Source organism: Saccharopolyspora sp. MMCC62, assembly GCF_057736575.1.
In genome coordinates this window covers 1-52805 of sequence record NZ_JBYKCM010000019.1, presented here as the reverse complement: position 1 = coordinate 52805, position 52805 = coordinate 1, and the positions used below count along the sequence as shown (strand labels likewise).

The 52805-nt window shown below is 72.8% G+C and carries 48 protein-coding genes, 1 pseudogene and 1 CRISPR repeat array; of the genes and pseudogenes, 25 read left to right on the top strand and 24 right to left on the bottom strand.

The window, feature by feature from the left end; translation table 11 throughout:
• The first annotated feature begins 112 nt into the window (after positions 1-112).
• From AC29IT_RS28600 to AC29IT_RS28565, 8 genes are all read left to right on the top strand, one after another.
• Positions 113-1381: an inositol-3-phosphate synthase gene (locus tag AC29IT_RS28600; RefSeq protein ID WP_488220765.1), complete on the top strand. Its 1269-nt coding sequence runs from the start codon at positions 113-115 to the stop codon at positions 1379-1381.
• Positions 1382-1440: 59 nt separating this feature from the next.
• On the top strand, positions 1441-2283 hold the full coding sequence (locus AC29IT_RS28595; protein WP_488220768.1) for an SCO3242 family prenyltransferase: 843 nt from the start codon (positions 1441-1443) through the stop codon (positions 2281-2283).
• Positions 2280-3671 (top strand): EboA domain-containing protein, encoded by a 1392-nt coding sequence (locus AC29IT_RS28590; protein ID WP_488220764.1) that lies wholly within the window; start codon positions 2280-2282, stop codon positions 3669-3671. Before AC29IT_RS28595 ends, AC29IT_RS28590 begins: the two co-directional genes overlap by 4 nt.
• The gene (locus tag AC29IT_RS28585) at positions 3671-4534 is read left to right on the top strand and encodes a TatD family hydrolase (RefSeq protein WP_488220763.1); all 864 of its coding nucleotides are present in this window, start codon (positions 3671-3673) and stop codon (positions 4532-4534) included. The genes AC29IT_RS28590 and AC29IT_RS28585 overlap by 1 nt, the downstream gene beginning before the upstream one ends.
• Positions 4535-4538: 4 nt before the next feature.
• Positions 4539-5624: a metabolite traffic protein EboE gene (eboE, locus tag AC29IT_RS28580; RefSeq protein ID WP_488220762.1), complete on the top strand. Its 1086-nt coding sequence runs from the start codon at positions 4539-4541 to the stop codon at positions 5622-5624.
• A complete protein-coding gene (locus AC29IT_RS28575; RefSeq protein ID WP_488220761.1) occupies positions 5621-7006 on the top strand; it encodes an alkaline phosphatase family protein in 1386 nt (461 codons plus the stop codon). Before eboE ends, AC29IT_RS28575 begins: the two co-directional genes overlap by 4 nt.
• 24 nt (positions 7007-7030) lie before the next feature.
• On the top strand, positions 7031-7864 hold the full coding sequence (locus AC29IT_RS28570) for a sugar phosphate isomerase/epimerase family protein (RefSeq protein ID WP_488220760.1): 834 nt from the start codon (positions 7031-7033) through the stop codon (positions 7862-7864).
• A gap of 94 nt (positions 7865-7958) precedes the next feature.
• Positions 7959-8423: a flavodoxin family protein gene (locus AC29IT_RS28565; RefSeq protein ID WP_488220759.1), complete on the top strand. Its 465-nt coding sequence runs from the start codon at positions 7959-7961 to the stop codon at positions 8421-8423.
• Positions 8424-8457: 34 nt separating this feature from the next.
• On the opposite strand, the gene AC29IT_RS28560 is transcribed toward AC29IT_RS28565, so the two are convergent.
• From AC29IT_RS28560 to AC29IT_RS28550, 3 genes are all read right to left on the bottom strand, one after another.
• Entirely contained in the window at positions 8458-9423 is a 966-nt protein-coding gene (locus AC29IT_RS28560) for an LLM class flavin-dependent oxidoreductase (protein WP_488220758.1), read from the bottom strand.
• A gap of 48 nt (positions 9424-9471) precedes the next feature.
• Positions 9472-10002, bottom strand: coding sequence for a DUF4190 domain-containing protein (locus tag AC29IT_RS28555; protein WP_358446485.1), 531 nt, complete (start codon positions 10000-10002; stop codon positions 9472-9474).
• A gap of 235 nt (positions 10003-10237) precedes the next feature.
• On the bottom strand, positions 10238-10909 hold the full coding sequence (locus AC29IT_RS28550; RefSeq protein ID WP_358446487.1) for a VOC family protein: 672 nt from the start codon (positions 10907-10909) through the stop codon (positions 10238-10240).
• Positions 10910-11330: 421 nt separating this feature from the next.
• Here AC29IT_RS28550 and AC29IT_RS28545 point away from each other — a divergent pair, with 421 nt between their 5' ends.
• On the top strand, positions 11331-12350 hold the full coding sequence (locus tag AC29IT_RS28545) for a beta-ketoacyl-ACP synthase 3 (protein ID WP_488220757.1): 1020 nt from the start codon (positions 11331-11333) through the stop codon (positions 12348-12350).
• Between the two features lie 194 nt (positions 12351-12544).
• On the top strand, positions 12545-13504 hold the full coding sequence (locus AC29IT_RS28540) for a bile acid:sodium symporter family protein (RefSeq protein WP_488220756.1): 960 nt from the start codon (positions 12545-12547) through the stop codon (positions 13502-13504).
• An 807-nt stretch (positions 13505-14311) separates the two neighbouring features.
• On the opposite strand, the gene AC29IT_RS28535 is transcribed toward AC29IT_RS28540, so the two are convergent.
• Positions 14312-14917, bottom strand: a complete 606-nt coding sequence (locus AC29IT_RS28535; RefSeq protein WP_488220755.1) for a TetR/AcrR family transcriptional regulator — start codon at positions 14915-14917, stop codon at positions 14312-14314.
• A 10-nt stretch (positions 14918-14927) separates the two neighbouring features.
• Positions 14928-16043, bottom strand: a complete 1116-nt coding sequence (locus tag AC29IT_RS28530) for an FAD-dependent monooxygenase (protein WP_488220754.1) — start codon at positions 16041-16043, stop codon at positions 14928-14930.
• A 581-nt stretch (positions 16044-16624) separates the two neighbouring features.
• Between AC29IT_RS28530 and AC29IT_RS28525 the strand changes: the two genes are divergently transcribed.
• Complete coding sequence (locus AC29IT_RS28525) at positions 16625-17854, top strand: cytochrome P450 family protein (RefSeq protein WP_488220753.1); 1230 nt, start codon at positions 16625-16627, stop codon at positions 17852-17854.
• A gap of 156 nt (positions 17855-18010) precedes the next feature.
• On the top strand, positions 18011-19432 hold the full coding sequence (locus tag AC29IT_RS28520; protein ID WP_488220752.1) for a glycosyltransferase: 1422 nt from the start codon (positions 18011-18013) through the stop codon (positions 19430-19432).
• Between the two features lie 169 nt (positions 19433-19601).
• Here the strand turns inward: AC29IT_RS28520 and AC29IT_RS28515 are convergent.
• From AC29IT_RS28515 to AC29IT_RS28505, 3 genes and pseudogenes are all read right to left on the bottom strand, one after another.
• Positions 19602-20291, bottom strand: a pseudogene (locus tag AC29IT_RS28515) (TIGR03619 family F420-dependent LLM class oxidoreductase); the annotation flags it as partial.
• A gap of 12 nt (positions 20292-20303) precedes the next feature.
• The gene (locus tag AC29IT_RS28510) at positions 20304-20546 is read right to left on the bottom strand and encodes a hypothetical protein (RefSeq protein ID WP_488220751.1); all 243 of its coding nucleotides are present in this window, start codon (positions 20544-20546) and stop codon (positions 20304-20306) included.
• 466 nt (positions 20547-21012) lie between these two features.
• Positions 21013-22605 (bottom strand): FAD-dependent oxidoreductase, encoded by a 1593-nt coding sequence (locus AC29IT_RS28505; protein WP_488220750.1) that lies wholly within the window; start codon positions 22603-22605, stop codon positions 21013-21015.
• A 66-nt stretch (positions 22606-22671) separates the two neighbouring features.
• On the opposite strand from AC29IT_RS28505, the gene AC29IT_RS28500 reads away from it, so the two are divergent.
• From AC29IT_RS28500 to AC29IT_RS28485, 4 genes are all read left to right on the top strand, one after another.
• On the top strand, positions 22672-23112 hold the full coding sequence (locus AC29IT_RS28500) for a MarR family winged helix-turn-helix transcriptional regulator (RefSeq protein WP_358446672.1): 441 nt from the start codon (positions 22672-22674) through the stop codon (positions 23110-23112).
• Between the two features lie 245 nt (positions 23113-23357).
• Complete coding sequence (locus AC29IT_RS28495; RefSeq protein WP_488220749.1) at positions 23358-23669, top strand: hypothetical protein; 312 nt, start codon at positions 23358-23360, stop codon at positions 23667-23669.
• Between the two features lie 234 nt (positions 23670-23903).
• Positions 23904-25067, top strand: a complete 1164-nt coding sequence (locus tag AC29IT_RS28490; protein WP_488220748.1) for an epoxide hydrolase family protein — start codon at positions 23904-23906, stop codon at positions 25065-25067.
• Positions 25068-25326: 259 nt separating this feature from the next.
• Positions 25327-25647 (top strand): NAD-binding protein, encoded by a 321-nt coding sequence (locus tag AC29IT_RS28485; protein ID WP_488220747.1) that lies wholly within the window; start codon positions 25327-25329, stop codon positions 25645-25647.
• 354 nt (positions 25648-26001) lie between these two features.
• Here AC29IT_RS28485 and AC29IT_RS28480 read toward each other — a convergent pair whose 3' ends face one another.
• Positions 26002-26949 (bottom strand): nitroreductase family protein, encoded by a 948-nt coding sequence (locus AC29IT_RS28480; protein ID WP_488220746.1) that lies wholly within the window; start codon positions 26947-26949, stop codon positions 26002-26004.
• Between the two features lie 645 nt (positions 26950-27594).
• On the opposite strand from AC29IT_RS28480, the gene AC29IT_RS28475 reads away from it, so the two are divergent.
• The 4 genes from AC29IT_RS28475 (at position 27595) to AC29IT_RS28460 (ending at position 31538) form a co-directional block, all read left to right on the top strand.
• Positions 27595-28422, top strand: a complete 828-nt coding sequence (locus AC29IT_RS28475; RefSeq protein WP_488220745.1) for a universal stress protein — start codon at positions 27595-27597, stop codon at positions 28420-28422.
• A gap of 145 nt (positions 28423-28567) precedes the next feature.
• Positions 28568-29443, top strand: coding sequence for a universal stress protein (locus tag AC29IT_RS28470; RefSeq protein ID WP_488220744.1), 876 nt, complete (start codon positions 28568-28570; stop codon positions 29441-29443).
• 71 nt (positions 29444-29514) lie between these two features.
• Entirely contained in the window at positions 29515-29952 is a 438-nt protein-coding gene (locus tag AC29IT_RS28465) for a universal stress protein (protein WP_488220743.1), read from the top strand.
• Between the two features lie 113 nt (positions 29953-30065).
• Positions 30066-31538: a bifunctional aminoglycoside phosphotransferase/ATP-binding protein gene (locus AC29IT_RS28460; RefSeq protein WP_488220742.1), complete on the top strand. Its 1473-nt coding sequence runs from the start codon at positions 30066-30068 to the stop codon at positions 31536-31538.
• Positions 31539-31749: 211 nt separating this feature from the next.
• On the opposite strand, the gene AC29IT_RS28455 is transcribed toward AC29IT_RS28460, so the two are convergent.
• Positions 31750-32598, bottom strand: coding sequence for a universal stress protein (locus tag AC29IT_RS28455; protein WP_488220741.1), 849 nt, complete (start codon positions 32596-32598; stop codon positions 31750-31752).
• 498 nt (positions 32599-33096) lie between these two features.
• Positions 33097-33912: a universal stress protein gene (locus AC29IT_RS28450; RefSeq protein WP_488220740.1), complete on the bottom strand. Its 816-nt coding sequence runs from the start codon at positions 33910-33912 to the stop codon at positions 33097-33099.
• A gap of 229 nt (positions 33913-34141) precedes the next feature.
• On the opposite strand from AC29IT_RS28450, the gene AC29IT_RS28445 reads away from it, so the two are divergent.
• A complete protein-coding gene (locus AC29IT_RS28445) occupies positions 34142-35149 on the top strand; it encodes an Acg family FMN-binding oxidoreductase (protein ID WP_488220739.1) in 1008 nt (335 codons plus the stop codon).
• A 195-nt stretch (positions 35150-35344) separates the two neighbouring features.
• Here the strand turns inward: AC29IT_RS28445 and AC29IT_RS28440 are convergent, their stop codons facing one another.
• From AC29IT_RS28440 to AC29IT_RS28420, 5 genes are all read right to left on the bottom strand, one after another.
• Complete coding sequence (locus tag AC29IT_RS28440; RefSeq protein WP_488220738.1) at positions 35345-36328, bottom strand: Acg family FMN-binding oxidoreductase; 984 nt, start codon at positions 36326-36328, stop codon at positions 35345-35347.
• Between the two features lie 380 nt (positions 36329-36708).
• Positions 36709-37611, bottom strand: coding sequence for a universal stress protein (locus AC29IT_RS28435; RefSeq protein WP_488220737.1), 903 nt, complete (start codon positions 37609-37611; stop codon positions 36709-36711).
• 163 nt (positions 37612-37774) lie between these two features.
• Positions 37775-38635, bottom strand: coding sequence for a universal stress protein (locus tag AC29IT_RS28430; RefSeq protein WP_488220736.1), 861 nt, complete (start codon positions 38633-38635; stop codon positions 37775-37777).
• 78 nt (positions 38636-38713) lie between these two features.
• Positions 38714-41197 carry a glycoside hydrolase family 65 protein gene (locus AC29IT_RS28425; RefSeq protein WP_488220735.1) on the bottom strand — a complete coding sequence of 828 codons (2484 nt, stop codon included), beginning with the start codon at positions 41195-41197 and terminating at the stop codon, positions 38714-38716.
• Positions 41198-41211: 14 nt separating this feature from the next.
• On the bottom strand, positions 41212-42051 hold the full coding sequence (locus AC29IT_RS28420) for a universal stress protein (protein WP_488220734.1): 840 nt from the start codon (positions 42049-42051) through the stop codon (positions 41212-41214).
• A gap of 359 nt (positions 42052-42410) precedes the next feature.
• Here AC29IT_RS28420 and AC29IT_RS28415 point away from each other — a divergent pair, with 359 nt between their 5' ends.
• Positions 42411-43292 carry a universal stress protein gene (locus tag AC29IT_RS28415; RefSeq protein WP_488220733.1) on the top strand — a complete coding sequence of 294 codons (882 nt, stop codon included), beginning with the start codon at positions 42411-42413 and terminating at the stop codon, positions 43290-43292.
• A gap of 52 nt (positions 43293-43344) precedes the next feature.
• Here the strand turns inward: AC29IT_RS28415 and AC29IT_RS28410 are convergent, their stop codons facing one another.
• Complete coding sequence (locus AC29IT_RS28410) at positions 43345-44349, bottom strand: zinc-binding alcohol dehydrogenase family protein (RefSeq protein ID WP_488220767.1); 1005 nt, start codon at positions 44347-44349, stop codon at positions 43345-43347.
• Between the two features lie 166 nt (positions 44350-44515).
• Positions 44516-44929, bottom strand: coding sequence for a CBS domain-containing protein (locus AC29IT_RS28405; RefSeq protein ID WP_488220732.1), 414 nt, complete (start codon positions 44927-44929; stop codon positions 44516-44518).
• A 128-nt stretch (positions 44930-45057) separates the two neighbouring features.
• On the opposite strand from AC29IT_RS28405, the gene AC29IT_RS28400 reads away from it, so the two are divergent.
• Positions 45058-45813 carry an HAD family hydrolase gene (locus tag AC29IT_RS28400; protein ID WP_488220731.1) on the top strand — a complete coding sequence of 252 codons (756 nt, stop codon included), beginning with the start codon at positions 45058-45060 and terminating at the stop codon, positions 45811-45813.
• A 14-nt stretch (positions 45814-45827) separates the two neighbouring features.
• On the opposite strand, the gene AC29IT_RS28395 is transcribed toward AC29IT_RS28400, so the two are convergent.
• On the bottom strand, positions 45828-46616 hold the full coding sequence (locus AC29IT_RS28395) for a universal stress protein (RefSeq protein ID WP_488220730.1): 789 nt from the start codon (positions 46614-46616) through the stop codon (positions 45828-45830).
• Positions 46617-47140: 524 nt separating this feature from the next.
• Entirely contained in the window at positions 47141-47398 is a 258-nt protein-coding gene (locus tag AC29IT_RS28390; protein WP_488220729.1) for a hypothetical protein, read from the bottom strand.
• Between the two features lie 182 nt (positions 47399-47580).
• Between AC29IT_RS28390 and AC29IT_RS28385 the strand changes: the two genes are divergently transcribed.
• Entirely contained in the window at positions 47581-48072 is a 492-nt protein-coding gene (locus AC29IT_RS28385; protein WP_488220728.1) for a DUF5753 domain-containing protein, read from the top strand.
• 21 nt (positions 48073-48093) lie between these two features.
• Complete coding sequence (locus AC29IT_RS28380) at positions 48094-48297, top strand: DUF397 domain-containing protein (protein WP_488220727.1); 204 nt, start codon at positions 48094-48096, stop codon at positions 48295-48297.
• A 157-nt stretch (positions 48298-48454) separates the two neighbouring features.
• Positions 48455-48910: direct repeats of the CRISPR family, unit length 28 nt; unit sequence GAACCATCCCCGCGTGCGCGGGGCCGAC.
• 1150 nt (positions 48911-50060) lie between these two features.
• Here AC29IT_RS28380 and AC29IT_RS28375 read toward each other — a convergent pair.
• From AC29IT_RS28375 to AC29IT_RS28360, 4 genes are all read right to left on the bottom strand, one after another.
• Entirely contained in the window at positions 50061-50600 is a 540-nt protein-coding gene (locus AC29IT_RS28375; protein ID WP_488220726.1) for a hypothetical protein, read from the bottom strand.
• Positions 50597-51013, bottom strand: coding sequence for an RAMP superfamily CRISPR-associated protein (locus tag AC29IT_RS28370; protein ID WP_488220766.1), 417 nt, complete (start codon positions 51011-51013; stop codon positions 50597-50599). Before AC29IT_RS28370 ends, AC29IT_RS28375 begins: the two co-directional genes overlap by 4 nt.
• Before the next feature lie 29 nt (positions 51014-51042).
• Positions 51043-51567, bottom strand: coding sequence for a hypothetical protein (locus tag AC29IT_RS28365; RefSeq protein ID WP_488220725.1), 525 nt, complete (start codon positions 51565-51567; stop codon positions 51043-51045).
• 241 nt (positions 51568-51808) lie between these two features.
• Complete coding sequence (locus tag AC29IT_RS28360) at positions 51809-52690, bottom strand: type III-B CRISPR module-associated Cmr3 family protein (protein ID WP_488220724.1); 882 nt, start codon at positions 52688-52690, stop codon at positions 51809-51811.
• Between the last annotated feature and the right edge of the window lie 115 nt (positions 52691-52805).

Sequence of the window (52805 nt, the reverse complement as noted above, 5' to 3'; positions counted from 1 at the left end):
CCGCCGGGGCCCCGCGGCCCCCCGGGGGGGGGGGGGGGCGGGCCCGCGGTTCAGCGGGGGGGGGGGCCCCCCCCGCGCCCCCCCCCCCACCCCTGCTCCAGGAGGTGACCAGATGGGGGACCACGCACGGCCGGGTCGCACCGGCATGTGGTTGATCGGAGCACGAGGTTCGGTGGCCACCACGGCGATCGTCGGGCTGGCTGCGCTGCGGTCCGGGCTGGTGCCGCCGACGGGGTGCGTCACCGCGCTGCCCGCGTTCGGCGCGGTGCCGCTGCCGGGCTGGGACGAGATCGTGGTGGGCGGGCACGACATCTCCGCCGCCGAACTGCGCAAGACCGCCGACGGGCTGGTGGCGGCCGGCGTGCTGCCCGCCGGGGTGGTGGCCGCCGTCGCACCGCAGCTGTCCGCGGTGGAATCGGAGCTGCGGCCGGGTTTCGACCCGGCGGCGCGGTCCGAGTCCGGCGCGGCGGCGGTCGCGCGGCTGGCCGGGGACCTGTCGGCGTTCGCGCGGCGGCACGACCTGGAGCGGGTCGTGGTGGTCGACGTCGCCTCCACCGAACCGCCGTGGCCGGACGGCGCGCGGCTCGCGGACGCCGCCGCCCTGGACGCCGCGCTGGAGGCCGCACCGGGGCCCGGGTCGGGCTCCGCGTCCGGCTCCGGCTCGGCGTCCGGCTCCGGATCCGCGTCCGGGTCCGCGCCGGCCGGCCCGGTCCCGGCCAGCGTCGTCGCCGCCTGCGCGGCCGTGCGGGCCGGCTGCCCGTTCGTGGAGTTCACGCCGTCCACCGGGATCGCCGTTCCCGCGCTGCGCGCCCTGGCGCAGGAGCGCGGCCTGCCGTACGCGGGCGGTGACGGCAAGACCGGCGAGACGCTGCTGCGCACCGCGCTCGCGCCGGTGTTCGCCGAACGCGCCCTCGCGGTCCGCTCCTGGGCGGGCACCAACCTGCTCGGCGGCGGAGACGGCGCCACGCTCGCCGACCCGGGCACCGCGGCGAGCAAGCTGGCGTCGAAGTCGCGCGGGCTGCACGCCCTGCTCGGCGAGGACGTCGCCGCGCCGCTGCACATCGACAACGTGCCGGACCTCGGCCAGACCAAGGTGGCGTGGGACCACGTGCGCGCGGAGGGGTTCCTCGGCTCGGCGGTGACGCTGCAGCTGACCTGGTCGGCGTGCGATTCGGCGCTGGCCGCGCCGCTGGTGCTGGACCTGACCCGGCTGGTCGCGCTGGCGCACCACGCCGGGTGCAGCGGTCCGCTGACCGCGCTGGGCTGCTTCTTCAAGGACCCGTTCGGCGCCGGTGGCGACCCGGAGCGGCACCGCTTCGACCACCAGGTCCGCGAGCTGCACGACTGGGTGCGGGAGATCAGCGGCGGAGGTGCGCGATGACCGCGCTGGGCGGGACGAGCAGGGTGAGCGGGTCGAGCAGGGTGAGCGGGCGGAGCCGGCTGACCGGCCTGATCGCGCTGACCCGCGCTCCGGCGGCGCTGACGGCGCTCGGCGACACCGCGGTGGGCGCGGCGGCCGCCGGACGTCCGCTGCGGGGGCGGCGCGCGCTGCTGCCGGTGGCGTCGGTGGCGCTGTACTGGGCGGGGATGGCGCTCAACGACTGGGCCGATCGTGAGCTCGACGCCGTGGAGCGCCCGGAGCGGCCCATCCCGTCGGGCCAGGTCGGTGCCGGTACCGCGCTCGGGGTGGCAGCGCTGCTCACCGGTTCCGGTGTCGTCGCCGGTGCGCTCGCCGGGACCGCCGAAGCCGGTGCGGGGGCGGCGCTCGCGATGAGCGTCGTCGGCTACGACCTGGTGTTCAAGGGCGGCCCGGCCGGTCCGGTCGCGATGGCGGCCTGCCGCGGGCTCGACGTGCTGCTCGGCGCGGGCGGTGCCCGGGCGGCGTGGCCGGCGGCGGCGCTGCTCGCCGCGCACACCTGCGCGGTCACCGCGCTCTCCCGGGGCGAGGTCCGCGGCACCGACCCGGTCACGGCCGCGGCGGCCGCGGGCACCACCGCGCTGGTGGCGGTCGCCGCGGTGGGCGGGCGCTGCGCCTCCCCGCTGCACCGGATCGCCGCGCTCGCCGCGGCCGCGCGGTACGCGGCGCAGGTCGGCTCGGTGCAGCTGCACGCCTGCCGGAACGTGGACGCGCGCACCGCGCGGGCGGCGACCCGCGCGGGCATCCACGGCATGGTGCCGCTGCAGATCGCGCTGACCGCCCGGCACGACCTGGGCGCCGCGGTGCTGCTCGCGGCGCTCCCGCCGGTGGTCCGGGCCGGTGGGAAGGTGGTGTCGGCGACGTGACGGGCTTGCGCTTCGGCTACGGCACCAACGGGTTCGGCGACCACCGGCTGGACGATGCGCTGCGGGTGATCGCCGACCTCGGCTACGACGGGGTCGCGCTGACCCTCGACCACCACCGCCTCGACCCGTTCGCCGCGGACCTCGCCGAGCAGGTGCGCCGGGTGCGCGGCCTGCTCGACCGGCTCGGCCTGTCGGTGGTGGTCGAGACCGGCGCGCGGTACCTGCTCGACCCGCACGTCAAGCACCACCCGACGTTGGTCTCGGCGGACAGCGCGCGCCGCGTGGACTTCCTGCGGCGCGCGGTCCGGGTGGCCGCCGACCTCGGGGCCGACGTCGTCTCGTTCTGGTCCGGCACCCGGCCGTCCGATGTGGACGAAGAAGTGGCGTTGCGGCGGCTGCTCGACGGCACCGCGCTGGTCGTCGAGGAAGCCGGGCGGCACGGCGTGCGGCTGGGGCTGGAGCCCGAACCCGGGATGCTCGTCGACACGGTCGACGCGGCGCTGGCCGTCCGCGAGCGGCTCGGCGAACCCGAACCGCTCGGCATCACCCTCGACGTGGGGCACTGCGTCGCCGTGGAGCAGGACACCGCCGCCGGGTGCGCCTGGCGGGTGCGGGACCACCTGGTGCACGTGCAGCTCGACGACATGCGGCCCGGCGTGCACGAGCACCTCGAATTCGGCGCGGGTGAACTCGACCTCACCGGGACGCTGGAAGCCCTGGCCGGCATCGGGTTCACCGGTCTCGCCGCCGTCGAGCTGCCGCGGCACGGCCACGCCGCCCCGCAGGTCGCCCGCCGCGCCATCGGCGCGCTGCACCAGCCCTGGGTGTCCGAGGCGATCGCCGCGGTGCGCCGGGACCCGGCGAGCATCGCGACCCGGTTCCCCGCGGTGGGCAGGCACACCGGCCGCAGGCCCGTCGACCGGGACGATCCGCACGGGCTCGTGCACGGCACCGTCGACGACCGGGTGCGCGGCCGGTTGTTGCGCGCCTTCGCCGACACCGCCGAACCCGGCCGGGTCGCGGCGGAGGTGACGGCGCTGTACCGCCACGGTGACGACGCCGAACGCCGCGGCGTGCTCCGCGCGCTGGACCCGCTCGGCCCGGCGGTCGTCGAAGCAGGGCTGGAGCTGGTGCGGGATGCGTTGCGCGCCAACGACATCCGGCTCGTCGCCGCCGCGATGGGGCCGTTCGCCCGGCACCTCGACGACCACGCCTGGCGGCACGGCGTGCTCAAGTGCCTGTTCACCGGCGTGCCGCTCGCCGCCGTCGCCGGGCTGCCGCAGCGCGCCGACGCGGAACTCCGCCGCATGGTCGCCGATTTCGCCGCCGAGCGCCGCGCCGCCGGGCGCGACGTGCCCGCCGACGCCCGCGCACTCCTGGAGGCGTGATGCGCATCTTCGAACCGCACGTCCACATGACGTCCCGCACCACCGACGACTACGAGGCGATGCACGCCGCCGGCGTCCGCGCCCTCGTCGAACCCGCGTTCTGGCTCGGTCAGCCGCGCACCGGCGTCACCTCGTTCACCGATCACTTCGACGCGCTGATCGGCTGGGAGCGCTTCCGCGCCGCGCGGTTCGGCATCCGCCACCACGCCACCATCGCGCTGAACCCCAAGGAGGCCAACGATCCCCGCTGCTGCGAGGTGCTCGACGTGCTGCCGCGGTACCTGGCCAAGGACGGCGTCGTCGCGGTCGGCGAGGTCGGCTACGACTCGATGACCCCCGAGGAGGACGACGCGTTCGCCCACCAGCTCCAGCTCGCCGCCGCGGCCGATCTGCCGGTGCTGGTGCACACCCCGCACCGCGACAAACCCGCGGGCACCCGCCGCACCCTCGACGTGGTCCGCGAATCCGGGCTGCCACCGGAGCGGGTGCTCGTCGACCACCTCAACGAGGTCACCGTCGAGCTGGTCGCGGACACCGGCTGCTGGCTGGGCTTCTCCATCTACCCGGACACCAAGATGGACGAGGAGCGGATGGTGCGGCTGCTGCGGCGGCACGGCACCGAGCGGATGGTCGTCAACTCCGCGGCCGACTGGGGCCGCTCCGACCCGCTGAAGACCCGCGCCACCGGCGAGGCGATGCTGCGCGCCGGCTTCACCGACGACGACGTCGACCGGGTGCTGTGGCGGAACCCGGTCGCGTTCTACGGGCAGAGCGGGCGGCTGAACCTGGATCCGCTGCCCGGGTTCACCGCCGACGGGGCGACCTTCGCCGACAACTCCGTGCTCCGCGGATCGAGGGGGTGAACCGGTGCTGTCCTACTGCACGAACGTCCACCCCGCCGAGGACCTCGACGGGGTCCGCGCCCAGCTCGCCGAGCACGCCGAACCCGTCCGCGAGCGGCTCGGCGCCGAGGTGCTCGGCGTCGGCCTGTGGCTGGCCGCCGACCTCGCCGAGCACCTGGCCGCGGACGCCGCCGCGCGCGCCACGCTGAAGTCCGAATTGGACGGACGCGGGCTCGCCGTGCGCACCCTCAACGCCTTCCCGCACCGCGGATTCCACCGGCCGGTGGTGAAGCACCGGGTGTACGAACCGACCTGGGCCGAACCGGAACGGCTCCGGTACACGCTGCACTGCGCCGAAGTCCTCGCCGCGCTGCTGCCCGAAGGCGGCCGGGGCGGCATCTCGACGCTGCCGCTGGGGTGGCGAACCCCGTGGACGGCCCGCGAGGAGGACGCGGCCCGGCGGCACCTCGACCAGGCCGCGCACCGGCTGGGCCTGCTCGCCGACCGCACGGGCCGCCGCATCCGGCTGGCCGTCGAACCGGAACCCGGCTGCCGGTTGGACACCGTCGCGGACGCCCTCGGCTGGCTGCCCGGCTGCGACACCGAGCACATCGGGCTGTGCCTGGACACCTGCCACCTCGCGGTGTCCTTCGCCGACCCCGCCGAGACCGTGCGCGCCATCGCGGCGAGCGGCGTCGACGTCGTCAAGGTCCAGGCCTCCGCTGCGCTGCACGTCGACGACCCCGCCGCGGCCCGCGCGGAACTCGCCCGCTACGCGGAACCCCGCTACCTGCACCAGGTGCGGGAACGCGCCGCCGACGGCATCCGCCGCTGCGACGACCTGCCGCAGGCGTTCGGGGAACTCCCCGGGGACGGACCGTGGCGCGTGCACTTCCACGTGCCGGTGCACTGGGCCGCCGACGGGCCGGTGCGACCCACCACCGGGGTGCTGCGCGAGGTCCTCGCCGCCCTGCCCGGACCACTGCCGGACGTCGAGGTGGAGACCTACACCTGGACCGTGCTGCCCGACCCGCCCGCCGACCTGGCGGCGGGCATCGCCGCGGAACTCGCGTTCACCCGGCGGCTGATCGACGAGCGGGAGGCCGCGTGAAACCCGTGCTGCTGCTGGACGTCGTGGGCCTCACGCCCGCGCTGCTCGCCCACATGCCGAACCTGCGGTCCGTCGCCGCCGACGGGTGGCAGGCCGAACTGGGCACCGTGCTGCCCGCGGTGACCTGCAGCGCGCAATCCACGCTGCTGACCGGGACGATGCCCGCCGAGCACGGGATCGTCGGCAACGGCTGGTACTTCCGCGACCTCGGCGAGGTCCTGTTCTGGCGGCAGCACAACGGGCTCGTGCACGGCGACAAGGTGTGGGACACCGCCCGCCGCCACCACCCCGGCTACACCGCCGCCAACGTGTGCTGGTGGTACGCGATGGGCGCCGCCACCGACTGGACCGTCACGCCGCGCCCGATCTACCACGCCGACGGCCGCAAGTCCCCGGACTGCTACACCCGGCCGCCCGAGCTGCACGACGAGCTCACCGCCGAGCTCGGCACCTTCCCGCTGTTCCACTACTGGGGGCCGACCGCGGGCATCGCCTCCTCCCGGTGGATCGCCGCCGCGGCCCGCCGCGTGCTGCACGACCACCGGCCGGACCTGCTGCTGTGCTACGTCCCGCACCTGGACTACGACCTGCAGCGCCACGGGCCGGCGAGCCCGCAGGCCCGCGCGGCGGCCGCCGAGGTCGACGGTGCGCTCGCCGAGCTGCTGGCGGACGCGCGCGAGTCCGGGGCGACCACCGTGGTGCTCAGCGAGTACGGCATCACGCCCGTGCACCGGCAGGTCCACCTCAACCGGGCGCTGCGCCGGGAAGGCCTGCTCGACGTGCACACCCAAGCGGGCATGGAGTACCTCGACCCGTGGGCCTCGCGGGCGTTCGCCGTCGCCGACCACCAGGTCGCGCACCTGCACGTCCGCGATCGATCCGATGTGGACCGGGTCCGGGCGCTGGTCGCGGCGCTGCCCGGCGTCGACGACGTCCTGGACCGCGCCGCGCAGGCCCGCTTCGGCCTGGACCACCCGCGCGCCGGGGACCTCGTCGCCGTCGCCGAACCCGATTCCTGGTTCACCTACTACTACTGGCTCGACCGGGAGCGGGCACCGGACTTCGCCGGGGGAGTGGAGATCCACCGCAAACCCGGCTACGACCCCGCCGAGCTGTTCCTCGACCCCGATGACCGCTGGGTGCGGGCCAAGGCGGCGCTGAACCTGGCGAAGAAGAAGACCGGGCTGCGCTACGCCATGAACGTCGTCCCGCTCGACGGGCGGGCCGTCCGCGGTTCGCACGGCAGGCTGCCGGACTCCCCGGACGACGGGCCGGTGCTGCTGTGCTCCGACCCGCGCGTCCCGGCCGCCGTCGGACGCACCGGCCGCCTCGCCGCCACCGACGTGCACGACCTGCTGCTGGACCTGCACGGAATCCGCTGAGAACCACCCGCGAAAGGACGAGCAATGCCGCTCACCCGCAGAACCCTGCTGCACACCACCGCCCTGCTGGCCGCCGCCGGAGCGGCCGGTGCGACGAGCACCGCCGCCGCGGCCGCCGGACATCCGCGCGGCCGCATCCCGCACGAGGCCATCAGCATCCAGCTCTACACGCTGCGCACCCTGCTCGACGAGGACGTCCCCGGCACGCTCCGCCAGGTCGCCGACCTCGGTTACCGCAGCGTCGAGACGGCGGACCTGCACGGGCGCACCGCCGCCGAGTTCCGCACGATCCTCGACGACCTCGGGCTGCGCGCCACCTCCGGGCACGCCGACCTCGACGAGGGCGTGGACGCGCTCATCGAGGACGCCCACACGCTGGGCCACCGCCAGGTCGTCGTCCCGCACGCCGTGTTCGACACCGCCGACGGCTGGCGCGCCTTCGCCGACGAGCTCAACGAAGCGGGCCGGAAGTGCCGCGCCGCCGGACTGCGGTTCGGCTACCACAACCACGACCACGAATTCGCCCCGGTGGACGGAGTGCTGCCCTACGACGTCCTGCGGGAACGCACCGATCGCAGGTTCGTCCACTTCGAACTCGACCTGTACTGGGCGGTGCACGCGGGCCAGGACGTGCTCGCGCTGATCGACGCCGAGCGCGACCGCATCCGCCAGCTGCACGTCAAGGACCGCGCCCCGGACGGCGAGATGGCCGACCCGGGCACCGGGACCATGGACTTCCCGGCGATCTTCGACCACGCGCGGGCCGCCTGCGAGTACATCGTCGAGCACGACCAGCCCACCGATCCGCTGCGCACCGCCCGCGTCGGCTTCGACTACCTCCGCGCGGTCCGCTGGTGACCAGGGGCGTCGTCCCCGGCGCGGCCGGCTGACGTGCTGTCACACTTCGCGTGCCCGCGCCGTCCCCCTCCTGGAACGAGGAGGGATCGGGGAGATGCAGAAGACCGTCATCGTGTGCACGTCGGTGTCGCACGGCAACACGCGCCGGATCGCCGAGGCCATGGCCGGGGCGCTGGACGCCGAGGTCGTCCCGCCGCAGCGGGCCGATCCGGACGTGCTCGCCCGCGCCGACCTGGTGGGCTTCGGCTCGGGCGTCTTCCACGGGCGGATGCACCCGGAGCTGATCGGGTTCGCGCGGGCGCTGCCACGCGGGCGGGGGAGGGCTTTCGCGTTCGCCACCAGCGGTTTCCCCGAGCTCCCGGTGCTGCCGTTCACCCGGCCGCTGGTCCGGCTGCTCGGGGACCGCGGCTTCGACGTGCGCGGCACCTTCTCCTGCCGCGCGTTCGACACCTGGGCGCCGTTGCGGCTGGTCGGCGGCCTGCACCGGGAGCGGCCGGACGAGCGGGACCTGGCGGCGGCGCGCGAGTTCGCCGAGCGGATGCGGGGCGCGGCGGCGTGAGGCCGGGCCGCCGTGCGAGCGGTCTCGGCGCGCGTCAGCGCACGGCGTCGGCGAGGAGTTCGTAGGAGCGCCGCCGCAGCTCGTGGTCGTGGACCGGGGTGGTGATCATCAGCTCGCCGGTCCCGGTCCGGGCCGCGATGGCGGCGAGCTCGCGGCGCACGGTGTCCGGCGAACCCGTGACCAGACCGGGAGAGCAGGCCAGGACCTCGGCGCGGTCGAGCCCGGCCAGGTCCGCGGCGGCCCGGTCCGGGCTCGGCAGCAGGACGCGCCGTCCGCGGCGGCGGCCGAGGGCCTTCGCCCGGACCGAACCGGCGAGCCACTCGGCCTCGGCGTCCGTACCGGCGCAGATCACCGCCACGCTGACCAGCGTCGCGGGGCGTGCCGAAGGACGGAACGCCTCGCGGTGGACCCGAGCGGCTTCCGCGGCTCCGGCGGGATCGAGGTGGTAGGCGTGCGCGCACGGCAGCCCGTGCTCGGCCGCCAGCCGCGCCCCGGTCCCGGAAGAACCCAGCAGCCAGATCTCCGGCCGGTTCTCCCGCGCGGGCACCGCCCGGGATCCGGGGGCGAAGCAGGACAGCAGTTCGGCGACGGCGGTGGCGTGCGCCTCCGCCGTCGTCGCCTCCGGCGGTCGCCGCAACGCCGCGGCCATCGACGGCGCGCCACCGGGCGCCCGGCCGATCCCGAGGTCGATCCGGTCCGGGTGCAGGGCGGCGAGCATGCCCCACCGCTCGGCGACCAGCAGCGGCGGGTGGTTCGGCAACGACACCCCGCCCGCCCCGACCCGCAACCGCGACGTACCGGCCGCGATGGCGCCCGCCAGCACCGCGGGTTCGGCGCAGGCGACGCCGCGCATCCCGTGGTGCTCGGGAACCCAGTACCGGTGGTAGCCGAGCCGATCGGCCAGCCCCGCCAGGTCCAGCGTCCGGTGCAACGCCTCCGCGGCCGAAGACCCGGCCACGATCGGCGAGGTGTCCAGCACGGACAACGTCAGCTCAGCCACCCGCGGGATTCTGCCCGGCCGCCCGGTCGGCCCGCGAGCGGCCGCGGATCAGCTCGGCACCCGGGTCATCATGTCGCCGAACTGCTGCTGGGCCGGGATGAACAGGTCCGGGTTCATGGCGCCCACGATGAACGCGATCCCGGCCAGCACGCCCAGGACCAGCCCGATGATGCTCATGATCAGGCCCGCGGTGGCCACGCTCTTGCCGGTGCGGTGGCGCTGCATCCCGTCCTTGCGCCCCATGATGCCGAGCACGATGCCGACGATCCCGAACACGATCGCCAGCGGCGCCAGCACCCCGCTCAGCCCGCAGAGCAGGGCGAGCAGGCCGAGCACCAGGCCGGACACGGCCAGCGGGCTCGTCTTGGCACGCGGCATGTCGGTGGGGGTGCCCGTCGTCCACGAGGTGCCCTCGTCCGGTTGCCGCCCGGTTTCGGTCTGCCGCGGATCGAGCTGGCTGGAGCCGGTGTGCTGCGCCTCGTGCTCCGGGCCGCCGGTCCGGGTGGAGCCGGGCTGCCGCCGCGCCTGCCGCGGGTCGGTCTGCCGTTCCACGTCGTGCGAATCGTACGAGTGTGCCATGGCGGTTCTCTTTCCCCCGCGCGGATATCGGTGGAGCACCAGGCGCGCCGACATCGTTCGCGGGCCGCGGACGCCGCACGTCCCTCCTCGCGGTGACGGGCCGGAGCGTCCTCGTCCCGGCTCGGCGGTTCAGCTGTCGCCGAGGCCTGGTCTCCCCGTTCGGGTGCCCAGCCCGGCCGGGCGGGCAAACCCGCCGCGGCCGGCCTGCGCCGGAGCCGGTCGCCGTCCCGGGCGGCTACAGCTCGGCGGGCTCCCCGCGCAGCGTCACCTCGCGCCCGGATTCGGTGCGCACCGACACCGAGCGCACGCCCGGGCGGCCGGGCACGACCACCAGCGGCAGCCGGTCGAAGGTGTGGGCGCCGAGGTGCTCCCGCAGTTCCGCGGCATCGCCGCCGACCTCCAGCCGGGTGACGGCCACCCCGCGATCACCGCGCTCCGTCGTCCCGCGATCCGGGTTGGTGCCCGGGTCCTCCCGGTAGAACCAGTTCGGCAGCCCCCGGCGCCAGCACGTGTCGAACGCGCGGCCCGGACCGGGGGCGGTGGTGATGATGCGCTGGGTGCCGTCGGGCTGGACCCGCCCCGGACGCCGCGCCACCTCGCCGCCGAACCGCCGGGCGACCTGCTCCATCTCGTCGAGGGTGTCGGCGCGCAGGCACCAGAACATCCACCGGTCCCCGTCCGCGACGGCCCGGTCGAACCAGGCGACCGCCGGGTCCTGCTCGGACGCGGGCGTCGTCACCGCCTCGACCTCCAAGTAGACGTCGCCGCCCAGCGGGAAGATCGTGTTCACGAGGCCGCCGGCGAACGCGCCACCGTCGTAGTGGGCCAGCCCCGTCTCCTCCTCGATCCGGCGGACGGCCGCGTCCCGATCGCGAACGCCGAGGCAGAGGTGGTCGAGGTGGAACATGTCGATCCTTTCCGGGTCCACCGCGGCACGCGCGCATCCCACGGCGGACCGAATCGTGCGGCGCGCGGAAATCCACTATGGACGATACGCGAACGCCGACGCCCCTCGGCCGGGTTCGTCCCGGAAATCCGATGCCGTCGAACGCCGAATCGCGCATGTCGTCGGTCCGCGCGCGGCGGACCCGCGAAGTCCGCCGCCGCCGGGTCCGGCCGCCGTTCGCTCGATACGTGGCCTGCGGCCGAACGCGTCCTCTCCGATCGGTGTCGGATCGCGGTCTTCGACCCGGACCTGCACGCGCCAGGCCGCCGACCACGATGCGGTTCGGTTCCTCGTGTGACCGGGCGCGGGCCGGGCGAGCGGGAACGATGTGTTCGTCGAGGTCGGTGCCCGGACGGGGACCGCGGGGAGGGGGAGCGTGGAGATGCCCGGTGGCAGCGCAGGGTCCCAGGTCGTCGCGCTGGGGCATCACCTGCCGGCGACCGTCGTCACGACCGGCGAGGTGGCCGAGCGGATCGGCGTCGACGAGCAGTGGATCGTGTCCCGGACCGGCATCCGCGAGCGCCGGATGGCGGCGGAGGACGAGACCGTGGCGGACCTGGCCACCGCGGCCGCGCGGGCGGCGCTGGATGCTTTGGCCGCCGACGCCCGCTACGCCGAGGGCCGGGCCGGGATCGACGCGGTGATCGTGGCGACCTCGACCGGCGAATCCGCCATCCCGAACGTCGCCGGTCAGGTCGCGGCGCGCGCCGGTCTCGGCCACCCGGCCGCGTTCGACGTGAACACCGCCTGCTCGGGGTTCTGCTACGCGCTGGCCATCGCCGACGCGCTGATCCGCGCGGGCACCAGCCGCGGCGCCCTGGTCGTCGGGGCGGACAAGGCGACGGCCTGGCTCGACTGGGACGACTGGAACACCGGCATCCTGTTCGGCGACGGGGCGGGCGCGGTGGTGGTGCTCCCGCACGACCGGCCCGCCGTCGGGCCGGTGCTGTGGGGCAGCATCGGTGAGCAGGGCGAGCTCATCTCGATCGACCCGCAGCAGCGGGTGCTGCGTCAGGAGGGCCGCTCGGTGTTCCGCTGGGCCACCGGGCTCGACGACCTGGTCCGCGAGGTCTGCGCCCGCGCCGGTCTCGAACTGGGCGACCTCGTCGGGTTCGTCCCGCACCAGGCCAACCTGCGGATCGTCGACTCGTTCGTGCGCAAGCTCGGCCTGGACGAGATCCGCACCGCCACGGACGTGATCGACGCCGGCAACACCATCGCCGCGACCATCCCGGTGGCGCTGTCCCGGATGCGCGCGCACGGCGAGTTCGGCGCCGGCGGGCCCGTCCTGCTGTTCGGCTTCGGCGCGGGCCTGTCCTACGCGGGCCAGGTCATCACCCTGCCCCCCGCGAACCCGCCACGGTCGCCGGCCCCGACCCGCGACGCCGCGCCGGGGAGCTGACCTCCCGCCACGTCGGCTCTCCGGACACGCTGCGCACCGGGTGGTGCACGCCCCGTGCCGCGGGTGCCGCGCCGATCCCGCGGTTTGGAGATCGGTGACCGACGTGGGGTAGCTTCGCCTCGCCACGCGGCATCGACCGTGGCATCGGAGGAGCGGCCGGGGTCGCCCGGGGTGGAGGAACGATGGGTTCGCGCGTGAGCGCATTCAGCCAGCTGGTCGGTCGTTGGTTCCCGTTGATCGTGCTGGTGGCCGGTGCGGTCGCGCTGGTCTTCCCGAGCTTGTTCGCGGGGTGGACCTCGGTGGTGCCGTGGTTGCTGGCGGTGATCATGCTGGGGATGGGTATGACGTTGGAGCCGCGGGATTTCGCTTATGTGGCGCGTCGTCCGGTGGCGTTCGCGATCGGGGTGGTCGCGCACTTCGTGATCATGCCGCTGCTCGCCTGGCTGTTGACGGTGGTGCTGCCGCTGAGCCCGGAGCTGGCGGTCGGGGTGATCCTGGTCGGTTGTGCGCCGAGCGGTACTTCGTCGAACGTGATGGTGTTCCTGGCGAGGGGGGATACGGCGCTGTCGGTGGCGATGAGCAGTGTGTCCACTCTGGTCGCGCCGATCGTGACGCCGTTCCTGGTGCTGTGGCTGGCGGGTAGCTACCTGCCGGTGGATCCGGGGTCGTTGGTCGTGGAGATCCTGCAGATCGTGCTGGTGCCGGTGGTGCTCGGCTTCGTGCTGCGTCGGGTCGCGGGGCCGGTGGTGGCGAAGGCGTTGCCGGTGCTGCCGCTGGTCTCGGTGGTCGGGATCACCGGTGTGGTGGTCGCGGTGGTGTCGGGCAGTGCGGACAAGCTGCTCAGCGTGGGGCCGGTCGTGGTGCTCGCGGTCGTGCTGCACAACGTGCTCGGTGTCGGGCTGGGGTACGTGGCCGCCCGGGTGGCGGGGATCGACGAGGCGGGGCGGCGGGCGATCGCGCTGGAGGTGGGGATGCAGAACTCCGGTCTGGCGGCGAGCCTGGCGTCGACGTACTTCTCGCCGGTCGCGGCGTTGCCCGGGGCGATCTTCTCGGTGTGGCACAACATCTCCGGCTCGCTGGTCGCCGGCTACTGGTCCCGCAGGCCCGCCGTCGCCGCCGGGGAGCAGGAACGGGCGAGCGCGAACGACGCGTGAGGCCGAGCGGTGCACCGCGCCGAACGGTCCGGGGCAGCGGCGCGGTTCGTGCCGATTCCGCGACGGCCGCGCAGTGCGGTCGCCGCGGTGGGCCGATTTTCCCGTTTCGGGCGCTCGCGCCAGGTGTCCTAGCAGGACGGCATGGTCGGCCGAGCCGCTGCCCCGCATTCCCCGCCGCGGTCGAGCAACACGGGAACGAACGCATCCCCCGAGGCCGACCGGACGGTGGCACCGCTCGACCTGGTCCGGCTGAGCTTCGGCGGCGTGAACGCGTGCTCGGCGCCTTCCCGGTCCTGTTCGGACCGTCGTTCTGACCGGGGCGGCCGCGCTGCTGCTGGGACTCGTGGTCGGAGCGCCGGCGCTGTGCCCGACGGCCGTGTTCGGGCCGGTGAACGGGACCACCGACGCCGTGTCCTCTTCCGCGAACTTCGGAATGTGCGGATGGTCGGCCCGTTCCTGACGCCGCCGGCCGCGGCCGCGTTCTTCTCGATCTCGGTCTGCGGGGGTTGTCCCGGTCGGCGCTGCGTCCCGGTTTCGGCGTGCCCGCGTCCGCGTTCGCCCCCGCCCACGGGGTGTTCCCGGTGCCGGAGCGCCCGATCGGATCAAGCGCGGCATCGGTGCGGTAGTGGCGTCCGACTAGGTGCGGCGGCACCTGCCGCGGGGAGCTGGGGCCTCCCGTCGTGGATCGACCGTCCACGGCCGATGGCACTCGTCGGGGCCGGCTCGTCCGGAGCCGCCCAGCGAGTCGTGGGTCGGGCTCGCGCGAGCACGGCACCGGCCGCCGCCGACGCCACGCGGTGTCCGGCTTCAGGTGCCGTGGGTGGCGCGGATGCCGGCGAGCACCACGGTGATCACCCGGACGGCGTCGGCACGGGTGAACGCGCGGGCGCCGCGGGTGACGAACAGCTGGACGGGCCCGGCGAGCAGCTCGGCGAGGAAGGAGCTCTCGACCGGGGGCAGCTCGCCGCGTTCGACCGCCACCTCCAGGCGGTGGCCGAGCACGCTGAGGCGTCGGTCGAAGACCTCGTCGACGACGGCTCGCAGTTCGGGGTTCTCCCGAGCCGAGGCGACCACGTTCAGCAGCGCCCGCCCTTGCGGGCTCGCGGTGGCGGCGGCGAGGGATTCGAGGAAGTCGGCGAGGTCGGCCTCGACGTCGCCGGAATCGTGCAGGGGCGCGGCATCGGCTCCGAAGGTGGCGAGCGCGTCGGCGACCAGCGCGTCGCGGTCGGGCCAATTGCGGTAGACGCTGGTCTTGTTCACCTCGGCGAGCTCGGCGACCTGGTCGTAGCGCAGTCCGCCGATCCCGTCGCGGGCGATCAGCTCGGCGGCCGCCTCCAGGACCCGGCGCCGCACCCGGGCGGTTCGCCCGCCAGGGCGGCGGACCGGTGCGCGCGAACGTCCCTCCTCGGCCACGGGCGGCAGCCTACAGCGGCTGCGCCGCGCGCAACCGCGCGTTGCGCGCCTCGATGGCCTCCCAGCTGGCGGGGACGACGAGGTTCGCCCCGCCGCGCGCGAACTCCTGAGCCGCCGTCGCGTGCGGGCGCTGCCGCCGCTCGTAGGCGGTGAAGGCCGCCTCCAGGTCGTCGCCGTGCCTGCCGAGCTCGTCGGCGAGCAGCCACGCCCCGAGCAGGGCCAGCGAAGTGCCGCGTCCGGCCATCGGAGTCGCGCAGTGCGCGGCGTCGCCGATCAGCACGACCCGTCCCCGGTGCCAGCTCGGCAGGTGGATCTGGGCGATCGCGTCGAAGTAGAGCTCGGGGTCGTGCCGGGCGGCCTCGATCAGTTCGGGGACCTTCCAGTCCTCGACCCCGGCGAAGGCCTCGGCCAGGATGCGTCGCTGGGCGGCCAGGTCATGGTGGTCGTGGTCGATCGGGTCGGACCGGAACTCGAAGATCGCCAGCGCCTCGTCGCGGTAGCGGGCCACCCCCGCGAAGCGCCCCGGCAGGTTGAGGATCTCCGTCACGCGCGCGTCGCCGGACGCCGCGTGGCCGGGAGCGGCCCCGATCGCGACGTACACGCCGAGCGGCTCGGTGAACCGCTCCTCCGGGCCGAACACCAGCCTGCGCACCGCGGAGTGCACCCCGTCGGCGCCGACGACGACGTCGTAGCTCGCCGCACGGCCGGAGGCGAACGTGACGGCGACCCGATCCCCGTCGTCGACCAGCGTCGCGATGGACTCCTCGAACCGCAGGTCGACCTGCTCCGGCAACGCCTGCCGCAGGACGTCCATGAGGTCCTCGCGGGGGAGTTCGACGTCATCGTCGGTCTCGTTGATCTCCTGCACCGCCAGGGAGGCGACCGGCGCACCGGACCGGTCGACGAACGTCGTCCGCTCGGTCATCGTGATCCGCCGTTCGCGCACCGCGTCCAGGATGCCCATCCGCTCGGCCGTGTCGAGCGCTTCGCCGCGCACGTCGATGGGGGAGCCGTTGACGCACAGGTGGTCCGACCGCTCGACGACCTCCACCTCGTGCCCGACGCGCGCCAGGTCGATGCCCGCGCACAGCCCCGCCACTCCCGCGCCGCTGACCAGGATCTTCATCGTGCCTCCTCCTGATTGAACTACTAAAGCAACTGTACGTTGCTTTTATGTGGGCCGCACCGACCGGTCTTGACGTGCTCCGGGGACGAGGGGGTGGCCACCTGATCGGCCGAGACCGTCACCCGGATGACCTGCGCGAAGACGTGCTCCACCGCTCCGACGAGGGCGGGGTCGCCCAGCCGAGGTCGGTACCGAGACGGGGGTCGAGGCGCTCGCCCCGCCGCCCGGTTCACCGGCGAACCGCCGACGACCGCCCCGGACGACCCGCGCCGGTCGGTGCTCGGAACCCGGAACCGACTCGGCGAGCCCGACCCGATGCCGGGACGTGGTGCAGCTCCCCGAGCGAAGCCGGGATTCCGTCGGAACGCCCGACGGCGCGGAACGAGCCACGAATCGTCGTCCCCGTCCGCCCGAGAACGCCCGCCGCCCAAGGGTTTCCGGCAGGAAGGACGCGTTGCCGAGAGCTGCGCCGTCCGCGTGATGCGACGAGGTGACTCGTTCGGTGGCTGACGCTCGGGCGCGCACCGCAAGACAGTTGGGGAGCACCGTTGATCACCCGCCGTGATGAGAGGGGCCTGCCGATGCGGACGCCCGAGCCGTACGTGCTCGATCCGGATGCGACCGACATCCACGCCGAAGCCGCGCGGGTGCGCGAGCGGGGCCCGGTCGCGCAGGTGCTGCTACCGGGGGACGTCGTCGCCTGGTCGGTGTCGGATCCGGTGGTGCTGCGGCGGTTGCTGACCGATCCGCGGGTGTCGAAGGACCCGTACCGGCACTGGCCGGCGTGGATCAGCGGTGCGGTCTCCGCGGAGTGGTCGATGGTGGCCTGGATCGCCCGGCAGGACATGCTCACCGCCTACGGTGCCGAGCACCGCCGGTTGCGCTCGCTGGTGTCGAAGGCCTTCACGGCCCGCCGCGTCGAGTCGATGCGCCCGTGGATCGAACGGCTCGTCGCGGAACTCCTCGACGAGGTAGCCGAGGCGGGCGCGGAGGTCGTCGATCTCCGCGCGCGGTTCTGCTACCCGCTGCCCATCGAGGTGATCTGCCGGCTGGTCGGCGTGCCCGACGGCGAGCCGCGCGCGGAGCTGCGGCGCATCACCGAGATCTTCGTCTCCACCACGGCCGAATCCGGCGCCGACGCCGCTGCTTTCGCGGACGGGCGGAAGGTGTTCGCGGAGCTCGTCGAGGCGAGGCGGCGGGCTCCGGGGGACGACCTCACGAGCGCGCTGATCGCGATCCGCGACGAGAACGATTCGCGGCTCTCCGCCGAAGAACTGGTCGACACGCTGCTCCTGGTCGTCGGTGCCGGGCACGAGACGACCTCCAACCACCTCGACCACGCGATCGCCGCCCTGCTCACCCATCCCGACCAGCTCGCGCGGGTCCGGTCCGGCGAGCGGGGCTGGGACGACGTGATCGAGGAGGCCCTGCGCTGGCAGCCGCCGATCTCGGTGATGCCGCTGCGCTACGCCGTCGAGGACATCGCGGTCGACGACGTGACGATCCGCGCCGGTGACCCGGTCCTGGCCGCGTTCGGCAGCGCCAACCGGTGCCCGCGGCCCGGCCAGGACCTCGACGGCTTCGACATCACCCGCGAAGACAAGGAACACCTGACCTTCGGCCACGGCACGCACTTCTGCCTCGGCTCGTCGCTGGCCCGGCTGGAATCGGCCCTCGCGCTCCCCGCCCTGTTCGCCCGCTACCCGGACCTGGCGCTCGCGATCCCGGCGGCGGACCTGCGACCCGTCCCGTCCTTCATCTCCAACGGCCACCGCGAGCTCCCCGTCCACTTGGGACGGTCGTCGCGATGAACTGCGCGGCGGATGGGCGCACGGCCGGAAGGAACGGGTTTCCGAACGGCGCCCATCATCGCGACTCCGGGCGCAGAGCTCAGCCCGCCCGACCCCGTGTTCGGAAGAACGACTGCGGGCAAAGTCTTCGAGATCGGCGTCGAGAGGAGGACGAACGTGCACGCACCACGTGAGCCGAAGCAGCCAGCCTCGACGCCCGCCCGCCACGCCGCAGCACGGCGACCGGATCAACAGCGCCGCGCCGGCCACCCGACCGCCCGAACCGTTCAGGACGTAGGGCTTCTGCAGCGTACGGTCGGAAATGCGGCGACGGTGCAGCTGCTCGCGTCCGACGAAGAGTCCGAGCCGGTGCGGTCATCGACGCCGCCGGCCCGGGGAGACTTGCTCAACCTGCGCGATCACGAGGGGCGCGAGCTGTACTCGGACGACGTTGAGCTGCAGCTCGAATATGTGCGGTATCTGGCGACAGCAGGACGTCCGGACCGATACCGCCTCCTGCTCGCTCGGCTTCGGGCGAAGAAGCAGCAAGATCAGGCACACCTGCTGGAGGAAGAGTGGAGTCGCACGGCCGGACCGAATCCGGCCGGGCACGTGCCGGTGCCGAAGCAGATGCACTTCATCTGGTTGGGAAAAAAGCCGGGTGAAGCCGTGATCGAGAATCTGAAGGCATGGGGGCGGCGGGCCGAGGGAAGTGGCTGGACCCTGAACCTGTGGACCGAGTCTTCGGGGTGGGTTCCAGAACTGGAGAGCGAATTCCAAGGACAGCTGCAAATGCGCACCGGCGCTCGCGAGACCGTCGAACGCAACACCGTCCCGGAGAACCTCGCGCTGTACGACCGTGCGAAGGAGAACGGTGCGGCGAACCTGTCCTCGGACATCCTGCGGTACGCCCTGCTGCTGGAGTACGGCGGCGCCTACGTCGATGTCGACATCGGACCGGGTGGGGTGAACCTCGCCGCCGCGCCCGAGATGCGCCAGCGCTTGGAGGAACTGCCGCTGCTGGCTCCTACGCTGCGCGACAGGAACAGCGTGAACAAGGCGCTCAGGCTTGGCGAGCAGGAATCCCAGCGGGAGCTCACGCCGGAGGACCAACGCAAGGCGGCGACCAAAAAGTACGCGGACGGGCTGCTCAACAACAACTTCATCCAGGCGGCGCCGAACTCACAGTTCATCCGGTCGGTTCTCGATGGCCTGCCGCGGCGACTCGAAGAAGTGCGGACACTAGTTGGGGAAGAAGGGTTCGACGAAAAACTCAAGGACCTGGCTGCGCACATTTCCGGTCCTGATTTCGTCGAGAGGACACTGCGGCTGTTCGTCAGAGAACATCACGGCGTCAGCACTAAGGAGCACATTCCGGGGAGGGCTGACACCGCGCTTCTGCAGAAGGAATACCTGCACCTCTTCGACGCCGAGGCGCTCGAATACTGGAAGGACCTCGAGTGGGTGACAGCGGAGAGTGAGAACCAGCTGGACTCGGCTTCCGGCAGGGGTGCCCCCGAAGTGGCCAAGCTAGGCGAGTTCCGTCGATTGATGAACAAAAGCCTCCGAGCGATGAAAAAACTCCGTACACGCCGGTGAGCCCGGTGCGGCCGAGCGGCACCGCTGACGTCATGATCAGCGCGGAGGACCGCCCGATCGGCGACGGCACCGGACCGGTGCTCGGGTGGATCACGATCGACGGGAGCACGTCCCACGATTCGGCCGTCGTGGGCCCCGGTCCGCGGCCCGGGGCCCACCCGCCGCGCGATCAGTCGAGGATGTGCGCGGCGAGCCGGTCGAGCATCCGCTGGTCCGCCGCCTGCGAGCGCCGCTCGTCCGGAGCGCCGGGATAGGTGTCGAACAGGACGTGCGTCGCACCGAGCTCCGCGAGCCCGTCGAGGTCCCGGCGGACCTGGTCGAGCGTGCCCTGCCCGGCCGCCCGGGTGTCCTCGTCCAGCTCGGAATCGTTGAGCAGCAAGGGAAGTCGCGGCGCGAAGCCGGGCACCGCACGACCCGCGTCCGCAGCGGCCCGGCGCAGCGCCGGGACGCCCTCGTCGCGCAGCCACGGGACCCGCTGGTTGTACGGGTGCCACGCGTCGCCGAACCGCACCGCCCGCCGGATCGCCGCGTGCCCGTTGCCGCCCACCCACAGCGGGGGAGGGGTGGCCGGGAGCGGACCGGTGGACACGTCGTCGAAGGACACGAACTCGCCGTGGAACGACAGCGTTTCCTCGACCCACGCCCGGGTCAGGACCTCCAGGTACTCGTCGGTCATCCGGCCGCGGCGCTCGAACGGCAGCCCCAGCGCCTCGAACTCCTGGCGCGCCCACCCGATCCCCGCCCCGAACAGGAACCGGCCACCGCTGAACCGGTCGATGTTCGCGGTCACGCGCGCCGTGTGCAGCGGATGGCGGTACGGCACGATCGCGACCGTCGTGCCGAGCTGGATCCGCTCGGTCTGCGCGGCGAGTCAGGCGAGCGTGGTGAACGGGTCGTAGAACGGCGCCGGGTACGGCTCGGCCGCGTCCGGCGTGATCGCGACGTGGTCGGAGATCATCGCGAAGCCGAACCCGCGATCCTCCGCGTACCGGGCCCATCCGAGCAGCGACGACGGGTCCGTCTCCGCCCCGAAGTTCAGAATGTTCACGCCGAATCGCACCCTCGACTCCTCCTGCTCGTGGATCTCCGCCAGTGCTCCCACACTGTCGTCCACACGCGGTTCCGTCCAGCGGCCCAGGCAGGAGCGAGGTGGGCGGCCACCGCGCTCGCAGCGACACCCGAAGTCGGGCGCCGAGCTGCGCAGGATCCGCCGAGCTGCGGGCGGTCGGTTGCGGCGCCGGTGCAGCGGACTCCGTTGTCCGAGGCCGCCCGAGTTCCCGATACCGCTGCACCGGATCGCATCGCCGAGGCTCGGCCTGCCGTTGGTCGACGCTCCGACGCCCCGACGCCCCGACGGCCCGACGGCCCGACGGCCTCGCCGCTCCCAGCACGGAAACGGGGCGTTCGGGCCGGACATCGGCGCCGCCCGCAGCACCCGCACGACCGGATTCCGCACTCTCTTCCGGCCCCGTGCGCCGTCGCGGCGGCTGCCGGACCTGAGCGGCGTTCAGCGCAGGAGTTCGGTGCCCGCGAACCGGAGGCGTGGGAGATCGCCGGTGGTGCGGGCGTCGCCCGGTCGATCACGCACCGGACGACCCCCGCGCGTGCAGGTCGGTCAACCGCTCCAGGGCGGCGCGGAGACCGTCGTCCCCGGTGCCGCGAGCGCTGAGGTACCCGTCGGGGCGTACCAGGATCCAGTCCCCGTCGGCCGCGGCGAGCGCGTTCTGGACCGCGCCGTCGGGATCCCGCACGCCGCGGTCGGCCGCATCCGGCCGGGAGCGGCTGATCGGCACCGCGTCCAGCCAGTCCGGGAGTCCCTCCGGGACGACGCGATCCCGGCCGGTGGTGCCGGCATCCCCGGCGAAGACGAGCAGGTGCCAGGCCGGGGTTCGGAGCCGCGCGCGCAGCGCCGTCCAGCCTGCTGAGTGAGCATCGGCGGCCGAGATCTGGGTGAGCCGTTCGCCGGGCCGCGGACCCGCCCCCGACTCGTCGCCCGGTACCGTCAGCGGGCTGTCCGGGTAGGCGATGGCGAGACCCGACATGTTCCGGATGAGTCGGAGCATGAAGCCGTGATCGGAGTCCCGGGTACCGCTGGTGGCGGTGTCGGCCATGGCGGTGTTCATGACCTCCCCGGTGGAGGCGAGCAGGGCTTGGCCGATGGGAACGCGCTCCGCGTCGTAGGAGTCGAGGAGGGTGGCGTCGGCGTCGCCTCGGACGACCATGGCCAACTTCCACGCGAGGTTGTACGCGTCCTGGATGCCGGTGTTGAGCCCCTGCCCGGACGCTGGGGAATGGACGTGGGCGGCGTCCCCCGACACGAAGCACCGCCCGGCGCGCATCGCTGGTACCGCACGTTGCTGGATGGTGAACTTCGAGGCCCAGCTGGGGATGTCGACGCTCGTCTCGCGTCCCAGAACCCGGGACAACTTGGTGCTGAACCGCCGGGCGAGCTCTCCGGGATCGTCGGGCTCGCCTTCGCCGGTCGTGTCCAGCAGCCGCCACTTGCCGGGTTCCGGGAACGGGAACAGCATCAGCGGGCCGCCGCCCGGGAACAGCCAGTGGACGCCGTCCCGTTCCGGGCCGGTGCGCACGATCGCGTCGGCGATCAGCCAGGTGTGCGTGCTCTCGCCGGTCAGCGGCAGCTGGAGCGCCTTGCGGACGGTCGAGCGCCCGCCGTCGCAGCCCCACAGGTAGCGCGCGCGCACCGCGTCGGGCTCCGCGCCGGAGTCATCACCTCTGCGCAACACCGCCGTGACGCCGTCCTCGTCGGAGTGGAACGACTCCAGCCTGGTGTTCCACTCCGCCTCGACCCCGGCCAAAGCGGCATGCCCGCGCAGCACGCGTTCGGTGATCACCTGATCCACGTTGAACATGTACGGGAATCGCGTCGCCAAGTCGCCGAAGTCGAAGTCGACCCGGGACGCGCGGTCGCCCTGGTGGCGGATGAACGCGTTGACCCTCGTCCCGTGCGGGGCGATGTCCCCGAGGATTCCGAGCTGGTCGTAGATCTCCAGGCTGCGGGCGTGCGTGCCCAGGGCCCTGCTGGTCGTGGCCGGACCGGGTGCGGCATCCACCAGGCGCACCGACACTCCCCACCGGGCCAGCTGCAGTGCCGCCGTGAGTCCGACGGGGCCGGCCCCCGCGACGAGGACGTCGACATCGCGATTCGTCATGTATCCCACTCCTGTGTAAGCTATGCTGACACTGATGCTAGCCCACGAATGCGAGGCCCGCCGACGATGAGCGCTGAAGAGCACGCGGGACCGAATCCGCCCCTGCTCGCACTCCTGCAACGCGGAGTCCGGTGGTTCTCCGACGAGCTGCTGGAGCGCCTGGAGGCCGCGGGAGTGGACCCCATCACGCCCGCGCACGCGGCCGTGCTCGCGCACCTGGACCGCGACACGCCGCTGAGCACCGCCGAACTCGCGCGTCGTGCGGGTGTCACCCGCCAGACGATGCATCGTGCCGTCAAGCAACTGCTCGGCGAAGGTCTGCTGACGAGCACGCCGGGGTCCGGTTTTCCGCGCAGTGCCCTCATCGGACTCACCGACGCGGGGTGTCGTCGTCGGGACGTCGCCTCCGGAATCCTGCGCGACCTGGAACGGGTTCTGGAGGACGAGCTCGGACCCGCGGCGCTGGCTGAGCTGCGCGACGGCCTGACTCGGGCGTGGTCGCGGTGACGAGCGGCTGAGGTCGGAGTCCGGGCCCGGGCCGAGGTTCAGCCGGTCCCGCAGGCGCGACGGGTGGCCGGAGCCGCATCGAGGCCTGTCGAGTGCCGGCCCACGAGATCGCCCTCAGCCGGTGATCACGACCGGGTAGGCCGAGTCGCCGGCTGGGCGGAACCGAGAAGCGATCCGGTGAAGCCTGCGCTCAAGGTCGTAGTATCCATCAAAGAGCTTTTGCTGGTTGCTCGGAGGTGCACGGCATGACCGACCAGATCGCGAGTCGTCCCGAGGAGGTGCCGCCAACCGGTCCTCCGCCGCGCGATGTCGGCGGGCGCAACACCGTGGCTGGTCCTGTTCACCGCCGCGACGAACCTGGCGGACGGTGTCACGAAGATCGCGCTGCCGCTGTCCTCGACGGGGTCGAGCAAGCCGAGCAGCGCCGGCTCGCACGCCAGAACCTTCCCGGAGCAGCCCATGAAGTCCTACGGCGGCGAGTCGAGCTCACCGGCCCGGCCCACTGCGAGCCGGACGCTCACGCGGCCCGCGGTGGCGGCAACGGCCGGCATGCGTGAAGTGAACCGGACGATGCCGTGCAGCCCCCGGAGCCCGCCGCTCGCCCAAAGCACCCGGACACGTGGTGTTCACGCATCGCACCATGAACCGAGCGGGTTCGTGGGGCGATGACGTGTCCGAGCACCGGCGGAGCAGTCGGCAGTGTTCGAAGCCCTGTCCCCGCTTCCAAGGCCGCGGCCGTGCGCAGGCCGCAGCTGATCCGACAACGCGTTGACCAGTGAGGAGAGTTCGCCATGTCCGCCGAGCCGTTCGAGGTCAGCATCACCGAAGCCGAGATCGCGGACCTGCGTGCACGATTGCGACGGACGCGGTGGCCCGAGCGCGAGCCGGTGGACGACTGGTCGCAGGGTGTGCCGCTGGCGTACGCGCAGGAGCTCTGCCGCAGCTGGGCCGAGGACTACGACTTCGGGTTCGCCGAGCGGCTGAACGCGTTCCCGCAGTACCGCGACACGATCGACGGGCTGGGCATCCACTTCCTGCACGTCCGCTCGCCGGAGCCGGACGCGTTCCCGCTCGTGCTCACGCACGGCTGGCCGGGTTCGGTGCTGGAGTTCCTGGACGTCCTCGGCCCGCTGACCGACCCGCGCGCGCACGGCGGTGACCCGGCGGACGCGTTCCACGTGGTCGCGCCGTCGTTGCCCGGCTACGGCTGGAGCGACAAGCCTTCGACGACCGGGTGGGGCGTCACCCGCACCGCGCGCGCCTGGGACGCGTTGATGGTCTCGCTGGGTTACGAACGGTACGGCGCGCAGGGCGGTGACTGGGGTTCGGCGGTGTCCGCCGCGTTGGGCGAGGTGGCACCTGAGCGGGTCGCCGGCGTGCACCTGAACCTGGGATCCGTGGCGGCGGGCGCGTTCGACGACCCCACGCCTGCGGAGTTGGCGAATCTCGAGGCGGAGGAGGAGATGCGGCGCACCGGCCGGGGGTACTCGGCGATCCAGGCGACCCGACCGCAGACGCTCGGCTACGGCCTCACCGATTCCCCGGCCGGGCAGGCCGCCTGGATCGCGGAGAAGTTCTGGGCGTGGACGGACAACGACGGGCACCCCGAGGACGCGTTGTCGCGGCAGACGATCCTCGACGAGATCTCGGCCTACTGGTTCACCGCGTCGGCCACGTCGTCGGCGCGCCTGTACTGGGAGAGCTTCGCCCACTTCCGGGACGAGGTGACCGCGCCATCCGGGCTGTCGGTCTACCCGCGCGACATCACCCGCCCGTCGAGGCGGGAGGCCGAGCTGCGGTTCACCGACCTGCGCTGGTTCGAGGAGCTGCCGCACGGCGGCCACTTCGCCGCGCTGGAGCAGCCGGAGTCGCTGGTCGAGCAGGTGCGCGGATTCTTCCGCCTGTTCCGGCGATCGTCCGTGCCATTTCCCGGGAGGGCCGCGCGCAGGGATTGATCTGAGTCATCGGCACATCACGTCGTGGGACGGTGCGATGCGCGAACGCTGCCCGGGTTACCGGAACGCAGCGCGCAGTCGCGCAGATATCCGGTCCACGCGGGGGACAGTTCCCCGGTGAGCCGCTCAAGATCGAGAATGGGGCATCGGAAACCTCCGAAGTCAAGGGATCCAGCAACGGCGTGCTCGACGGTGCAGGAGGTGAATCCGCTCGGCGGTAGGTGCGTCGGCCGAGAGCTCGGGGGTGTCGGTGTTCCGCATGGGCGCCTACGGCACGGCGGCGGTGATGAAGCTCCTCAACAACACCCTGGGCACGTACAACCTGCTCTCCACCGCGCACGTGCTCACGCTGGCGAGCCGTCACGGAATTCCCGCCGGTGACTTCCTCGACGTGATCCGCGCTTCTTCCGGCGCGAGTTGGATGGGCGAGCACTTCGCCGACGTCCAGGTCGACCTCCTGCTCAAGGACGTCGGACTGCTCCGCGGAGAAATCGGCGCACTGCCGTCCACGGATCTCGGCACGCACGCCGAAGAGGAGATCAGCCGCGCTCGGGCGATCCTGGCCGGCGACCTCGGGTGAACGCGGGGCCAGGGCCGATCGGTCCGCCGAGCGGGTGTGCCCGTGATCTGCTCCCCGAACGCCGCCGGCGGCCGACCTCGCCGGGAGAGAACGCGCGATGACCGCCGGTGTGAGGCGGAGCGTGAGCGCAAGTCCGGTGCGCGGCATCCGCGAGGGAGTGTCCTGGATGGACGGTCGTGGGGGTCGCGGCGATGTCCGCGGTGCTCACCACCGCGCTCTCCGTCGCCGGGCTCCTGCTGGACCGCGACGCTCCGAACGTAGTGCGGTCGCCGCCCGCGGGCGTCAACGCCCACGTCCGGTACCCGCTCCTGCTTCCGCGGAACGATGCCGTGGCGGAGCTCCGCGAGCCACCTGTCAGGTCTCGTGGCCGAAGCGCATCAGGACGTGCGGGAACCCGCCCAGTTCCAGTTCGTCGGCGAGTGCTGTGCGCACTTCGCGCAACCGGAGCGGTTGAGTCATCACCGAGGCGGCGATCCCGCGCGAGGTCGCCTCCAACCAGACGAGTTCCAGCGCTCGGCCGATCCGCTTGTGCTCGTCGCCGGTGTCCCCGGCGCTGCAGAGCACGAGCACCGAGTCGTGCTCCAGGCGTGCCGCCAACAGGGCTTCGTCGGGGAGCTTGGTGCGGTCGGTCACCAAGCCGACGGCGGGAAGTCCGCGTCGGCCCAGGGAACTCTCCGCAATGCCGGATTCCGGAGGCGGACCGCCGACGGAGCCCTCGTGCACGATCCAGTGGGCCAGCTCCCGCTGGTACACGTCGTCGTCCCGCATGACCCGCGCCGCGTAGCCGAGCGAGCGCGCCACCGCGTGCGCCTGGGCCGTCTCCGCGATCCAGTGCGTTCCGCCGGGAGGGAGTTCGGCTGCCGCCCGCAGCGAGGTGCGTTCGGCCGCCGTCAGCCTGCGGCCCGGGAAGGGACCCCGGTGGCTGCGCCGGTGCTCGATGGCGGCGAAGCGGCGTTCGGCCTCCTGCGCCGGATGGGCCTGGCGGGTTGCGGTGACGGTCGTGATCACTTGGTCGCATCCGGGTTCCGCCACGTCGTGCACGTCCGGGACCAGCCCGAGGTGTTCCACCGCCAGCAGGAGGTTGGTCAGCGCCGTGCCCATCGAGAGCTCCCGGTCGCGCCCCAGCGGGTCGTGCTCGTCGAGCAGGTCGACCGGGTGCGGGCGCAGCTCGGCCACGTGCCCGCGCACCGCGAACGTCCAGGGCCGTGCGTTGTGCACGGACGGAGCGGCTTCGACCGCGGCGTCCAGCACTTCGCGCTCGGCGGCGCTCCACACGTGCGCGCGAGAGTTCTGCTCCTCCATCACCTGGACCGCTCCTCGCTCCCGGGGCCGGTTGCCGTGCTGCGAGCGTGCTCGACCGGGCGGCGCGCGTGCCCTCGCCGGTGGGTGCGCCCAGCCGCGCCTCGGCGCAGCGTGGTGTCGAAGGTCGACCGGGTCCTGGCCGGTGCGTTCCGCCGCACCCGAGCGGGCCGGTCCCGGACGAGCACCGCGGCGTCGGCAGAAGAGGTGCGCACCGCGAGGAGCACCGGGTGCCGCGGCGCCACGCGGGAAGGCGGGAGGCAGTGGTCCGGGAAGTGCTCAGTGATCCCGAAATCCGGGCAAGCGGGTGCGCCGTCGATGCTGGGCCGAGTCTTCTGCGGGGCGCCCGCGCCCGGCGCCGACGACGTCCGCTCGCGGTCGCGGACGTCGTGCTGGTGTCCTTCCACGCCGCACCACCTGAGTTCCGTCCTGCTGAGCTCCGCGTCCAGGATGTACCGAAACCCCCCGGACGCGGCAGGGACGTTCGGCTCTCCGCGGCGGAAGGCGGGCGCCCGCCTTCGGCGGGTCCGGCTGTCGTTCCCGCTCCACGGGGTGGCCGGACCGGCCGGTTCCGGTTTCCCTCGGCCACTCTGGAGTGCCGGACCCCGGTTGCCGGGACCGGTGTCCCGCACAGGGGAGGTAGAGCGGATGAACGACGTGCGGGGAGCGGTGGTGGTCGGGATCGACGGTTCCCGGACCGCCGAGCTCGCGGCGGGATGGGCGGCGGTAGGCGCACGCCGCCGGAACCTTCCGGTGCACCTGGTGTGCGCGCTGGGCGGGGTCACCCCGGTGCTGCCCGGTGCGTATCCGGTGCAGTGCTACTACGAGGGGATCGACGGCAACGCCCGCGAGTGCCTGGGCGCGGCTGCCGAGGTGGTGCGGGCGGCGGCTCCGGACATCCGGATCACGACGGCGGTCACCAACCAGCCGCCGGTACCGGTCCTCGCGGAGATGGCGGAGCAGGCGGACGAGGTCGTGGTGGGGGAGGCGGGTCTCGGCGGGTTCTCCGGAATGCTGCTGGGATCCGTGGCCACGGGGGTGGCGACTCGCGCTCGCGGCCGGGTGGTGGTCGTGCGGGGTGATCCGGATGCGACCGGTCCGGTGGTGGCCGCCGTCGACGGGAGCCCGGCTGCCGATCTGGCGCTGGACGCGGCGTTCGAGCGCGCCGCGAGCACGGGGGCACCGCTGGTGGCCGCACACGCGGTGGAGCAGCACCGCCGGGCGTCCGCCGGTGCCGATCGCGCCGGCGAACACGTCGAGGAGTGGCGGCGGCGGCATCCGGAGGTGGACCTCCAGTGGGTCGAAGAGCGGGGTGAGCCGCGGGACGTGCTGCTGTCCCAGGCGAAGCGGGCCGGTCTGGTCGTGGTGGGCGGCCGCGGGCGCGGCGGCTTCCGCGGTCTCCTGCTCGGTTCGACCAGCCGTGCCTTGCTGCACCACGCCGCCTGCCCGGTGATGGTGGTGCGCGCCCGGACCTGACGGGCTCTGCGGCGGCGCGCGGTGGGACCGGACACCGCTCCGGGACTCTCGGCCCTGTCGGTCCGGGCGCGCATTGCGTGCAATCGGATGCCGTGCCGGGAGGGCGCTCGACGGGGAGCAGCGACCGACGTGGTGGAGGTGCGACGTGGCGGAGCGGACCGTGCTGGTCGGGATCGACGGGTCGTCTTCGGCCCTGCGCGCCGCTTGCTGGGCGGCTGGGGAGGCGCGTCGGAGGTCGGCGCGACTGCACCTGCTGCACTGCGACGTGAAGTCGCTCGTCGTCGTTCCGGACGTGCCGGTCGTGCCACCGCGGCAGATGTTCCTGGACAGCGTCCGGGAGGAAGCCGAGCAATCCCTGCGGCTGGCGGAGGAGCAGGTGCGCGCAGTCGCACCGGACGTCGTCGTGGAGACCGAGTTCCGCGTGGAGGCTCCGGCGAGCGGCCTCGTCGAGCAGTCCTTGCGAGCAGAGCTCGTGGTGCTCGGCAGTCGGGGGCTCGGCGGTTTCACCGGCTTGCTGATCGGTTCCGTGGCGATCGCGGTGGCCACGCACGCCCGATGCCCGGTCGCGGTGGTGCGCGGCGAACACGAGCCGGACGCGACCGACCCGGTCGTCGTCGGGGTCGCCGGATCCCGCCACGACGCCGCCGCTCTCGGCTACGCCTTCGCGCTCGCGGCCGCACGGGAGGTGCCCCTGCGCGCGGTCCACGCCTGGCACTCCCTGACGTGGGACGAGGCGCGCGTTCGGCACCGGACCGATGACGGGTGGGCCGTGGCCCAGTCCGATGAGGAACGCCTCTTGACCGAAGTGCTCGCGGGCTGGTCCGCGGAACATCCCGATGTGGTGGTGCAACCCTTCGCACCGATGAACAAACCCGCGCGGGCCCTGCTCGCGCACGCGGAGCAGGCGCAGCTCGTCGTGGTCGGAGCCCGGGGAAGAGGTGGTTTCACCGGGCTGCTGCTGGGATCCACCAGCCAGCAGCTGGTGCAGCACTCGCCGTGCCCGGTGGTGATCGCGCGGTGAGGTGCCCGGTCGGACCGCTGTCGGGTGCTCACCGGTCGAGGGCTGGGAGTCGAGGGGCTGGGAAGGGAACGATGTCCGAGGTCGACCGGATTCTGGTCGGGGTCGACGGTTCGCCCGGTTCGCGGGCCGCGCTCCGGTGGGCGCTGCGCTACGCGGACCGCGCCGGAGGCGAGATCACGGCACTGATCGCGTCCGGGATACCCCCGCTGATAGACATCGGGATGCCCGTGCCCGGTGAGGGAGCGGCCGAGCACGCGGCCGCCGTGTTGCACCGGGCGGTGAACGAGGCGCGCGGCTCGGTGGCCGGCGACAGCCCGGTGCACCGGCTCGTCGTCGAAGACCACGCAGCTCCGGCGCTGCTCGCCGCGGCGGTCGACGCCGAGCTGCTCGTGGTCGGCCACCGCGGTCGCGGTGGATTCGCCGAAGCGCTGCTGGGATCCGTCGCGCGGCGCTGCGTCCACCGCGCCCCTTGCCCGGTCGTGGTCGTGCGCGACGTGTTGAGCCCGTGAGGCCCTCCGGCCCTGCCGCACCGCCCAGCAGAGCCGAGATCCTGCACGTGCGGGCGGGCGCAGCCGGGAAGTGCCCGGCAGCCGCGTTGCGGAAGCTGCGAGGAGGACTGGTGATGGACGCGGACGAGAGCCCGGACGGAATCCGCGCGCCCGCCGCGGTCGCCGAGAGCCACACCGCTGTGCTGCTGTTCACCGGGGACCGGGCGTACAAGATCAAGAAGCCGGTCGACTTCGGTTTCCTGGACTTCAGCACGATCGGTGCCAGGGAACGGGCCTGCCGCCGCGAGGTGGAGCTGAACCGCAGGTTGGCGCCGGACGTCTACCTCGACGTGGCTCAGGTCCTGGACGGGAGCGGCCGCACCTGCGACTGGATCGTGGTGATGCGGCGGATGCCCGTGGAGCGCAGGTTGTCCACTGTGGTCCGACAGCGCGACGCTCCGGCCGCTGAGCTCGAACGGATCGCCCGGGTGCTGGCGTCGTTCCACAGCACGGCGCGGACGGGGGCGGACGTGGCGGCGGCGGGAACCGCCTGCGCGCTGCGCGGGCGGTGGAGCGACAACATCGCGGGGGTGGCGCCGTTCGTCGGGGATGTCCTGTCTCCCGAGGTGTTCGAGGAGATCTCCCGGTTGGCGCTGGAGTACGTCGACGGCCGGGGTCCGCTGCTGGCGGAGCGCGCCCGCCGCGGATGCGTGGTGGACGGGCACGGCGATCTGGTGGCCGACGACATCTTCTGCCTGGACGACGGGCCGCGGCTGCTGGACTGCCTGGAGTTCGACGACGAGCTGCGGCACGTCGACGGGCTCGACGACGCGGCGTTCCTGGCGATGGATCTCGAACGCCTCGGCGCGGCGGACCTCGGGGCGCGTTTTCTGCGCTGGTACCGGGAGTTCTCCGGAGCGGAGGCGGCCGACTCGTTGGCCGAGCACTACCTCGCGTACCGGGCTTTCGTCCGTTCGAAGGTCGCCTGCCTGCGGGACGCGCAGGGAGCGGCGGGAGCGGCCGACGAGGCTCGTGCGCTGGCGGACATGACCCGCGCGCACCTGCGTGCCGGGCGAGTGCGCCTGGTGCTGGTCGGCGGTCTGCCGGGGACCGGCAAGTCGACGGTGTCGGGTTCGCTCGCGGACCGGTTGGGGGCGGTCCTGCTCAGCACCGACCGGATACGCCGCGAGCTCACCACGGAGCGCGATGGACCCGCGTGCGCCGGGTACGGGCACGGGCTGTACGCGGCGGAGCGCGTGCACGAGACCTACTCGGAGCTGCTGGCGAGGGCGCGGGCGCTGCTGGAGCACGGCGAGAGCGTCGTGCTCGACGCCAGCTGGAGCAAGCACGACGAACGCGAGCGAGCCCGGCGCGTCGCCGAGTCGACCTGCTCCACGCCGGTGGAGTTGTGCTGCACCGCCCCCGGGTACGTGACCGCCGGTCGGATCGCGGACCGGGTGGGGAGCCTCTCGGACGCGACCCCGGACATCGCCGCGCGGATGGCGGATGACTTCTCGGCGTGGCCCGAAGCCGTGCCCGTCGACACCTCGGGTTCTCCGAAGGAGGCGATCGCCGCCGCGCGACGCGCCCTCGCCGAGCCGGGATGAGCGCGGGGGTGGCGGACGGGTGCGGAGCTCGCGGTGGGCCTCGACGGCGCCCCCGTTCCAGGGCGCGCGTTGCGATGGGCGGCGCGTGCAGGCAAGCCCGTTCCACGTGATCGTGGTGGAGATCCGCCCGGAACGAGATAGTCCCGGTGGTGGCCGCCACCGGCCACGCCTCCAGGTCGGCCGCGATCTCCGGTAGACCCGCCGGGCTCGTTCACCGGTCGGCGCCACGCCGCTGCGGTGCCGCGCTGCGCACGACCGCCACCGGGCAGGGAGCGTCGCGCAGCACGCCCGCCGCGGTCGAGCCGAGCAATAGGTCGGCGAAGCCCCCGGCACCGCGGTGGCCGACCACCAGCAGCCGCGCTCGCGCGGCAAGGTGGAGCAGCACTGCGATCGGGTGTCCGCAGCGGACCTCCTTGCGCACCGCGACGCCCGGGTGCCGACCTTCCTCTTCCACGAGAGCCTCGTCGAGTTCTCGTCGAGCGCGGTCCAGCTCCGCCTGGACCTCGAAGTCCAGCGGTGGCACGACGGGGAACCGCTCCACGTTCGCGAGGTCGCGGGCGCGCACCGCGACGAGTCCGCTGCCGCGGGCCCGCGCCTCGGTGAAGGCGAACTCCAGCGCTCGCCGACCTCGCTCCGAGCCGTCGACCCCTACCACGACATCCCCGGCCAGACGCGGTTCGCGCACCACGACGGCCGGGCAGGCGGCGTGGGTGGCGACGCGCGTGGCGACCGATCCCACGCTCGCCCATCGGCTCGCCGTCCGTCCGTGAGCGCCCAGCACGACCAGCTCGGCCTCGGCCGAGAGGCGGATGAGCTCGGTGATCGGATTGCCGTGCACGACCAGGACATCCGGGAGTGCTCCCGGATGCAGCCGGCGGCACCGGTGGGCGACGTGTTCGAGCACCGCGTGTTCGTGCGCGTCGTCGCCCCCGGACTCGGCGACTCCGACGAGCTGGAGCACGGACCCGTGCAGTGCCGCTTCTTCAGCTGCCCAGGAGGCCGCCTGCCCCGCTCGTTCCGAACCGTCCACGGCGGCGATAACCAGGTTCCGGGCACCCATCGCGATCACCGCTCACCGTTCCCGGCGGGCCACCGGTATCTCCTGACTGGAGCCGGATTCCCGCTGCCGGATGCGAATGGTGCGGATGCCCGATCCGCAGTCTGCCTCGACGTTCTCCCCGCGAGTCGGGATGAGGTGCGCCATGGGTCTCCTCCGTCATCGAGTGCTGCTCGTCGCCGCGTGCGAACGGCACGTCCCGGCCTTCTCGCGGAGGTCGGTGAACCACGCAGCCGAGGACCAGGCTGCCCGGACGCCCGGGCGAGCGTGGAGGGGCGAACGTCCTCTCCGCTGGGTGCGGCGGCCGGGGAGGGAGCGTCGTCGACCACGTCGCCGACCACCGCGGTGCTCGCGTGCGGCTCTCCGCGCGGAAGCGGACACCTCGTCCCCGGCGCCGTGCCTCCCGTTCGGAGCGGCCGCTCGGGGGAGGTCCGCAAGTCCCGGAGGAGCGGTTCGGTGGTTCCGCGGGGGCGCGAAGGGGATCGAAGTCCTCGGCCGGGATCACCGGACGACGGCCACCGGGCATCGCGCGTGGTGCAGCACTCCTGAGGCGACCGACCCCAGGAAGAGCCCGCTGAAGCCGCCGCTGCCGCGGTGCCCGACCACCAGCAGCGGCGCGGCCGCCGAGGCGTCGACGAGAGCGGGGACGGGGTGCGCGAGCACGGCGACCGCGCGCGCGGGAAGACCGGGGTACCGAGCGGTCCACTCCGCGAGCTGCCGTTGCGCGTGCTGCTCGATCCGCAGCTGCGTCTCGTCGCGTTCCGCCGGGAGCAGGGGCGGTGCGAGCAATCCCGCCTCGTTCCACGCCTGCACGGCCAGCAGCTCGCAACCGCGCGCCGCCGCGGCCTCGAAGGCGAAGTGCAGTGCGGCGTCCACTCCCGGTGACTCGTCCAGACCCACGACGACCGGGCCCGCGGTGTGCTCGATGTCCCCACGCACCACCACGACGGGGCCGATCGCGCGGGTGGCCACCTCGGAGCTGACGGAACCCAGCAGGGCGTCGGCGAATCCGCCGAGCCCGCGGGAGCCCAGCACGAGCAGGTGGGCGACCTCTTCGGCGCGCAGCAGCCCCTCGATCGGATGCCCGGCGCGCACCTCTGCGCTGATCTGCACCTCGGGGGCGATCTCGCGGCATGCGTCCGCGGCCTCGTGCACGGACTTCGCGGCGAAGTCGGCTCTCGCCGGGTCGTCGTCGACCAGCAGCACGTGCAGCGGTGCTCGGCGGCGCCGAGCCTCTTCGGCGGCCCACAGCGCCGCCTCGGTGGCGCGACCGGAACCGTCGACGCCTGCCACGATCGCGTTCTCGGGTTGGGACACGGCGGGTTCCTCCATTCCTCGCGTCCAGGCGGACCGGTCGGTGGCGGCCCCGGCAGGGACGTGTCGCGCACACCGTGCTCAGGGTCGCGCGCCGGCGAACCCGGCGCAGGGATCGAAAGTCCTCAGTGGAGAGCGGAATCCGCGGGTTCGGGACCTTCGGCCCGTGAATCCGGGGCGAGCCGGGGGAGAACCTCGGACCGGGTTCCGCGCTGAGGGGGGAGGAGAGCGGATGCAAGTGCGTTCAGCCGCGTTCGGTCTGCGCGCGGAGCGGGTGGAGGCGGTGCTGCGCGCCGCGGGAGCGGCCCCGTCGTTGCACAACAGCCAGCCCTGGTCGTTCCGGCTGTGGCCGCACCTGATCGAGGTGCACGCGGACACCACCAGGAGGCTTCCGGCGACCGACCCGGACGACCGGGAGCTGCGGCTGAGTTGCGGAGCGGCGCTGATGAACTTGCGCCTGGCCCTGGAACACGAGCAGGTGCACCCGTTGGTCGTGATCCCGCCCGACGGGGACGATCGGACGACGCTGCTGGCCGAGGTCCGCGCGGGGCGGCGCAGCTCACCGAACGCCGAGTCCGAACTGCTGTACGGGATGATCGAGCGCAGGCACACCGCCCGCGCCCCGTTCCGCGAACGACCGGTGCCCGCCGAGCTGCGGCACGAGATGATCCAGGCCGTGCAGCGGGAGGGCTGCTGGTTGCACGTGGTGGGACGAGGTGAGCTCGGACAGCTGGAGGGGCTCGTCCACCGTGCGCACCGCGTTCAGACGGCCGACGGCCGGTTCCGGGAAGAGCTGGCCCGCTGGACGGGGCGGGACGCAGGCGAGGTCGAGGGCGTTCCGGCCGCCGCCGCCGGACCCGCGCCCGAGCCGCGGGACCAGTGGGTGGTGCGGGACTTCGCCGCGGGCCGCGCCCCAGCGCGGGAGCCCGGCCTCGCCTTCGAGGCGCAGCCGCTGCTGGCCGTGGTGTCCTCGCAGGATTCGAGCCCGGATTCGGAGGTGCGCGCGGGTGAGGCGTTGCAGCGGATGCTGCTCACGGCGACCGCGGGCGGGCTGGTCGCTTCGCTGATGTCCCAGGTGGTCGAGGTACCCGAGACCAGGCAGGAACTGGCCGGTCTGCTCGGCGGCGGGTGGAACCCGCACGCGGTCGTGCGCATCGGGTTCGGCACGCCGGGCCCGCCTGCGCCGCGCCGTCCGGTCGAGGACGTGGTGCAGGAGGGAACTTCCGCACCGCCCCCGTGACGGCACGGCGCTCCCCGGGCTCGCAGCGGCGGTGCCGGAGCCGGTGCTGCTGGAAACCGGGCCCGGTGGTGCTTCCGGTCGGGACGCCGCTCCTGCCGGAGCCCGGAGGTGGATCGGTGGACCTCTGGCCGGCGACCACCCGGTCTGCGATGCGGTCCCGATCCCGGGCTCGATCGGAGCCTCGGGTCCGGAGGGTCAGCCTCGCTCGCCGGTGACGTCGTCCAGGAGTTCGCGCACCGTTCGGCCCTTCGCAGGCGGCGGCGGTCGCAGGTCCGGCGGCCGGCCCACGCGCACGGCCAGCTGCGGGTGCTCCAGCCCGGCCGCGACCTCGTCCCGGATGGTCGAGCGGGTGCTTCCGATCTCGAAGCCCTCGCTCAGCGGACTGGTGGCCAAGCCCTCGCGAACGGCCGTGCACAGCACCGCGCTCGTCCTCTCACCCGCGATCAGGTGTGCCCGGTCGTCGTCGGTCGCCGTGCTCACCAGCAGGATGCTCCCGGCGTTGCGCGCCGTGCCGACCTCCTCGCGCGTCACCGCGGCCCGTCCGAAGTCCCGCAGCACCAGATCGCCGTACCGCATTCCCGGCGCGGGGGTGGTGGACCGGGCGATACCGGTCGTACCGTCCGCCGAGTTCAGCCCCGTCCACGCGGCGAGTTCTTCGCGGTAGCTCTCGGAGTAGCCGTGCAGGAAGGCCGCTTTGGCGAACGAGCGGGTCAGGGCGTACCGGTCCTCGCCTTCGAGGACCACCACGGACACCCCCGCTCGCGCGTCCACCCGGGTGAGCAGATCGAGGAGACGAGCGGGCACCGGTTCCGCGGCGTACTGGCGGCGGTCCGTCCGCCGGACGCAGGCCGCGCGCAGCAGCGAAACCGCCTCCGGTGCGGGATCGCCCCGCGCACCGGGCTCGACGACGGCGAGCGCGGTCTCGTCCGGGATCCGCCGGACGCGGACCCGCCTGCCCAAGGCGGCCAGCGCCAGGACGGCGTGGTGCAGCGCCGCACCGCAGCTGATGATCAGCTCGCGCCCGGCCGGATCGGTCGCCGGGAACCGCGGACCGGTGGCGAGAAGTCGCAGCGCACCACCTCGGAACTCCCAGCGCCAAGGCCGCGCGTTGTACAGCGAGGGTGCGCGGGCGGAGAACGCGGCCGCCAGCCGCAGCGCCTCGGTGTCGTCACCGCCCATCGTTCTTCTCCCACCTCGGGTGTCGTGCGTGCGGCGCCGTTGCGTCCGCGCGCGGACGGCACCTCGCGCGGTGCCCTCCGCGCACGCCGGCGAGACCGGGCAGCACCCTTGCGGCCTCACCCGCCGACCACCGAACCGATCCGGTGGTCGGCGCGGCTTCCCCGGACGCGAACCCGCCGTCCCGCACTCGTCCGGCTGTGGCGTCGGCGAGAGCTCCGGTGCGTGCCGTTCCCCGGACTGGATCGCGACGAGTTCGCCTCGCAGGCCGGTGACCGCGGGGAAGACCCGCGGCGCCCCGCCGAGCGCGTACGCCCCGAGCGGAGTTCCCCGGGAACGTTCCGCCCCAACCTCCCCGCCGGGACCGGCTGGGGCGGAACCGGTCAGGTGGGCTTCTGACCGCGCACCACCAGGACCGGGCAGGAGGCGTGGTGGATCATCGCTTGGCTGGTGGACCCGAGCAGCAGCCCGTTGAACCCACCGCGTCCCCGGGCGCCCACGACGACGAGCCGGGCCCCGTCGGTGCGGGCGAGCAGCGCGCCCGCGGCCGATCCCCGTTCGACGGAGCGGTCCACCACGACGTCCGGGTACCGCTCGCACCAGCCGGCGAGCAGCTCCGCCATCAGCAGCTGCTCGCGGTGGCGCACCTCCTCCTCGTCCGGACCCAGCCGCAGCCACCTGGTTTCGACGCCGACCACGTCCCAGGCGTGCACGGCGTGCAGCGGGGCGTCCCAGGCCGAGGCCGCCGCGAACGCGTGCGCCAAGACGAGCTCCGCCTGCCGCGAACCGTCCAGACCCACGACGACGGGCCCGTCGACCAGCCCCTGTCCTCGGTCGGTCCTGCCGCGCACCACCGCCGTCGTGCTGCGGCTGTGCGCGGCGACGGTCACCGCCACCGATCCGGCGAGGAGGCCGGTGAAACCTCCCAGGCCTCGGTCACCGACCACCACGAGCTCCGCGCTGCGTGATTCGTCGATCATCACCGACGGCGGGGTGCCGGGGCACGACTCGGTTCCGACGTGCACACCGGGGTTTTCCGAGCGGGCGGACTCGGCGGCCTCCGCCAGCCACTTCTCCACCTCGACGCGCACCGGTGCGCGGTGCTCGCGAGGCCACGCGACCCCGGGGATCTCCGGGAGCACCGGCAGCGCGAACACGTCGGCGTAGACGATCCGCAAGGTGGTGCCCCGCCGGGCGGCCTCCCGGGCCGCCCAGCGCACGGCACCGCGCGCGGTTCCCGAGCCGTCGATGCCCACCACCACCGGCGCCTGGGCGTGTCCGTTCATCTCATCCCCCGTTCCGGGTCGGCGTCCCGCCACGCGGGACGAGCCGAGCGCACCGCCGTCGAGCGGAAATCCCGTCGGCCGGTCACGTCCGACCGTGCGCGATCCCGGTACCGCCCGCATCTCCGCCGAGATCGGGGTGTCGGGTCCCGCTCCCGGCCGGAGCTCACGCGTGCGGCCGCACGACCAGCAGGGGGCACGGTGCGCAGTGGGCCAGCGCCCGGCTCGTCGAGCCCAGCAGCATCCCGGTCATCCCGGTTCGGCCGCGGCTGCCGATGACGAGCAGCTCCGCGCGAGCCGCGTGGGCGAGCAACGCCCGGACCGGGCGGTCGTGTTCGACCGAGCGGTGCACTTCCACCTCGGGGAACCGCTCGGCGCTTCCCGCGAGCCGTTCCGCGAGCAGGCGGTGGGCGTCCCGATCCCGCTCGGTGGCGGGGGTGTCCGGGGACATCTCGTTCCAGTCCTCGGCGGCGACCTCGCGCCAGGTGTGCACCGCGAGCAGCGGGACCCCGCGCAGCCCTGCCTCGTGCAAGGCCCAGTCGAGGGCGGGATCGGCGACTCCGGCTGCGTCCACGCCGACGACTATCCCGCCGCCGCGCTCGGGTCCCCGCGGCTCGCGGACGACGGCCACCGGGCAGGCCGCGAGTGCGATCGCGGTCTCCGCCGTCGAGCCGAGTTCGAGCCGAGCCCCCGATTCGTCGAGCCCGCGGGCTCCGACCACCAGCAGGTGCGCCGCCGCGGACTCCGCGACGAGCTGCTCGGCGACACCGCCGCGCCGGAGCTCGCTGCGCACCTCGACGTGCGGGGCGAAGTCGTGGAGCACCCGCTCGGCGGTGCCCAGCACCTCGTGCGCGCGGCCCCGCACCCCTTCGTCGGGATCCTGGTCGGTGTCGCCGGGCACCACGGCCAGCAGCAGCACCGAGCTCCCCCGCAGAGCGGCTTCCCGCGCTGCCCACTCCACGGCACCCAGCGCGGTCGGGGATCCGTCGACGCCGACGACGATTCTTGCTCTCCGCTTCTCGGCCACGATCGAGCACCTCCCGGCATCGGGCCCCGCAGCGAAGGTAAGGCCGAGGTGCCCGGCACGCGATGCGGTCCGGACGGCTCAGCCGGCGGAGCGGTTCCGGCGGACCGGCGCCGCGCCTGGTCGCCCGCCACCGCGGCGCACCCGGGCGCGGGCGGGTTCCCCGCGCCGCCACGAGAACGTGGCGACGTCACCGGGAGCCAGCACGACCGCGCGCCCTCCGCAGGCGCAGGTGAACGGTGTTCCGCCCGGGCCGCCCCGGCCGACGCGCACGACCGCGGTCCGGCCCGTGATCCGGAGGGAGACCGGGTGCCCCTGGTAGCTGAGCTCCAGCCGCAGCTCGCCCAGTTCCGGCGGCCAGCAAGGGTTGAGGTGCAACGCCCCCTGCCTGGCCTCCACCCCGGCGAAGCAGCGTTGCAGCAGGTCGATGGTCCCGGCCATGGCGGCGAGGTGGACGCCTTCACGGGTGGTGCCGCCCTGGGTGTCGTGCACGTCGGCTTCCACCGCGCGGTGGAAGTGCTCCCACGCCCGTTGCCGGTCGGACCTGGCCAGGACCCAGGCGTGCACCACGGAGCTGAGCGTGGAGCCGTGGCTGGTGCGCCGGAGGTAGTGCTCGATCGTCTCCGGTATCCGGTGGGCGGGGAACGGGTAGCCCAGCCCGCCGAGGACGTCGCGCAGCTCCTCCGCGGAGAGCAGGTAGAACAGCATGAGCACGTCGGCCTGCTTGGAGACCTGGTAGCGGTTCGGGTCGTCCCCTTCGGCCTCCAGGATGCGGTCCATCCGCTGGATGTCGCCGTAGCGCTCCCGGTAGCCGTGCCAGTCGAGTTCGGCCAACTCGGAGTAACCTTCGAACTGGCTCGGGATGCCGTCGTGGAAGGGCACGAACAGCTTGCGCGACAACCGCTTCCAGCGGTCGATCTCGCTGTCGTGCAGCTCCAGCTCCGACGCCAGTTCCCGGCGTCGTTCCGGGGCGAGGGCGGCCAGCACCTCCACCGAGGTCCTGCACAACCACGCCAGCATCACGTTGGTGTAGGCGTTGTTGTCGATCCCGGGTTCGGTGGCTCCCGGGTATGCGGTGTGGTATTCGTCCGGGCCGACGACTCCTTCGACGACGTAGCGGTCGCGACCCCGGTCGTAGCGGGCGAGACCTGCCAGGAACCGCGTGATGTCCAGGATCAGCTCCGCGCCGAAGTCGTGGAGGAACGCCGTGTCCGCGGTCGACTGGTAGTAGTGCCAGGTGTTGTACGCGATCGCGATGCCGATGTGCCGCTGCAAGTGGGTGTTGTCGGTGAGCCACCGCCGGGACCGGGGGTTGAGGTGCAGCCGTTGGCTCTCTTCCCGGCCGTTGCTGCCGCTCTGCCACGGGAACATCGCGCCGCTCCGACCGGCGAGGCGCGCCGCGCGGCGGGCTTGGTGCAGCCGCCGGTAGCGGTACAGCAGCAGCGCGCGGGTCCGGCCGGCGGCGCGCAACGTGAGCGCCGGGAGCACGAACAGCTCGTCCCAGAACACGTGGCCCCGGTAGGCTTCGCCGTGCAGGCCGCGCGCGGGGATGCCCACGTCCAGGTCGGCGCTGTTCGGCGAGACCGTCTGGATCAGGTGGAACAGGTGCAGGCGAATGGTGCGCCGGACCTCGTCGGAGCCGCGCACCCCGCAGCCGAAGGTGCGCCACTCGATGCGCCAGGCCGCACGGTGGCTCGTCAGCAGCGACTCGAACCCGTCCGCGTCGACGGCCAGTTCCGCGGCTTCCGCGGCCGGTTCCGAGATCGCGCTGTCGCGGGAGGTGTGCAGGGCCAGCACCTTCTCGACCACGACCCGCTCGCCGGGCCGCGCCACCGCGGAGAACTCGTGGGCGATGCGGTCCTGAGCGGCCACGGTCGTCCGCGGGGGTGACAGCCGGTGGTGATCGACCCGGACACGGGTGCGCACCGCTTCGGCGATCTCGATGCGCGACCGGGTGGTGCGGGCGCGCAGGAGCAGCGTCTCGGGCGAGTGCTCCTGCGCTTCGAAATCGCTCAGGTGGGCGCCTTCCAGCTCGGCGTACCGGGCGACTCCGGCGTTGCGCACTCGGCCGTCGAGTCCACTGTGGAAGGTGATGGTGCTGGTGTGGTCCTCGGGCACCACCGCGGTCTCCAACGCCGCCAGGTGAGGGAGTCCCATGTGGACTATCCGGCGCTGGACCAGGGTGGTGGTGCGCCCGGCCCGGTCGCGGAACCGGCACCACCTGCGCAGCACCCCGCTTTCCAGGTCCAGATCGAGCCGGTGCTCCAGGAGTGCGCACCGGGTCGGGTCGAACCACTCGTCGTCGTCGAAGCGGAACGTGAGCGGCAACCAGTTCGGCAGGTTCACCAGCGACTCGGTGGTGATCTCCTGCCCCTCGACCAGCGCCGTCCGGCGGTCGTAGCACCCGGCCACGTACGTCCCCGGGTAGTGCACCCCGTCCTGCACCGCTTCCGGAACCGCCCCGCGGGTGGCGAAGTAGCCGTTGCCGAGGACGCACAGCGCCTCCCGCCGGCCTTCGTCGGCGGGGTCGAAGCCGTTGAACGTCCACACGTGGTCCTCGGACATCGTGGCCGCCCCGCTCACCTGCTCCCGGGCGACCGACCGCGATCCGGCGGTACGACGGCGACCGCGCACGTGGCGTGGTGCAGCACTCCGCGCGTGACCGATCCCAGCAGCGCTTCGGAGAACCCACCGGAACCGCGACGCCCCACGACCAGCAGCCGGGCACCCGCCGCGGCCTCGGCCAAGGAGGAGATCGGGTCCATCGAGCTGGTGAGGCGGCGCAGGACGACGTCGGGGTGCCCCGGGGCGATCCCGGCCACCGCTTCGGCCAGCGCCCGCTCCGCGCGCTCGACCAGTTCCGCGCGGTCCGGGTGCTCGAACGGGCCGGGGATGAAGGCGGAATCCGGTGCGGCCTGCACCGCGACCACGTCGCAGCGCAGTGCTTCCGCCGCCTCGCAGGCGAATTCCAACGCCCGGTCTCCCGCGGCGGAACCGTCCACCCCGGCCACGATCACGTCGCGCCGCACCTCGCCCGCGGACCCGCGCACCACCACCGCCGGGCAGGGGGAGCGGGTCGCCACTCCCAGCGCCACCGAGCCGAGCACGGCGTCGTGCAGCGCGCGGTGGCCACGTGAGCCGAGCACCAGCAGCCGCGCCTGCCCCGCCACCTCCAAGAGCCGGGGAACCGTCCGGCCGGTCAACGCCTCGGCCCGCACCCGAGGACCGCCGCAGCGGCGCCGGCAGCGCTCGGCGAGGTCGGCCAGCCACCCGGGGGCGGCCCCTTCCGGGACCGGCTCGGCACCGACGGAGATCAGCAGCAACTCCTCGCCGCACAGCTCGGCGTTCGTGCAGGCCCATTCGACGGCACGTTCGGCTTCGGGCGTGCCGTCCACCGCGATCGCGCACCCGACCGGCATCGCACACCCCCTTTCCCCGTCTCCAGCCTGGCAAGGGCGCCCGTGCGCGGCATCTCGACGGGGCGCGCACCGAGGCCCGGGCCGAGACACCGCTCCACCGGCCGAGTACCGGCTCGCACCGGAGCGTCGGCCGCTGTCGACCTGCCTCGTGGACTCCGCGGTCTCGTCTTCGAGTGCAGGATCGCAGCCGAACGGGCTCGGGGAGAGTGCCGAAGGCCTCGGTCGGCTGCCCGTTCTCGCCGTCGGCCGCGGAAGCTCGCCGCCGGTGCACGTGGCGGCTACCCCGGCACGGACGAAAGCCCGTTCCGGCGCCCGCTCGCCGGTGCGACCGTGGGGCGGTCCCCTGCCGAGGAGGTGGCATGAGCAGCGCACGGCCCGGCCCGGTGGTCGCGGGGTTCAGCGGAACGCCCGGCTCCCGGCAGGCAGTGCGGTGGGCGTGCCGCGAAGCGGCCGTGCGGGGGCGGGAACTGCACGTCGTGCGCGCGTTCGCGATGCCGTTGGAGGAGCTCACGCGGATCCGCTTCCCCGCGGAATCCGTCGACTTCGGATTGCTGCGTGAGGGCGCGGAGCAGGAGGTGGGCGGGACGGTTGCGGAGTGCCTGCAGGAGTGGCCCGAGCTGACCGTCACCGGCGAGACCCGGCTCGGGCACCCCGCGATGGTGTTGCGGGAGGCCGCGGAGCACGGCGACATGCTCGTGCTCGGAACCGCCCAGCACGGCCGGTTGCAGCACTGCCTGCTCGGGTCCACTTCCGACGAGTTGCTGCGGAGCTCCCCGGCACCGGTCGTCTTCGTCCGCGGGTCGGAGTGGGCCGAGCGGCGCCGGGTCGTGGTCGGCGTGGACGGCTCCCGGATCAGCGCCCGGGCCGTCGGATTCGCCTTCGACCAGGCGTCCCGGCATGGCGGTGAACTCGTAGCGGTACTCGCCTGGGACGAGCTGCCCAGGGATGCGATCCCCCCGGCCGGGGAGTGGAGGCTCGATTGGACCGACGTCACCCGCGGCTGCGAACGGCAGCTCGCCGAATCGCTCGCCGGGTGGCAGGAGCAGTACCCCGACGTCCCGGTGCGGCACGAGGTCACCACGACGGAGCTCCCGGCCGAGCTGCTGCTGCGCCACGCGCGCGAAGCGGGTCTCGTGGTCGTGGGGCGGCACGGCCGATTCCTGGTGCACGCGGCGATGGTGGGTTCCACCGGCCGTGCGGTCGCCCACCGGGCGCCGTGTCCCGTCGCCGTCGTGCCCTGACACGCGCAGCAGGGCGCGGGCCTCCGGTGCCAGGCGGCGCCCCGAAGCGGATTCACCCGCCTGGCAGCAGCACGGCGGCTCCGCTCACCCGGTCATCGGCGAGGTCGCGCAGCGCTGCGTCGGCGCGGTCCAACCGGTACGGCGTGGTGGTCACGCGCATCCGGTTCCGGTCGGCGAAGCGCAGGAAGTCCAGGCCGTCGCCCCGGGTGTTCGAGGTGACGCTGCACAACGTGCGTTCCTGGAACAGGTGCCGCTGGTAGTCGAGCTCGGGAACGTCGGACAGGTGGATACCGGCGACCGCCAGCGTCCCGCCCCGCTGCAAGGCGGCCAACGCCACGGGAACCAGCTCGCCGACCGGGGCGAACAGCACCGCCGAGTCCAGTGGTTCCGGCGGTTCGTCGTCCGCGCCACCGGCGGTGGCCGCACCCACGTCGAGCGCGAGTGCTCTCGCTCGCGCCGACCGGGTGAGCACGTGCACGCGCGCGCCGCAGGCCACGGCGACCTGGGCGGTCAGGTGCGCGCTCGCCCCGAACCCGTACAGGCCCAGCACGCCGCCCACGGGCACCCGAGCCCGGCGCCACGCCCGGTAGCCGATCACCCCGGCGCACAGCAGCGGGGCCAGCTCCGCGTCGGTGTACCCGGTCGGCAACCGGTAGGCGTAGGCGGCGGGCACCGCGGTGAACTCGGCGTAGCCGCCGTCGGCGTCCCAGCCGGTGAAGCGCGAGCGGGGGCAGAGGTTCTCCTTGCCGCGCAAGCAGAACCCGCACTGGCCGCACGTTCCCCGCAACCACGGGATGCCGACCCGTGCACCGAGGTCGAACCCGGTGGCGGCCGGGTCGCAGTCGACGACTTCTCCGACGACTTCGTGACCCGGCACGACGGCTCGGCGGTGGGCGGGCAGGTCGCCTTCGGCGAGGTGCAGGTCGGTGCGGCACACCCCGCAGGCCAGCACTCGCACCAGCAGCTCGCCGGAATCCCGGGATGGGACGGGGCGCAGCACCCAGCGCAGCGGTTCTTCCGCGAGCGGGCCGGGCTCCCGCACGATCCACGCGTTCATGGTGTCGGCGATGGATGCCATCCCGTCCTCCCCGGGCGCCCGCACCGTCCCGCAAGTGGCGGAGGGTCCGGGCCGCCGGCCTCGACTGATGTCCTGCAGCGACAACGTCGCACGCGCCGAACCGGTGGCACCAGAGAACATGGGCCCGCGCCGTCGCGGGGTCCGATCAGGGTGCGGCAGATGCCTCGGCGACCGCCCGGACGACATCGGACGCGGTCACGATGCCCCGCACCGCACCGGATTCCCAGACGAACGCCGCGTCGCTACCCGACTCGACCAGGCGGTTGGCGACGGCCGCACAGCTGTCGTCGCCCCCGACGCCGGGTGCGGGTCTTCGGCACAACGCCACCACTCGGAGCGGCTCGCCAGGTCTTCCGGCCGCGATGCCGAACAGCAGGTCCGCTGCGGTGACCAGGCCGAGCGGATCCGCGGGCAGGACGGCCAGGTGGTGGACGCCGCGGCGGTACATCTCGCGCAGAGCTTCCACCGCGTCCAGCTCGCCCCGCACGGTGATGACGGGGCCGTTCGCGAGGTCCCGGGCACGGGGCAGGCCCGCGCTCGCGGAACGATCTGGGCTCATACCTCCTCCGGTGACCGTGGAGTGCGCACCGCTCTCGTTTCCCGGAGGGCGGGTGGCGGGCATTCCGAAGCATCAGGGGAGCAGCAGCCGGTCGGCAGAGGCGATCGGCCCGATCCGGCGGGGGTGCGATGGCCGCGGTCCGCATCGATCCGCACGAGCACGACGCGGTCCTGTTCGACCTGGACGGAGTGCTGACCGACACCGCCTCGGTGCACTGCGCGGCGTGGAAGCGGTTGTTCGACGGGTACCTGTCGAGCCGAGCCGAGCGATTCGCACCGTTCACCGAGGAGGATTACCTGCGCCACGTCGACGGCAGGCCCCGGGGTGACGGTGTGCGCGGCTTCCTGGGATCCAGGGGGATCGACCTCCCGGCCGGTTCCCCGTCCGATCCTCCGGGCCTCGGCACGGTGGTGGGGCTGGGAAAGCTCGAGGACCGGTACTTCCGCGACGCGGTCGCCGCCGGCGGGGTGCGCGTGCTGCACGGCGCGGTGGAACTGGTCGCAGCGTTGCGCGCGCGGCGCGTGCGGACGGCGGTCGTGTCCGCCAGCCGCAACTGCGCACTGGTGCTGGACGGTGCGGGGATCGCCGGGTTGTTCGACGCCTCGGTCGACGGGGTGGTGGCGGCGGAACTGGGCCTGCGCGGGAAACCGGATCCGGCGACGTACCTGGAAGCGGACCGCAGGCTCGGTTGCGTTCCCCGGCGCTCCGCGGTCGTCGAGGACGCGGCGGCGGGCGTTCGAGCCGGCCGCACCGGCGGTTTCGGCCTGGTCATCGGCGTGGCGACCGCTGCGGACCCGGAAGTTCTGCGGGATTCCGGCGCGGACGTGGTGGTGCGTTCGCTGCGGGAGGTCGAAGTGGTCGGCGCACCGTCCCGCGAGGGTTGAGCACGGCGCCGTGCTCACCGCACCACGGCGACCGGGCACGTCGCGTGGTGCAGCACGCCGAGGGCGACCGACCCCATCGGGAGGCCGCCGAACCCGCCGCTGCCGCGATGGCCGACCACCAGCAGCGCTGCCCCGCTCGCCGCGTCCACGAGGACGGGCACCGGATGGCCGCGCACTGCGCGGGTGCTCGCCTCGACGGTCGGGTACCTGTTCCGCCACCCCGCGAGGCTCGAGGAGACGGACCGTTCGGCCCGGACGAGCTCGTCGTCGTCCGATGCGGGGGCGTTCCGGGCCCGCACGGCGACCAGCTCGACGCCCCGCGCCGCAGCGGCGTCGAACGCGAAGCTCAGCACGGCGTCGTCCGCCGCGTCGTCGACACCGACGACCACGGGTCCACCGGCGGCCTCGTGTCCGCGTACCACCACCACGGTTCCCACTGCGAGGCGGGCGACCTCGGAGCTGACCGACCCCAGCAGCGCTTCGGCGAACCCGCCCCTCCCGTGCGATCCCAGCACGAGCAGCGCCGCGGTCTCCTCGCAGCGGAGCAGCGCCTGGACGGGGTGCCCGACGACGACCTCTTCGACCACCTCGACCTCATTCGACCGTGCGCGGCACCGCTCGGCGAGCGAGTGCACGACCTCCCCGCTCCGCTCGGAGCGAGCCGGGCCATCGGTGACGAGCACCAGGCGCAGCCGGGCGTGCTGCTGCTCGGCTGCGTCCGCGGCCCACGCGGCCGCCCGCGCCGACGCCTCTGAGCCGTCGACGCCCACCACCACCACCACCGCGCTGCCTGGTCGCGCCATGTTTCCTCCCTGGCATTGGACGGCGTTGGCGCTGAGGCCGCCGCGGTCACTGGCCGCTCCTCCGGATACGGGAGCGGATGAACGTTTCCGCGCCGTCCTCGACGTCGTCGGTCTCGTCCAGAGCGGTCTCGGTGTCGTCGTGTCGCTTCCGGCACGCGCCGACCGGTGCGCGGACGGGCGGCGGCATCGCCGGATTCGGAACGGACCGAGTGGTGCCGTTCACGTTGCGTCCGGCGCACGGTTCCTCCTTCGCCGCCGCGCGAAGTGGTCGGTGCGGACATCGTGGCGGGAACACGGGATATTCCCGTAGGGCCAAGGGTCACCTTCTCGCGGTGGAGGCGGTCCACCGGTTCGCCGCACCCGGCGGCACGCCGGGTCCGGAGACCGACACCCGGCACAGCTCGCGCACGGGCGGTCGTCGAACGGTGCCGACGTCGAGAGCTCGGGGGCCGCCGGCCCGCTCTCCGCCTGGTTTGGTCGAAACCGGTTGTGCGGAAGGCTGATCTGGTCGTCGGGTGGCCGGTTCACCAGGCGGTGGGGTGGGCGCGCAGGCGCCGTGCGAAGGCTGCGGCTGGGGTGTCGTGGTTGAGGATGAAGTCGTGGTCGTTGTCGAGCAGGGCGTCGGCGGTTTCGGTGAGGGCGTGGGTGATGTCGTCGGGGTCGTCGCCGATGCGCGCGCAGGCTTCGAGGAGTTCGTCGAGGTGGGTGCAGTCGAGGATGGCGTCGGCGAGTTCGCGGTCGGTCGTGGCGCGCACGAGGGTGGCGAGTGTGATCGCGTCCATGTGGTGATGGTGCGGGGTGGGGCAGTGGTGTGTGGAGCTTGTGCGGGTGGATGTGCCCGGTTGGACGAGTCTTTCTGAGTCCGGAACGTTGCCGCGTCTCGTGTCTCTTGACCGGCTCGGTTTTCGGCTGTGCGGTCGTGCGGCGATGCTCGGCTGGTCCTGCTCGACGCGGTTGAGCGCGCATGCGCGGGGCCGCCCCAGGTCGTCGCCCACTACATGTCCACGGTCGAGAACCATTCCCGCGTGCGCGGGGCCGACTGGCCATCGGGTCGCCTTCTTCGCAGCCGCTGCCGCAGGACGCGGAGTTGACCGCGGTTTTGTCGGAGTCGGCGCTACGGCGCACCTACGGGAGCAGGGAGGTGATGGCCAGGCAGATGCGGCATCTCGCCGACATCGCCGAGCTGCCGTCGGTGGACCTGCACGTGCTGCCGTTCGCGGCGATCCCGTCGCTGGCGTCGTCGTTCCCGTTCGTCCACTTCCGCGTGCCCTCGGTGAGCACTAACGCTCCGCCGTTGGAGTTCGTCTACGTCGAGCAGTTCAGCAACGGGGACTATCTCGACGGAAGCACCCACGTGGGTGCCTACAATCGGTTGTGGCAGGGGTTGCTCGGGGCGGCACTTGATCCGGTGGAGTCGAGGGCCTTCGTCCTCCGGGTGGCCGACGAGTTCGACTGATCCACTTCGAAGGAGCAGGCCATGCCCCCCACCGAGAGGTTCACCGGCTGGCGCAAGGCCACCGCGAGCGAACCCAACGGCAACTGTATCGAGGTCGCGACGGTTCCGGGGGTCACGGGCGTTCGGGACAGCAAGCTCGGCGAGTCGAGCCCGGTGTTGCCGTTCGCCGTCGACAGCTGGATGTCGTTCCTGCACGAGGTCAAGAACGGCACCTTCGACCGCTGAACGCAGTCATGGAGAACGCTCATCCGGAGCTTCCCGCCGGGTGGGCGTTTTCGTGTCGGTCGAATTCTGTGCGGAGGTCGGTGAGCGGGTAGCTGGGGTGGTGCTCGGCGTGCGCCGAGCCGACTCGCTCCACGGCCTCGGATAGCAGCAGGTCCCGGAACCATCCCCGCGTGCGCGGGGCCGACCACTCAAGTCGCCGCGGTCGACGACCGGGGTGCCGAACCATCCCCGCGTGCGCGGGGCCGACGACGACACCGACCCGGCCGAACTCCCGGCCTGGGAACCATCCCCGCGTGCGCGGGGCCGACGCACGGATGCGGGTGATCATGCTCTGCCAGCGCGAACCATCCCCGCGTGCGCGGGGCCGACAGATGTGCGGTAAGCCCGGCGGGTCCCGCAAGAGAACCATCCCCGCGTGCGCGGGGCCGACTCACGCTCACCTACCCCGGTGAGTGGGAATCCGGAACCATCCCCGCGTGCGCGGGGCCGACCCAGCTCCTTACGGGGTCGTCGTGGCCAGCGGGGAACCATCCCCGCGTGCGCGGGGCCGACCCGCGGGTCGCCGCGGAAGATCGGGGTGCCGCGGAACCATCCCCGCGTGCGCGGGGCCGACACTTCTTGAGCTGGTGCTTTATCTCGGGTAGGTGCCGTTTTCATTTACTCCGGATCGCGGCCCGGTGTGGAGCTTAGTCGTCGGGTTCATGTGCTCTCGGTTCGCAGTGCGGCGGCGTAGGCCGGGTGTGAGTCTTGTTGTGAAGATCACCTGACTGGGTGACCAGGGAATCCTCCCACCGTGCGACCCCATTTCGCGGGGCGCGGACGGATCCTCCCAAAATCCTCCCAAAAATCGGCACAGCCGTCCCGGGAAGATCCACTACATGATCGGCACTGCAATATCAAAAAGCCCGCTGACCTGCACTTTCGTGCTAGATCAGCGGGCTTTTCAGACCGTCGGGACGGCGGGATTCGAACCCACGACCCCTTGACCCCCAGTTGCATCGGGGGTCAGCGGCATGCTCAGGTCTGTTCTTCGAGGTCAGCTCTCAGTGTACTTGGCAAAGTAAAGGAGTCTGTTTCGCAGCAGGTGCTCACGGAACACGGGTTCAGAATAGCTTGTCGTCAAACCACCGAAGCTGTGTGCCGAGGGCATAGTTGTGTCACTGACGAAACTTGTTCGAAGGTTCAAGGGGTTGCCGCGTACCTGTGAACGCCGTCCAAAGCGGCCGCGTAGCTGCTGATTGCACGTCTGACGAGGACGGTCTCTGTGTCGCAACCAGGACTGGCGCGGGAGCCTGTGCAGACGATGTCGCCGACGAAGCATCGCAGGCCGCAATAAGAGCCGGCTCGGAGAGCCGGAGACGGCGCCGAAGCCGCCGACGACACCTGGTCCATGATCGGCATCCGCCGCAATGAGGACCGGCTCGAAGAGCCGGTGGCGGACCAACGTGACGCTCACCTGGTCCAGCCCGCTGCTGCCGCAATGAGGACCGGCTCGAAGAGCCGGTGACGGGGACCCGGGTTTTCGGGGGTGCTGACCTGGGTTTTCAAAGATCGTTGCGAGCGGTGGTGCGTGGAGATTGTGAGTAACAGTTTGCTTGATCTTAGCGTGCTTGAGAGGTGCGCTGAACTGGGCAAAGGCCGTGCGAGCGGCTACGCCTGGAGTGCGCGCTCCTGGACCGCTCGCATGGGGTGGATCGGGCCACGTGCTCTTCCAGATCAGGTGAGCAGGGCTGGCGCTTCGAGGTGACGCTGTCGGGGTGCGTTCACTCGCCGGGACTGGCTGGTGCAGCACCGGGAACGTGGGCGGGGCCGCTAGGCGAGCTGTCGGCCGGGTTGCGGGTGGTTGTCGTGGCGGTGTCGCCGATGAACACGGCGGTGGTGGTGCGACGGTGGGGGACGAGTTGCAGCATGTCGGTGCGGCCGCGAGCGCCGGGAGTTCCTTGGTACTGGCGGACTTCCCGTTCTCGTTCGCCCCAGTTTCGGAACTCGGTGATGTCGGGCCGGGCGCGCGTCGTGGAAAGATATGTCCACAGTGGATCGATGGTGTCGTCGCCTTCGGTGAGCTGTGCGGCCCACCATCGCCCGTGGTCGATGCGCACTCGGATCCATCGCTGCTTCGCCCACGCCCACAGGTGTGAAGTCGCGGGTGGCTCGTCGGGGAGGCGTTCTTGGTGGAAGCCGTGGTGGTCGGCCCAGGACGCGGTCCAGGAGGCGGCTTGGGCGTGAAGCAGGTGCCAGTCGTCGCAGGTGCGTGGTCCGGAGCCGCGCAGGTACCAGTTTTCGGTCATGGGCTGCTCCTTCACAGTGCGGTGGCGAGGTCGGTCAGGGCGAGGTCAGGGCGGAGCCCGGTGAGCACGGTGACGGTGCCGTAGCCGGCGGTGGTGCGGGTGCCGATTCCGGCGTAGCCGGTCAGCACGGCGTGGAGCAGGCGTTCGTCGGCTTCCTCGACGTCGCCGAGTGAGCGGACTTGCAGGGTGAAGGTGCCGCTGACGATGACTTCGTGCGTGTAGAGCGCGGTGTCGCGGACGCCGCCGGTGAACCGGTCGATCGCGACGTGGTTGCGGTGGGCGTGCTGGGGGTCGCGGATCACCGCGTCGTCCACGGCGACGCGTCCACGGCGTGCGCCTGCCGTGTTCGTGTGGCCGAACAGCGTGCAGGGGCGGCACTCTCCGCAGCTTTGGTCGATGCATGCTCCGGCGCCGACGACGCGGCAAATGTATTCGGCGCGAGCCCGCAGGACGCCTTTCAGTGTTGAGCCGGGATGGCGTAGTCACCGCCGGTGCCGAGTCGGAAGGTGGGTAGCAGGTTGTCCTGCGCGTCGCCGGTTCCGCAGTGCACTGCGTCCATGATGGACAGTTCGGCGCGGAGGACGGACGTCGGTTCCGGGGCGTTGGCGGCCTTGTTCGGTTCGGGGTAGGACTCGATGCCGGTGTCCCGGATCCAGGTCAGCAGTCCTTGTTCGGTGTTGAGGTCGTACTCCGCTTCGCCCCACCCGAACAGCGAGCATCGCCTGGCTCCGCGGGTCACACCGCGGCCGAGCATCGGGTCCCAGCCGGTCATCGCGGCCAGGAACCGCTCGCGCAGCGTCGTGTCGGGGTCGTCCCAGCGCAGGAACACGTCGAATTCGGTGCCTGCCGGGAGCAGTTCGACTTGGTAGAAGTGGTGCGTGCGGGCCGCGCCGCGTTCTGGATCCATCGCGTTGCGGCGGTGGGCGAACGCCTCGCCGGTGGGGCGGAGCGCGGTGCCGAGCACTTGGATCGCAGAGGGCACCGCGTTCGCTCGACTGTTGCTGGAACGGGCCGGTGGTTTGTTGCCGAACAACGCGTCGAGCTCGTGGTCGTGGCGGGCGCAGTGCGCTCGGAGGCTTCCAGCGACGGTCTGCCGGGCAGGTGGATCTTCCCGTTGGGATCTCGGCGAAGGGGTGTGACGTAGCCGTCGTCGGTGCTGGTTTCGGTTGCGGTGACACCGCCTGCGGTGTCGAACCGCATCCGGGCCGTGATGAGCGTGACCTTCACCGGTTCTCCTCCTGCCTCTCCGGCTGGACGCAGTTCTCCAGTGCTTCGTGGAAGAGTTGCGGCGAGACGACGCCGAGCAGTGTCGTCAGCGCGTCCGCGTAGGAGTCGCCGACGGCGATGCGGTCGTGGAATTCGGTGTCGTCGACGGGTTCCTGCCGCATCCGGTTGGCGCGGCGGTGCAGCATCGGCATGTGTTCGCGAAGGTCGATGGAGTCGCGCAGGATCGCGATCTCCTCGCTCAGGTCGTGGACGGTGAGGGGGCGTCGGGTGAAGGTGTAGAGCGCGCCGAAGCCTTCGCGGCGCCGCAGCCCGATGCCGCGGGCCATCAGCGTGCGCCGAGCGTGCTCGCTCGCCGGTTCCGCGCAGGTGACGAGGTAGGTCGATCCGGCTTGCACGGCGCGTTCCACCGGTTTCGGCAAGCCGCTGGCGATGTGCCAGCCTTCGACCTGGCACCAGCGGGTGTAGGGCTTCACGGCCTGCACTTCGACGCCGAGTGCTTCGGACAGTTCCTGTCGGTCCGGTGCGGCGCTGGGGAACCCGAACTCGTCCACGAACGCCCCCGGCCCGAGCAGCCGCAGCACGATCGTATTGCCGCGCTGTTCCACTGGTTCAGGGACGCTGGTGTGGTCGACTTCGAGCAGCGCGCTGCCCTGGGTTTTCGTGCGGCCGCCGAGGAAGAGCGTGTCGACGGATTCGTCGCTGATGCGCAGCGCCCGCAGCGCGGGCCCCTGCATCCAGCCGGTGAACCGCGCGCCGCTGGCCACGCTGTTCTGGGTGAACAGCTGTCCTTCGCAGGCGACGCCTTGCGGGGTGAGCGCGGCGCGGGTGCGGATGAGGCGGCTGACCGAGTCCGCGGCCGTGCCCTTGCTGCGCTCCAACGGCTTCCCGCAGTCCTCGCAAGTGGGGGGGGGGGGGGGGGGGACAAGTTCGAGCGGTTCGGCCCACAAAACCCGGGTGCATATGGGGGGGTGGGCGCGGTAATTATGACGGGGC

Bases quoted from the DNA above. Each gene is read 5' to 3' on its own strand.
- AC29IT_RS28600 (WP_488220765.1), top strand. From the start codon at position 113: ATGGGGGACCACGCACGGCCGGGTCGCACCGGCATGTGGTTGATCGGA.
- AC29IT_RS28585 (WP_488220763.1), top strand. From the start codon at position 3,671: ATGCGCATCTTCGAACCGCACGTCCACATGACGTCCCGCACCACCGAC.
- AC29IT_RS28570 (WP_488220760.1), top strand. From the start codon at position 7,031: ATGCCGCTCACCCGCAGAACCCTGCTGCACACCACCGCCCTGCTGGCC.
- AC29IT_RS28565 (WP_488220759.1), top strand. From the start codon at position 7,959: ATGCAGAAGACCGTCATCGTGTGCACGTCGGTGTCGCACGGCAACACG.
- AC29IT_RS28555 (WP_358446485.1), bottom strand. From the start codon at position 10,002: ATGGCACACTCGTACGATTCGCACGACGTGGAACGGCAGACCGACCCG.
- AC29IT_RS28550 (WP_358446487.1), bottom strand. From the start codon at position 10,909: ATGTTCCACCTCGACCACCTCTGCCTCGGCGTTCGCGATCGGGACGCG.
- AC29IT_RS28545 (WP_488220757.1), top strand. From the start codon at position 11,331: ATGCCCGGTGGCAGCGCAGGGTCCCAGGTCGTCGCGCTGGGGCATCAC.
- AC29IT_RS28530 (WP_488220754.1), bottom strand. From the start codon at position 16,043: ATGAAGATCCTGGTCAGCGGCGCGGGAGTGGCGGGGCTGTGCGCGGGC.
- AC29IT_RS28525 (WP_488220753.1), top strand. From the start codon at position 16,625: ATGCGGACGCCCGAGCCGTACGTGCTCGATCCGGATGCGACCGACATC.
- AC29IT_RS28505 (WP_488220750.1), bottom strand. From the start codon at position 22,605: ATGACGAATCGCGATGTCGACGTCCTCGTCGCGGGGGCCGGCCCCGTC.
- AC29IT_RS28500 (WP_358446672.1), top strand. From the start codon at position 22,672: ATGAGCGCTGAAGAGCACGCGGGACCGAATCCGCCCCTGCTCGCACTC.
- AC29IT_RS28495 (WP_488220749.1), top strand. From the start codon at position 23,358: ATGACCGACCAGATCGCGAGTCGTCCCGAGGAGGTGCCGCCAACCGGT.
- AC29IT_RS28490 (WP_488220748.1), top strand. From the start codon at position 23,904: ATGTCCGCCGAGCCGTTCGAGGTCAGCATCACCGAAGCCGAGATCGCG.
- AC29IT_RS28485 (WP_488220747.1), top strand. From the start codon at position 25,327: ATGGGCGCCTACGGCACGGCGGCGGTGATGAAGCTCCTCAACAACACC.
- AC29IT_RS28480 (WP_488220746.1), bottom strand. From the start codon at position 26,949: ATGGAGGAGCAGAACTCTCGCGCGCACGTGTGGAGCGCCGCCGAGCGC.
- AC29IT_RS28475 (WP_488220745.1), top strand. From the start codon at position 27,595: ATGAACGACGTGCGGGGAGCGGTGGTGGTCGGGATCGACGGTTCCCGG.
- AC29IT_RS28465 (WP_488220743.1), top strand. From the start codon at position 29,515: ATGTCCGAGGTCGACCGGATTCTGGTCGGGGTCGACGGTTCGCCCGGT.
- AC29IT_RS28460 (WP_488220742.1), top strand. From the start codon at position 30,066: ATGGACGCGGACGAGAGCCCGGACGGAATCCGCGCGCCCGCCGCGGTC.
- AC29IT_RS28455 (WP_488220741.1), bottom strand. From the start codon at position 32,598: ATGGGTGCCCGGAACCTGGTTATCGCCGCCGTGGACGGTTCGGAACGA.
- AC29IT_RS28445 (WP_488220739.1), top strand. From the start codon at position 34,142: ATGCAAGTGCGTTCAGCCGCGTTCGGTCTGCGCGCGGAGCGGGTGGAG.
- AC29IT_RS28440 (WP_488220738.1), bottom strand. From the start codon at position 36,328: ATGGGCGGTGACGACACCGAGGCGCTGCGGCTGGCGGCCGCGTTCTCC.
- AC29IT_RS28435 (WP_488220737.1), bottom strand. From the start codon at position 37,611: ATGAACGGACACGCCCAGGCGCCGGTGGTGGTGGGCATCGACGGCTCG.
- AC29IT_RS28425 (WP_488220735.1), bottom strand. From the start codon at position 41,197: ATGTCCGAGGACCACGTGTGGACGTTCAACGGCTTCGACCCCGCCGAC.
- AC29IT_RS28420 (WP_488220734.1), bottom strand. From the start codon at position 42,051: ATGCCGGTCGGGTGCGCGATCGCGGTGGACGGCACGCCCGAAGCCGAA.
- AC29IT_RS28415 (WP_488220733.1), top strand. From the start codon at position 42,411: ATGAGCAGCGCACGGCCCGGCCCGGTGGTCGCGGGGTTCAGCGGAACG.
- AC29IT_RS28410 (WP_488220767.1), bottom strand. From the start codon at position 44,349: ATGAACGCGTGGATCGTGCGGGAGCCCGGCCCGCTCGCGGAAGAACCG.
- AC29IT_RS28405 (WP_488220732.1), bottom strand. From the start codon at position 44,929: ATGAGCCCAGATCGTTCCGCGAGCGCGGGCCTGCCCCGTGCCCGGGAC.
- AC29IT_RS28400 (WP_488220731.1), top strand. From the start codon at position 45,058: ATGGCCGCGGTCCGCATCGATCCGCACGAGCACGACGCGGTCCTGTTC.
- AC29IT_RS28395 (WP_488220730.1), bottom strand. From the start codon at position 46,616: ATGGCGCGACCAGGCAGCGCGGTGGTGGTGGTGGTGGGCGTCGACGGC.
- AC29IT_RS28390 (WP_488220729.1), bottom strand. From the start codon at position 47,398: ATGGACGCGATCACACTCGCCACCCTCGTGCGCGCCACGACCGACCGC.
- AC29IT_RS28385 (WP_488220728.1), top strand. From the start codon at position 47,581: ATGCGCGGGGCCGCCCCAGGTCGTCGCCCACTACATGTCCACGGTCGA.
- AC29IT_RS28380 (WP_488220727.1), top strand. From the start codon at position 48,094: ATGCCCCCCACCGAGAGGTTCACCGGCTGGCGCAAGGCCACCGCGAGC.